The organism is Schaalia suimastitidis DSM 15538, from assembly GCF_000429105.1.
Taxonomy (GTDB): domain Bacteria; phylum Actinomycetota; class Actinomycetes; order Actinomycetales; family Actinomycetaceae; genus Pauljensenia; species Pauljensenia suimastitidis.
On record NZ_AUBF01000006.1, the window covers coordinates 461370 to 519040 of the forward strand.

At 57.7% G+C, this 57671-nt stretch carries 47 protein-coding genes, 1 tRNA gene and 1 riboswitch (2 of these 49 cut by a window edge); of the genes, 33 read left to right on the forward strand and 15 right to left on the reverse strand.

Annotation, left to right across the window (positions count from 1 at the left end):
- A protein-coding gene (gene serC / locus G438_RS0102045) for a phosphoserine transaminase (RefSeq protein WP_026459944.1) crosses the window boundary here: on the reverse strand, positions 1-147 show its 5' portion. The gene continues 981 nt to the left of window position 1, outside the view; 147 of the gene's 1128 nt are visible here — the first part of the coding sequence; it begins with the start codon at positions 145-147; the stop codon falls past the left edge of the window.
- Positions 148-386: 239 nt separating this feature from the next.
- Here serC and G438_RS0102050 point away from each other — a divergent pair, with 239 nt between their 5' ends.
- The 7 genes from G438_RS0102050 to G438_RS0102080 all read left to right on the forward strand — a co-directional run bounded on the left by G438_RS0102050 (position 387) and on the right by G438_RS0102080 (position 9528).
- Complete coding sequence (locus G438_RS0102050; protein WP_026459945.1) at positions 387-1103, forward strand: metal-dependent transcriptional regulator; 717 nt, start codon at positions 387-389, stop codon at positions 1101-1103.
- A gap of 119 nt (positions 1104-1222) precedes the next feature.
- A riboswitch (cyclic di-AMP (ydaO/yuaA leader) is annotated at positions 1223-1351 on the forward strand.
- 2 nt (positions 1352-1353) lie between these two features.
- Positions 1354-2097 (forward strand): C40 family peptidase, encoded by a 744-nt coding sequence (locus G438_RS0102055; RefSeq protein ID WP_026459946.1) that lies wholly within the window; start codon positions 1354-1356, stop codon positions 2095-2097.
- Between the two features lie 683 nt (positions 2098-2780).
- A complete protein-coding gene (locus G438_RS0102060; RefSeq protein WP_026459947.1) occupies positions 2781-7103 on the forward strand; it encodes an SdrD B-like domain-containing protein in 4323 nt (1440 codons plus the stop codon).
- 290 nt (positions 7104-7393) lie between these two features.
- Positions 7394-8323, forward strand: coding sequence for a universal stress protein (locus G438_RS10335; RefSeq protein WP_034284628.1), 930 nt, complete (start codon positions 7394-7396; stop codon positions 8321-8323).
- A 91-nt stretch (positions 8324-8414) separates the two neighbouring features.
- A tRNA-Arg gene (locus tag G438_RS0102070) sits at positions 8415-8487 on the forward strand.
- A 26-nt stretch (positions 8488-8513) separates the two neighbouring features.
- Positions 8514-9182: a histidine phosphatase family protein gene (locus tag G438_RS0102075; protein ID WP_026459948.1), complete on the forward strand. Its 669-nt coding sequence runs from the start codon at positions 8514-8516 to the stop codon at positions 9180-9182.
- Between the two features lie 4 nt (positions 9183-9186).
- Positions 9187-9528: a DUF2200 domain-containing protein gene (locus G438_RS0102080; protein ID WP_026459949.1), complete on the forward strand. Its 342-nt coding sequence runs from the start codon at positions 9187-9189 to the stop codon at positions 9526-9528.
- Between the two features lie 134 nt (positions 9529-9662).
- Here G438_RS0102080 and G438_RS0102085 read toward each other — a convergent pair whose 3' ends face one another.
- The 4 genes from G438_RS0102085 to G438_RS0102100 form a co-directional block, all read right to left on the reverse strand.
- Positions 9663-10118 carry a hypothetical protein gene (locus tag G438_RS0102085; RefSeq protein ID WP_026459950.1) on the reverse strand — a complete coding sequence of 152 codons (456 nt, stop codon included), beginning with the start codon at positions 10116-10118 and terminating at the stop codon, positions 9663-9665.
- Between the two features lie 236 nt (positions 10119-10354).
- Positions 10355-11266, reverse strand: a complete 912-nt coding sequence (locus tag G438_RS10340) for a 1,4-dihydroxy-2-naphthoate polyprenyltransferase (RefSeq protein WP_051259201.1) — start codon at positions 11264-11266, stop codon at positions 10355-10357.
- Positions 11263-12798, reverse strand: coding sequence for an AMP-binding protein (locus G438_RS0102095; protein ID WP_338054371.1), 1536 nt, complete (start codon positions 12796-12798; stop codon positions 11263-11265). The genes G438_RS10340 and G438_RS0102095 overlap by 4 nt, the downstream gene beginning before the upstream one ends.
- The gene (locus tag G438_RS0102100; RefSeq protein ID WP_026459953.1) at positions 12740-13720 is read right to left on the reverse strand and encodes a 1,4-dihydroxy-2-naphthoyl-CoA synthase; all 981 of its coding nucleotides are present in this window, start codon (positions 13718-13720) and stop codon (positions 12740-12742) included. Before G438_RS0102100 ends, G438_RS0102095 begins: the two co-directional genes overlap by 59 nt.
- Positions 13721-13935: 215 nt before the next feature.
- Between G438_RS0102100 and G438_RS0102105 the strand changes: the two genes are divergently transcribed.
- Positions 13936-15342 carry a family 20 glycosylhydrolase gene (locus tag G438_RS0102105; RefSeq protein WP_026459954.1) on the forward strand — a complete coding sequence of 469 codons (1407 nt, stop codon included), beginning with the start codon at positions 13936-13938 and terminating at the stop codon, positions 15340-15342.
- Positions 15343-15554: 212 nt separating this feature from the next.
- On the opposite strand, the gene G438_RS0102110 is transcribed toward G438_RS0102105, so the two are convergent.
- Genes G438_RS0102110 through G438_RS0102125 form a run of 4 tightly spaced genes read right to left on the reverse strand, consistent with a single transcriptional unit; the run spans position 15555 to position 19283 of the window.
- Positions 15555-16388: a class II fructose-bisphosphate aldolase gene (locus G438_RS0102110; protein WP_026459955.1), complete on the reverse strand. Its 834-nt coding sequence runs from the start codon at positions 16386-16388 to the stop codon at positions 15555-15557.
- Between the two features lie 5 nt (positions 16389-16393).
- A complete protein-coding gene (locus G438_RS10345) occupies positions 16394-17479 on the reverse strand; it encodes a 1-phosphofructokinase family hexose kinase (RefSeq protein ID WP_051259202.1) in 1086 nt (361 codons plus the stop codon).
- Positions 17476-18411, reverse strand: a complete 936-nt coding sequence (locus G438_RS10350) for an ROK family protein (protein WP_051259203.1) — start codon at positions 18409-18411, stop codon at positions 17476-17478. The genes G438_RS10345 and G438_RS10350 overlap by 4 nt, the downstream gene beginning before the upstream one ends.
- Positions 18408-19283 (reverse strand): SIS domain-containing protein, encoded by an 876-nt coding sequence (locus tag G438_RS0102125; protein WP_026459956.1) that lies wholly within the window; start codon positions 19281-19283, stop codon positions 18408-18410. The genes G438_RS10350 and G438_RS0102125 overlap by 4 nt, the downstream gene beginning before the upstream one ends.
- Positions 19284-19449: 166 nt before the next feature.
- Here G438_RS0102125 and gnpA point away from each other — a divergent pair, with 166 nt between their 5' ends.
- Positions 19450-21732: a 1,3-beta-galactosyl-N-acetylhexosamine phosphorylase gene (gene gnpA / locus G438_RS0102130; RefSeq protein WP_026459957.1), complete on the forward strand. Its 2283-nt coding sequence runs from the start codon at positions 19450-19452 to the stop codon at positions 21730-21732.
- Between the two features lie 306 nt (positions 21733-22038).
- On the opposite strand, the gene G438_RS0102135 is transcribed toward gnpA, so the two are convergent.
- A complete protein-coding gene (locus G438_RS0102135; protein ID WP_026459958.1) occupies positions 22039-22821 on the reverse strand; it encodes a DeoR/GlpR family DNA-binding transcription regulator in 783 nt (260 codons plus the stop codon).
- Positions 22822-23000: 179 nt separating this feature from the next.
- Here G438_RS0102135 and G438_RS0102140 point away from each other — a divergent pair, with 179 nt between their 5' ends.
- The 7 genes from G438_RS0102140 (at position 23001) to G438_RS12590 (ending at position 33415) form a co-directional block, all read left to right on the forward strand.
- Complete coding sequence (locus G438_RS0102140; protein WP_026459959.1) at positions 23001-24308, forward strand: extracellular solute-binding protein; 1308 nt, start codon at positions 23001-23003, stop codon at positions 24306-24308.
- Positions 24309-24620: 312 nt separating this feature from the next.
- A complete protein-coding gene (locus tag G438_RS0102145; protein WP_026459960.1) occupies positions 24621-25514 on the forward strand; it encodes a carbohydrate ABC transporter permease in 894 nt (297 codons plus the stop codon).
- On the forward strand, positions 25511-26419 hold the full coding sequence (locus tag G438_RS0102150; RefSeq protein WP_026459961.1) for a carbohydrate ABC transporter permease: 909 nt from the start codon (positions 25511-25513) through the stop codon (positions 26417-26419). Before G438_RS0102145 ends, G438_RS0102150 begins: the two co-directional genes overlap by 4 nt.
- A 39-nt stretch (positions 26420-26458) precedes the next feature.
- A complete protein-coding gene (locus G438_RS0102155) occupies positions 26459-28597 on the forward strand; it encodes a beta-galactosidase (RefSeq protein WP_051259204.1) in 2139 nt (712 codons plus the stop codon).
- A gap of 152 nt (positions 28598-28749) precedes the next feature.
- Positions 28750-29841, forward strand: coding sequence for an o-succinylbenzoate synthase (locus G438_RS0102160; protein WP_240470953.1), 1092 nt, complete (start codon positions 28750-28752; stop codon positions 29839-29841).
- A complete protein-coding gene (menD, locus tag G438_RS10355; RefSeq protein WP_084402956.1) occupies positions 29838-31586 on the forward strand; it encodes a 2-succinyl-5-enolpyruvyl-6-hydroxy-3-cyclohexene-1-carboxylic-acid synthase in 1749 nt (582 codons plus the stop codon). Before G438_RS0102160 ends, menD begins: the two co-directional genes overlap by 4 nt.
- An 11-nt stretch (positions 31587-31597) precedes the next feature.
- Positions 31598-33415, forward strand: coding sequence for a S1C family serine protease (locus G438_RS12590; protein ID WP_240470954.1), 1818 nt, complete (start codon positions 31598-31600; stop codon positions 33413-33415).
- Between the two features lie 231 nt (positions 33416-33646).
- On the opposite strand, the gene G438_RS0102175 is transcribed toward G438_RS12590, so the two are convergent.
- Entirely contained in the window at positions 33647-34909 is a 1263-nt protein-coding gene (locus G438_RS0102175; protein ID WP_026459965.1) for an isochorismate synthase, read from the reverse strand.
- 79 nt (positions 34910-34988) lie between these two features.
- Between G438_RS0102175 and G438_RS0102180 the strand changes: the two genes are divergently transcribed.
- The 17 genes from G438_RS0102180 (at position 34989) to G438_RS0102260 (ending at position 54331) form a co-directional block, all read left to right on the forward strand.
- The gene (locus tag G438_RS0102180) at positions 34989-35714 is read left to right on the forward strand and encodes a class I SAM-dependent methyltransferase (protein ID WP_034284632.1); all 726 of its coding nucleotides are present in this window, start codon (positions 34989-34991) and stop codon (positions 35712-35714) included.
- A 226-nt stretch (positions 35715-35940) separates the two neighbouring features.
- A complete protein-coding gene (locus tag G438_RS0102185) occupies positions 35941-37221 on the forward strand; it encodes a geranylgeranyl reductase family protein (protein WP_026459967.1) in 1281 nt (426 codons plus the stop codon).
- Between the two features lie 58 nt (positions 37222-37279).
- Entirely contained in the window at positions 37280-37636 is a 357-nt protein-coding gene (locus G438_RS0102190; protein ID WP_026459968.1) for an NADH-quinone oxidoreductase subunit A, read from the forward strand.
- 19 nt (positions 37637-37655) lie between these two features.
- Entirely contained in the window at positions 37656-38210 is a 555-nt protein-coding gene (locus G438_RS0102195; protein WP_026459969.1) for an NADH-quinone oxidoreductase subunit B, read from the forward strand.
- Complete coding sequence (locus tag G438_RS0102200; protein WP_051259205.1) at positions 38207-38938, forward strand: NADH-quinone oxidoreductase subunit C; 732 nt, start codon at positions 38207-38209, stop codon at positions 38936-38938. The genes G438_RS0102195 and G438_RS0102200 overlap by 4 nt, the downstream gene beginning before the upstream one ends.
- Complete coding sequence (locus tag G438_RS0102205; RefSeq protein ID WP_026459971.1) at positions 38938-40293, forward strand: NADH-quinone oxidoreductase subunit D; 1356 nt, start codon at positions 38938-38940, stop codon at positions 40291-40293. Before G438_RS0102200 ends, G438_RS0102205 begins: the two co-directional genes overlap by 1 nt.
- Complete coding sequence (nuoE, locus tag G438_RS0102210; protein WP_026459972.1) at positions 40290-40985, forward strand: NADH-quinone oxidoreductase subunit NuoE; 696 nt, start codon at positions 40290-40292, stop codon at positions 40983-40985. The genes G438_RS0102205 and nuoE overlap by 4 nt, the downstream gene beginning before the upstream one ends.
- On the forward strand, positions 40982-42283 hold the full coding sequence (gene nuoF / locus G438_RS0102215; protein ID WP_026459973.1) for an NADH-quinone oxidoreductase subunit NuoF: 1302 nt from the start codon (positions 40982-40984) through the stop codon (positions 42281-42283). The genes nuoE and nuoF overlap by 4 nt, the downstream gene beginning before the upstream one ends.
- Positions 42280-44853, forward strand: coding sequence for an NADH-quinone oxidoreductase subunit G (locus G438_RS0102220; protein WP_026459974.1), 2574 nt, complete (start codon positions 42280-42282; stop codon positions 44851-44853). The genes nuoF and G438_RS0102220 overlap by 4 nt, the downstream gene beginning before the upstream one ends.
- Positions 44850-46151 carry an NADH-quinone oxidoreductase subunit NuoH gene (gene nuoH / locus G438_RS0102225; protein WP_026459975.1) on the forward strand — a complete coding sequence of 434 codons (1302 nt, stop codon included), beginning with the start codon at positions 44850-44852 and terminating at the stop codon, positions 46149-46151. Before G438_RS0102220 ends, nuoH begins: the two co-directional genes overlap by 4 nt.
- Positions 46148-46804: an NADH-quinone oxidoreductase subunit NuoI gene (gene nuoI, locus G438_RS0102230; protein ID WP_026459976.1), complete on the forward strand. Its 657-nt coding sequence runs from the start codon at positions 46148-46150 to the stop codon at positions 46802-46804. The genes nuoH and nuoI overlap by 4 nt, the downstream gene beginning before the upstream one ends.
- Positions 46805-46827: 23 nt before the next feature.
- Complete coding sequence (locus G438_RS10365) at positions 46828-47865, forward strand: NADH-quinone oxidoreductase subunit J (protein WP_084402988.1); 1038 nt, start codon at positions 46828-46830, stop codon at positions 47863-47865.
- Positions 47862-48161 carry an NADH-quinone oxidoreductase subunit NuoK gene (nuoK, locus tag G438_RS0102240; protein ID WP_026459977.1) on the forward strand — a complete coding sequence of 100 codons (300 nt, stop codon included), beginning with the start codon at positions 47862-47864 and terminating at the stop codon, positions 48159-48161. Before G438_RS10365 ends, nuoK begins: the two co-directional genes overlap by 4 nt.
- A gap of 13 nt (positions 48162-48174) precedes the next feature.
- On the forward strand, positions 48175-50172 hold the full coding sequence (gene nuoL / locus G438_RS0102245) for an NADH-quinone oxidoreductase subunit L (RefSeq protein ID WP_026459978.1): 1998 nt from the start codon (positions 48175-48177) through the stop codon (positions 50170-50172).
- Positions 50173-50187: 15 nt separating this feature from the next.
- Positions 50188-51738, forward strand: a complete 1551-nt coding sequence (locus G438_RS0102250; protein WP_026459979.1) for a complex I subunit 4 family protein — start codon at positions 50188-50190, stop codon at positions 51736-51738.
- Entirely contained in the window at positions 51735-53303 is a 1569-nt protein-coding gene (gene nuoN, locus G438_RS0102255; RefSeq protein WP_026459980.1) for an NADH-quinone oxidoreductase subunit NuoN, read from the forward strand. The genes G438_RS0102250 and nuoN overlap by 4 nt, the downstream gene beginning before the upstream one ends.
- On the forward strand, positions 53300-54331 hold the full coding sequence (locus G438_RS0102260; RefSeq protein ID WP_026459981.1) for a polyprenyl synthetase family protein: 1032 nt from the start codon (positions 53300-53302) through the stop codon (positions 54329-54331). The genes nuoN and G438_RS0102260 overlap by 4 nt, the downstream gene beginning before the upstream one ends.
- A 129-nt stretch (positions 54332-54460) precedes the next feature.
- Here G438_RS0102260 and G438_RS12695 read toward each other — a convergent pair whose 3' ends face one another.
- The 4 genes from G438_RS12695 to G438_RS0102275 all read right to left on the reverse strand — a co-directional run.
- Positions 54461-54592 carry a hypothetical protein gene (locus G438_RS12695; protein WP_276200695.1) on the reverse strand — a complete coding sequence of 44 codons (132 nt, stop codon included), beginning with the start codon at positions 54590-54592 and terminating at the stop codon, positions 54461-54463.
- Positions 54593-54625: 33 nt separating this feature from the next.
- Complete coding sequence (locus G438_RS10370) at positions 54626-55657, reverse strand: hypothetical protein (RefSeq protein ID WP_051259206.1); 1032 nt, start codon at positions 55655-55657, stop codon at positions 54626-54628.
- A gap of 68 nt (positions 55658-55725) precedes the next feature.
- Positions 55726-56649, reverse strand: coding sequence for a metal ABC transporter substrate-binding protein (locus G438_RS0102270; protein WP_026459982.1), 924 nt, complete (start codon positions 56647-56649; stop codon positions 55726-55728).
- Positions 56646-57671, reverse strand: partial view of a hypothetical protein gene (locus G438_RS0102275; protein ID WP_026459983.1) — the 3' portion only. Its footprint extends 144 nt past the window's final position; the window shows 1026 of its 1170 coding nt (coding positions 145-1170); the start codon falls outside the window, past its right edge — the gene reads right to left on this strand; its stop codon occupies positions 56646-56648. The genes G438_RS0102270 and G438_RS0102275 overlap by 4 nt, the downstream gene beginning before the upstream one ends.

Below are 57671 nucleotides of genomic sequence, written 5' to 3' on the forward strand. Positions count from 1 at the left end.
GACCTCTTTCACAGGTTTTTGACGGTGCGATGTTCCCATCACGCCAGAGGAGGCAATGGCATCAATTTGCGCTTGACGGATACGTGAGGGGCCGCAGCCGAAGCGTCCGTCTGTCGGAAGGAGCGTGGGTGGCAGAGTGATGTCCATAGGGTGACTGTAGCGTGGCTCGAGTATTGGCGGCGTGATGTGACGCTCGTTGAACGCTTTTCGTCATGCCAGCGTTGTTGATATCGACCAGGGTGCTCTCAGTGTTGTCAGCACGTCTTTGGCAAATATGCTGGATTGGCGCGATTTACGAGGCGTGGGTGGCGCTGAGTGCGCGTGGTGTGGCGATGTCGCGCATACTGTGTGCACGAGCACGAATTCCAGCAACTTAGGAGTGCGCCTTGGGTGACCTGATCGACACCACGGAGATGTACCTCAAAACCATCCTTGAAATGGAAGAAGATGGGGTTACGCCTTTGCGCGCCAGAATTGTTGACCGTTTAGGCCACTCTGGCCCGACAGTGTCACAAACCGTTGGGCGAATGGAACGCGATGGGCTTCTTCATGTCTTAGGCGACCGCCGCCTCGAATTAACTGACGAAGGTCGTGCACTTGCTATTGGAGTATTGCGCAAGCATCGCCTGGCTGAACGACTACTGATCGACGTGATCGGCCTTGAATGGCGCGCTGCACACGAAGAAGCGTGCCGCTGGGAACATGTGATGTCGAAACAGGTCGAAGACCGCCTCCTTGAGTTACTTGAAGATCCGCAAAAGGATCCATATGGCAACCCCATCCCCATTTCCGGGGCGCGTTTAGCTACGCGTGGACACGGCGTTTCGGCGGAAGTGGCAGTGCGGCACGCGCCGACGGTGCTATGTACGGTGCTTCGCATTGGTGAGCCAATACAAGCCGAAATTGACGTGATTGAAGCATTCGATGATGTCGATATTCGTCCTGGTGCCCAGGTGGAAATCTCTGCGGCCAATTCAGATGCGGTGAAAATCCTGTCTGTGGCGGCCGTTGAACGAGGTCAAGATCAGCCGGCGGTCGTCATTCCCATGTCTTTGGCCCCACATTTCTTTGTGGAGACCCAAAAAGAGCAGACCGGTAAATGAGACGTTTCCAACGTGTCGTTATCAACGCGTGACATTTCACGGTGATCCTACTATCGTTGTCAGTGGTCGAAATCGGCCGCCTCTGGTCTCGCAAACCGAAGTTGAGCCGCGAGATTAGCAGGACGTTGAGGCTCAACGCGGGGGAACCACATTGGCCATACGGCCTTGGGGTGAAGTCCGGGAAACCGGACCGGGCTCTCCTTGCCCGAATCCGACAGCTTACCTCGCAGGTCAAACGAGGAGAAGACACTTGAGTAACGCCAAGTACCAACCGCGTCACCGGAAGGTGCGTCGTCCTGTCGCACCGATTGCCGCGCTGACTGAAACCTTCACATCTATGAGCCCTGTGCGCTCGACCGCCGTTGCCTCGGTCACCGGTCTGGCACTGACCGCCGTTGTTGGTGGTGCTGCGCAGGCAGATCCAGTAAACGCTGAAGAACAAGCGCTTGCGCCCGTGACGGTATCGACCGTTAACCTTCCTGCCACTGTTTCAGTGCCCGATATCGTGTGGGAACCATCCATCGAGGTGACCGCCGAGGCTGAAGCCCCCGTTGCTGAAGAACCTGTTGTTGAGGTTCAGGCAGTTGAGGCAGCCTCTCGCGATGAGGTGCGTGCCGATGTGGCGACGACAACCACCAACTACGTGGCTCCTGCTGTTAATGGTGCTGGCTCCGATATCGTTTCCATCGCTATGCAGTACATTGGCACCCCGTATGTCTATGGCGGCACCACCCCTGCAGGTTTCGACTGCTCAGGATTCACCCAGTATGTCTATGCACTAGCGGGGATCAGTATTCCTCGTACCTCAGGTGCACAGGGTGCAGCGGGAACCAAGATTTCCTACGCTGAAGCGCAGCCAGGTGACCTCGTGTGGCATGCCTACGGCCACGTCGGTATCTATGCTGGCAACGGCATGGTGATTGAAGCACGTCGTCCAGGTGTGCCACTGTCCTATGGTCCGCTGTGGGGCTACGACGCGTTCATTCGCTACTAAAAACGTGCACTGTAGCCTATAAATGGCGACAGTGACTGTCCTGGAGGGTCGCACCAATTGGTGCGACCCTTTGTTGTGGCACAAGGGACCGCGTGTGATGGTACAGGGGTGGTGTATTCCTGCGATTCGCTGAGAACTTTGCTGGCGACTGCATATGCTCTTAAGGGTGCTTATAAATGATTGCTGGGTAATAACAGGACACTGTCCAATTACCGGTCATCGACGTTGATGATGAGGTGAGACGTATGCAATATATTTCAATCGGTCAGGCTTTGTGTAGGTGTTGGTTTATTAGATTTTTCCTTGTTTTTAATGAGGTGATCTCATGAGATTGCGACTTCTCTAACCGCATTATTCAATGAGGGAAATATTTCTATGCTGACAGATTGGATAGTATTGGCGGCGATCGTTTTCTCTCGGAGTGATCGTGATGTGAAAACGGCAAAGATCTACTCGTTCGGATTGTGATCGTGGGTCGTATCCCATTGTGCTGCTGTACCTAGCCCATTCCTATGGGTGACCAGGGCGGTGCAAAGGTGAAGGAACCTTGTCGACATTAATCCCCGAAATATGTGACTTCACTGGTATGCACCGCTGAAGTCACACGTCAATGGTAGAGATGTCAACTCTGCCTACTGTGCGCAAATTTTTCCTCATCCACATCTTGCGGAGGTTATCTCGCAATGTCTGGTTACGCCAGAGCCGGTCGTCTAACCGGTGCATCCTTGACGTCGCTGCGCGTCTTGATCGCGGTCCTGCTTGTAGGATTCGTCGCCACTTTCTTTTTCGTCCCCTCAGCACAAGCTGCCGATCGGACGAATGAGATTATTAGTTCGGTAACCATCACCCGTGACAAGGCTGCGAATCAGCCCCTCACATCCAATGAGCGCTTGAATTTCTCGTTCACGTGGGATGCGCGCTCAGCAAGTCCAGCTCTGGCTGAAGGCGACACCATTGAGGTTGAACTGCCCACCTGGGTGCAATTTCAGCCTACGACGCTTGAAATGAAATCGACCTCACCTGAAATAGTTTTCGCAACATGCACCACTAAAGCCTATGTGGCACCCACGCCGTCCACACTGGTGTGTACATTCAATGCTAATGTTGCTGACCCAAATTACCGTGAGAACCTTCGAGGTGGCGTCAACAACTACATGTATCTGCGGACCACACAGACGATTACTCCTACCACTTTCAACGTTGGTCCACACACCTTCAATTTAACGGATGTAGCAACCCAAGAGGTGATCGACAAGGGCATTGTCCCGCCAGTCACTGTGCGTAATCCTAACCCTTTCCCGGCAGCGGCAGACAAAACTAGTAGCTACACTGGCCTTCAGGCCTACACCGTCGGTGATTATGTCGTGAGCTGGGCTGTGACCGTCAAAGGAACCGGACGAGACATCGTCATTACTGACCCCATTCCGGTACCACTGGAACCGTCATTGTACCTAGCTAAGAGTGATTCTTTTAAGAATGTCACGCACCCTGATACGGGCATTGTTGTTCTTCATCGGAGTATTTCACAAGAACAGCAATATGCTGCCAACGATCCTAGTTATGTCGCTGGCTCCTGGGATTCGCCGTTAATGCCAGGAGAGACCTCCACTGATCTGCGTGCTGCCTACCGCTTGGAAAAGGACAAGTTCATATCGTCGTATACGAGCGCAGAGACTGACCTTGGTACGCAATACACCGCTCACGTCACGATTCCCAATTCGGATCCAGATCGTTGGTATCGTGTGTATATTTCGACGCGTGCAGTGCCGGGAACGGTGCGTGTAGGGCAGTCCTTCACCAATACCGCCTCAGTTGACGGTGTTTCTGTCAATAGGTCCCAGAGTGTCTTGAGCATGGCGGATGCCTGGGCTGCAGGGGATCCTTCAAAGGGGTACATCTGGGTGCACAAATTGTTGCGTCAAGCAGACGGCACAGGCGCAGATGCGCGGCTGAACAGTGAGCGTTTCACCTTTAGCTACACTGTGAACGGCGGCGCCGTCCAGACGGGAATATTCACACTTGCCGAGCCATTCCTGATTGACAATCTTGATGCCGGTTCGAAGGTGAAAATTTGGGAAAATGAGCCAACGGACACTGAATACGTCGTGTGGACCGATGCAGAACTGCGTGATGGTAAAGTACCCGGTATTAACCCGCAGCCAGGAGTAACGATCACTGACTCCGACTCTGCTGTTGCGCATGGCTCCTCACCTGTGGCAACTGTTGATGTGCGCGCTGGTGCCGTCATTGACTTGAATTTCCGTAACCGTTACATCGCCTACGGTGATTTCAAGATCGAAAAATATGTTGGTGACGACTCGGCGACTGACGCGGCAAATAAGGAATTCACAATCGTCTACACCTGCAATGCTGCCAGTAAAGATGGTAGCTATGCAGCGAATACTGAAGCATCAGTTCGCGTGAAGGCCGGGCAAACAGTCTCAGCTGGAAAATTCCCCGTGGGCACCATCTGTCAGGTGCTGCGTGAAGAAAACGCCGATATCCGAGGCTACGCCCTTAACTCGACGCTCCCAGACCCCATCACCATCAGAGCGTTAGATTACGATGACCAGCCAGCCGCTCGCGTCGTCAACGTTTACCAGGCTGACAAGGTCTCTGTTGGTGACTACGTGTGGTTCGATACCAATAAGAATGGCCAACAGGATGCCGGTGAAGAAGGTATTGATGGCGTCGCACTGACCATTGGCCGTACGGACGGTCAAGCCGTCACCGACATCAATGGCGCAGCGGTCACCACTACCCAAACGGTGACGAAAGATGGCGCGAAGGGCTACTACATCTTCGACAACCTTCCGATTCTTCCTGAAGGCGTGAAATACACGGTGACTGTCACCACCCCAGCAGGTTATGCTCCCACCACGTCCAATGCGGCAGGTGTTGCTGAGGATGTGAACTCCAACGCCCCTACAGCAACGGCTGATGAACTCACAACTGATGGCGCACATGACCCCAAGCTGGACTTTGGCTTCATTAAAGAAAAAGTCTCTGTTGGTAACTACGTGTGGTGGGACAAGAATGAAGACGGTTTGCAAGATGCGACCGACGAACCCATCGCAGGCGTTGAACTGACCATTAGCCGCTCTGACAATGGCGTGGTCAAGAATGCTGGTAACGTCGTACGTGCGGACCTCACAGAAACGACCGATAATGCTGGCACCTACAGCTTCACCGGCCTTGAGGTCCTCCCAGCAGGTGTCCATTATGTCGTGACCGTCACCGGTGGTACCGATGGGTATTTCCCCACCACAACGACCACGGACGCTGCACTGCGCGACAAGGATTCCTCTAATGGTTCAGCCGAGTCGACGGATCTGACCACTGACGGTGCCGAAGACCCCACCTTGGACTTTGGCTTCGTCAAGCCAAAGGTATCGGTCGGTGACTACGTGTGGTTCGACGCTGACAAGGATGGCATCCAGGATGACAACGAGAACGGCTTGGAAGACGTTGTTCTCACGCTTGTCGGCCCAGACGGCAATACCGTGAAAAACGTCTACGGTGATCCTGTAGTGACGACTAAGACCGATGCTGATGGCAAGTACATCTTTGAGAATCTGCCGGTTCTGCCTGCTGGACAGTCCTACACGGTGAAGGTGACCGATCCCTTCGGCTACATCTCCACCACCGCAGGTGCTGGCAGCGACCGTGGCAACGACTCGTCCACGGATGAAGCCTCTTCCGGTGACCTTACTACCGATGGGGCACAGGATCTCACCCTCGACTTCGGTTATGTCAAGGCGCGCGTTTCTGTTGGTGACTACGTGTGGTTCGATGAGGATAGGGATGGTGTTCAAGACGACGATGAAGAGGGTCTAAAAGAGGTTGAACTGACCATTTCCGGCCCCGACGGCAAAACTGTCACCGATGTTGACGGTAATCCTGTTGTGCCTGTAACGACTGATGCTGATGGTAAGTACGTTTTCGAGAATCTGCCGGTTCTTCCTGCTGGTCAGTCCTACGTGGTGAAGGTGACTAATCCCTTCGGTTATATCCCCACTGCTGTGGCATCTGGTACTGAACGCAGCGCTGACTCGTCAGCAAATGAAGCAGCCTCAAATGATCTCACCACTGATGGCGCCAAGGACACCACCCTTGACTTCGGTTATGTTAAGGCCCGAGTTTCCGTAGGCGACTACGTGTGGTTTGATGCCGATAAGGATGGCCTCCAAGATGATGATGAGGACGGTCTGGAAGGCGTTGAATTGACACTCATTGGCCCTGATGGCCAGAGCGTCACGGATGTTGATGGCAACACTGTTGCTCCGGTGAAGACTGATGTTGATGGCAAATACATTTTCGAGAACTTGCCGGTGCTGCCTGCTGGCCAGTCCTACACGGTGAAGGTGAGCGATCCTTTCGGCTACGTTCCGACTACTGCGAGTGCTGGTAGTGACCGAGGGGACGATTCGGCTACAGCTAAAGCAGTCTCGGGTGATCTCACCACCAACAAGGCCAAGGATCTGACCCTTGACTTTGGCTACGTCAAAGCACGTGTTTCCGTGGGTGACTACGTGTGGAGCGATCTCAACAAGAACGGTATCCAGGATGCTGGCGAACCTGGTATTAAGGACGTTGAACTGACCCTTACCGGCCCTGATGGCCAGAGCGTCACGGATGTTGATGGCAACCCTGTTGCTCCGGTGAAGACCGATGCCAACGGAAAGTACACCTTCGACAACCTTCCTGTCCTTCCAGAAGGCAAGTCCTATCGTGTCACAGTCAATGCCCCCAAGGGTTACACCGCCACTCAGGCAGGCGCCGGAGGTGACCGTGCGAAAGATTCTTCGACGGGCTATGCGGACTCCACAGATCTGGTCAATGATGGTGATCGTGACGACACCCTTGACTTCGGTTTCGTGGCTGACCCGCCTTCGAAACTGGCCAAGACTGGTGCCAATACCCTGGTGATTGGTGGTGTTGCGGTACTCGTCCTCGCAGGTGGTGCGACAGCTCTGTTTGTTGCACGTAAACGCAAGAAGGACTGAGTGGCCCAGCTAGCACCCACTTAGAATGGGTGCTAGTAAGTCGGGCCAGTATGCCAGGCCCCTAAAATGGCGGATTTTCAGGAAGTCATTCCTTGAAAATCCGCCATTTTGTGTGGGTGGCACGGTGTGGGAAAATGCTGACCATAGCCTCACCACACTGTTTGATACAGTCTTTATTAATGGCCGACATAGCGGCTGGACTGGGACAAACCTACTTTTCTTTCGTTATCTCTTCGCATTGTGAAAGAAAACGTGGCACAATAGAGTGACTCACATCACGAGGAGGGGTTATGGGTGCCACCAAAATTATCCTTGTCGGTGTCGATGGCTCGACGGAGAGCCTTGCGGCAACATCATGGGCTGCCGACCGCGCCAAACGCGCTGGCGCGCGACTCCATATCATCTGCACCTATGCCATCGCATCCTATTCGGCGGCTGCACTCGATGGCGGATACACGGCATTAGATGACCAAGCACTCAAACGCGGTGCCGAACAGGTCGTTGATGAAGCTGTTGAACACGCGAAGAAACGTGGTGCTCCCACGGTATCTGGTTCGGTTGAGCCCGGTGATCCAGCAGCAATCCTGGTTGAAATGTCAAAAGAAGTCGACATGGTCGTTGTCGGCTCACGTGGCCGTGGAGGATTTGCAGATCGTCTCTTGGGAACCGTTTCTTCTGCCTTGCCCGCCCACGCACGCTGCCCTGTCGTGGTCGTCCCTCGCCACACCTCGGGAAAGAAATTCACACCCGTTGAACGCATCGTTGTTGGCGTTGACGGTTCCGACGTGGCATCCCCAGCGCTGTGTGCCGCGGTTGACGAGGCTGAGCTGTGGGACGCGCGGCTCACCGCAGTTTCAGCGGTACCACTCGCGTCGGGCGGCTCCATGATGGCATGGCTTCCCACAGCCGTGGATCGCACAGCACTTTTAGACGATGTAAAAGAAGGGCTCACGAAGGCTGTTGAAGCAGCTGTGGGTGACCGTGATATCCAGGTGGCACGCCACGCGCTTGATGGATCACCAGCCTCGCTGCTCATCGAGTTTTCAACAGCGGTTGATTTAGTTGTCGTCGGCACACGAGGCTCAGGTGGATTCGCTGGTGTCCTACTGGGCTCCACCTCGCAAACGGTGCTGTATCACTCAACCTGTCCCATTATGATCGTCCCGTCCCGTAGGCGAAAAGACGACGCATTGCCTGGGTCGGCCTGGGAACGTCGATAGCACCCACGAAGTTTGAAGGTGCCTCGCTGTTGGTGACAGTGGTACTATCAGCGAGGCACTTCGTGGCGCATACAGCGGAGCGGAGATCCTTGCCCTCGTAGCTCAGGGGATAGAGCACCACTCTCCTAAAGTGGGTGTCGGACGTTCGAATCGTCTCGGGGGCACACCTTTTGTATGGGACAATGACACCATGACTTCGACCATCATTCACGTCATGCGCCACGGCGAAGTGGATAATCCTGAGGGACTCCTCTACGGGAGGCTACCCGGCTTTGGACTCACGCGACGCGGCCATATGATGGCCCGTACTGTCGCCCAAGATTTTGTCAACCGCGGTAGCGATATTGTCGCTGTGATTGCCTCTCCGCTGCTGCGGGCACAGCAGACGGCAGCCCCCACAGCGCGCGCCTACGACCTTCCTATCGACACTGATCCTCGCCTGATTGAAGCATCCTCAGTATTCGAAGGCGTGGCGGTCAATGCGAACCGGTGGCAGCTAGCCCACCCGCGGAACTGGAAATATTACCGTCACCCTATGACACCGTCGTGGGGTGAACCCTACGATGATGTTGCGCTACGGATGCGCGCCGCGCTCTCGGCGGCACTTCAGCGTGCCAAAGGACACGAAGCACTATTGGTGTCGCATCAAATGCCGGTCGTTACCCTTACGCGCTTTGCCAGTGGGCAGCGCCTCCAACATTCACCCCTTGCCCGCCAATGCTCGCTCGCATCAGTGACGTCATTTATCTTTCAAGACAATACGTTGGTGGGTATCACCTACGATGAGCCCGCGTGCGCCCTTTTGGACGGCGCCGAAGATATGACACCGGGTACCTCAAATGCGGAACTGAAACGGTAGCGCCATGAGTCGCGTCTACGGTATGTCTGTGGCCTCGGTCTATGTCCACTACATCGCGAAAGTAGAAAAGAAGGGCCGCAGTAAAGCAGAGGTTGACGAGGCAATACGGTGGCTTACCGGCTACAGCCAAGCAGAACTTGAGGCCCATCTGGCTAAGGAAACGACGTTCGCCGATTTTTTCGACGGGGCGCATCTTAATCCCCACGCTGACCGTGTCACAGGAAGTATCTGTGGGGTAAAAATACAAGAGATTGAGGACCCTCTGATGTGGCGTATCCGTGTGCTCGACAAACTGGTCGACGAAATCGCCAAAGGACGTTCTATGGACAAGGTGTTGCGCACATAGCAAAACCTCACGGCAGGACTGCCATGTCACGGACGTTAAGGTGCGCCTGCATCACCGACGACAAGACACGCTCCTTCAACGGACGTAAGGACCGTACCGGCGGCAAAGTCCTCATGCTCCCCAAATGCACGCCCCTAATGCGCGGTGGGCGAGTCTTCGTCGTTACCCTCCTCAGAGGAGTCTTCATTGTCATCTGAAGGCAACGGTGAATCTGACGGCCCTGCTTCGCTTCGGTGATCGCGTGCGGAGTCTTGGGACCGCTGCCGCTGAATGTCCCGCTGCAACTTAAAAAGGAACTCCGGGTCGTCATCAGGTGCGACGGGCGCAGGCGAAGCAGTTGTCGATCCACGCTGAGTAAAACCGCCAAGGACAGGTCCAGCGCCCTGCCGCTCCTCCGCAATACTCACCCAGCGGGTGACCACCCATGCCACTGCGCCAATGGCGAAGGTTGGTGCGGTGATGATGATAATGACCAGCCACAACATACGAGGAATCGGCCCGGGTACGCGTTCTTGGGGCGTACGCGCCCAGTCAGCAATGGCGTAAAGGATTACTGCAAGCCAGGCAACAAAAAGGACAACTCTGAGCACGCATCGATCCTAGGACAGTTGCATCCACTTGGCAGGCCGAGGCTGCCCCAAAATGAGGTGTGATCCAGGACGTCCCGAACTGGTACCACCTCTGGATACCTACGCCGCTGCTCTGGCAGGTAGTGAAGTTCAGAATGGGCCAGGGTGACGCCTCATTGAGCCTGATCTGCCTTTATCGAACAGCGGCGCGAGCAGCACCACGCTGTCAGCAGGCTCGAATCAAGCGTAACGGCCCACTACGCCCACCACCACAGGAGCAGTGATACCACCACAGCCCACAGCAACATGACAAGCCCCGTCGCCTTCAAAGCTTGGATCCATTCGTGTGCCTCACGCGCACGGAACGATAAAAACACGGGTCGGCTTGCCACTACAAGCCATAGCGTAGCGGCGATGAGCGGCATGACAGGCGAGGACACGACAACACTGAGAAGAGCAATGGCGCTACTGGGAGCAAGTAGACAGGCCGCATATATGCCACGACAAATGCGCCCACCCAGACGCACCACCAGCGTGCGTTTACCACTAAGACGGTCCCCCGCCTCGTCACGCAGGTTATTGACCATCAGCATAGCAACAGACATCAGCCCTAAAGCGCTGGCCAACAACCACAGCCACCACGGTGCCGCAAAAGCTTGGGTCCATGTCGTGCCCACACAGGCCATGAGGCCAAAGAACACAAAGACCATGACCTCACTTAAACCAACACCCATGTAGCCGTAAGGACGGCGACCGCCGGTGTAAAACCATGCAGCCACCACAGCGGCAAGGCCCGCGACAAGGAGCCACCACTGACCAGAAAGATACAGCAACGCGAGGCCAGCGATACCTGCAAAGAGGAAAAACAGGACAGCGACAGCCAATACCGTGCGAGGCGACGCCATGCCGCCACCAGTGAGACGTGGGGGGCCTTGCCGTTCGTCGTCAGTACCGCGGATCCCATCAGAGTAGTCATTGGCATAATTCACGCCAATTTGCAATGCTAAAGCTACGAGCAGCGCCAAGGTTGCGCGCGAAACAGAGGCAGCACCAAGAAAATACGCCGCCGACGTGCCAACCGCCACTGGTGCAGCGGCAGCAGGTAGGGTCCGCAACCTCGCCCCTTCAATCCACGCCGCCGTCACCTGACCCGTCGAATGTACACTCATCGGCGCCACTCCTTCACCTGCGCCGCAACAGATGTATCGTCCACGAGGCGACGCACCCACAGCCGATCCACCTTGCCAAGGGTAAGGACAGGCAGGTGTTCAACGAAAAGGAAACGTCGCGGCGCGACCTTCGCACCGAGTTGCTGCGCCACCGCATCGCGCAGACGTGGCCCCCACACAGCAGCATCAACCCCATCGAAAGGCTGATGAAGAACGACAACGGCTGTCACCACCTGCCCCCACTGGTCGTCAGCTGACCCAAGGACCGCGCACTGCGCAACGTGAGGAACAGCGGACAACGTGTCGTGAACGGGACGCGGCGAAATATTGAGTCCACCTGAGACGATCACATCATCAGTACGGCCCGTCACCGTAAGTCGCCCATCAGCGCCAAATACTCCCGTATCATGCGTGACAAAAGCCTGAGTGCGACGGTCAGCAGCACCACCCTCATCCAGATAACGTGTCAACACCATTGGCCCTGAAATACTCAGGCGCCCTGCGCGTGTCTGGGAGATTGTCGTGGTGTCCTTCCCTGCAGGCGCAGGCATATGGGGATGCGCAGTACGAGTCTGCTTTGTGCGATCAGCAATGGTGAGGGCACTTAACGAGGTTACTTCCCCTAGCGTCGTCCCTGGCAAGGGATAGCCGTCGTAAACACAGCCACCACAGGTTTCTGTCATCCCGTAGGTACGGACCACGCGAATACCACGTGCCGTTGCCTCATCTGCCAGCGCATCGGGGCAGGCCGCACCCCCTACCAGGACAGCAGCCATACGACCAAGGGCCGCCACCGCCTCGTCACTGGTCATACAGGCGCGCAACTGCGTTGGCACCAAGGATATGTACCCTGGCACTGCCGGATCGCCAGTGGCGCCGCGAATCGCCGGAAGTAGAGCTGAAGGGCTAAAGCCGCCAGTGGTATCCACAATAAGTGGAGCACAACCCGCTGCCACCGCACGTAAAAGTACCATCGCCCCTGCCACGTGATGCGTCGGCAACGCAAGCACCCACCGTCCCGGCCCAGCTAATGCCTGGTGAGTGGCGTGGGCAGAGTGAAGAAGTGCCTCGATACTCAACCCCACCCACCGTGGCGTACCCGTAGAGCCGGAGGTTGGCAACACCAGATCCACCCCGTCAAAGAGCGCTGGGTCATCTATGTGGGCATCCAGCTGTGGGAAGCGGTCAGCGGGAAAGGCTTCACGAGGTGACAGTGCGGCAGTGCGTAACGTCGACGCGGGCACATCGGCTGGGTCGCGTATGGTGAGTACCGTGTGCGGTTGGGCGGCGTCACGCTCGCGGTGAAGCTCCACAATTTTGTGGATGCCGGCGTGAGCAAGGGCCACAGCGCCAATGGATGTTCCGCCAGGGACGAGCAGTATGCGCGTAGTCACCGTAGGTTCTTCTCCTTGCGTGGGGTAGCGGGCGTGCAGATAAGCCAGTGTTGAACTGTGCAGCTGGGGTATTGACAGTTCAGAAGTAGTATGGGTAATCCGACCAGTCGGGTTGTCGACGCTGTAAGAACGCGTCACGACCTTCCTGAGCTTCAGCAGTCATATACGCCATGCGGGTTGCTTCACCTGCGAATACTTGCTGACCTGCCAGTCCGTCGTCAGCTAAATTGAAAGCAAATTTCAGCATGCGGATCGCCTGGGGAGACTTTGTGGCAATGATGCGTGCCCACTCCAAAGCGGTCGCCTCCAATTCACTGTGTGGCACCGCTCGATTGACCACACCCCACTGCTGTGCTGTGGCGGCATCGTATTTTTCGGCGAGGAAGAAAATCTCTCGTGCTCGACGATCTCCCACCTGGCGAGCCAATAGCGCAGAACCATAGCCCGCGTCGAAGGAACCGACATTGGCATCAGTCTGCATGAAAGCCGCATGTTCAAGGGAAGCTACCGACAGGTCGCAGACAACGTTGAGGGAATGGCCACCACCAGCGGCCCACCCAGGAATCGCAGCGATCACCACCTTCGGCATTGTCCGAATGAGACGCTGAACCTCAAGAATATGGAGCCGACCAGCCCGCGCAGGATCGACCTGCGTGCGACGCTGAGTGGAATCCGCATGAGAATCAGCACCCTCAACTTCGTACAGGTAGCCATCGTTGCCGCGTATGCGCTGGTCACCTCCAGAGCAAAAGGCGTATCCGCCGTCAGTGGGGGAGGGGCCGTTACCGGTGAGGATAACGGCAGCTACATCCCCACTCATGCGCGCATGATCAAGGCACCGGTACAGTTCATCAACGGTATGAGGACGGAAAGCATTACGAATCTGTGGCCGATCAAAAGCGATACGCACTACGGGCATGTCCTTGCCGCGCTCGCGTCCATCAATATCGATGCCGCGAGAAATACCTCGGTGGTAGGTCACATCTGACAAATCCCACCCGTCAACGGTGCGCCAACGGTCAGGATCAAAGGTGTCAGACACGAAATCTAAAGCACTCATAGGACAAGCCTACGGCTAGCGCTGCCTGCAACGCGAAAAGTGCCAGCGGAGCCTACTACGCAAATACTTCTGGGGCAGTAAAATAATTTCGGCCGTTCGCATCACGCGGGTGGGTCGTACAGCGCGGGCCGTTCCCATCACGAGGGCAGATTACGGTACCAGGGCAGGTCGTACAACGTCGGAGGATCGCACATCGATGTGCACAAGGAGCAACAATGACACAGCAAGTGGCAATTGACGATATCGCAGATCTTCCAGGACTAGTCCCTGCACCACGGTATATCTGCACCGCCACACCACACCCGATCAATGCGACATGGGAAAGCCTCGTCGTCACCCAACACCGTGTCACCGACATACCGTTGCCATCCCACTGGGAGTGGAATGAACCCCTCGCGCAATGGCAGCAGGACGAAAGCTACCGCCTACGCTGTGCGAACGGGCAGGTTGAAATCTACGCCACCACCGAGGTCGGAGCCTTTCGTGCACGCCGCCGCCTCGACGTCCTTCGCCAATGCGCCGACGAAGCGGAAGTGCCGCATTCCTTTGACCTCGTTGATGCGCCCTGCTACCGCCACCGCGGCCTCTCTGTTGATATCGTTCGACACTTCTTTGGTCTTGACACACTTATTCCGCTCCTTGACCTTATGGCAGACGTGGCCCTCAATGTTCTGCACCTGCACCTGAGTGACGACCAAGGATGGCGCTACGAGGTACCGCAACTGCCTGCGCTCACTGAAATCTCTGGCCACACTGCGGTAGGTGAGGCCACAGGTGGGTACCTGAGCCAGGCGGACCTTGACACCCTGGTTGAGCAGGCACACTGTCGGCACATACAGGTGATCCCCGAAGTAGATATCCCCGGACACACCAATGCTGCCCTTCACGCATTGCCGGGCCTGAACCCCAATGGACAATGCCCGCCCGCCTACAAGGGTATCGAGGTGGGCTTTTCTACCCTGAGTACGGCCGCCCCTGACACTGAGCTTTTCCTCCACGCAGCCATTGACGCCCTTATCCCACACAGTCAGGCAGGGATCCACATTGGTGGCGACGAATCCTTCTCCACCACGGAAGGAGACTATGAGGCCATCGTCCGCATGGCTGCTGCGCGCGTACGCGCCCACGGGCAACGTGTCATCGGCTGGCAGGAAAGCGCGCCATACCTTGAGGCTGGGGACCTCGTGCAGATCTGGGACCCTCGTCTGGACCCGACGCAGGTCATCGAGGCCACGCAGCGAGGGGTCGGCGTGATCGTGTCATATGCACACCATGCCTACCTTGATATGAAACAAGTCGACGATGAAAGTATTGGGCTTGACTGGGCTGGGATTGTCCCGCTGGCCAAGTCCCTCCAGTGGGACAGCCGTACGGTGGTTGCTGAACTCCCAGCGGAGGCTATTGAAGGGGTCGAAGCATGTTTGTGGACAGAAACCGTTGAAAACAGTGCTCATTTTGGTGAACTCGTCCTGCCACGACTCCACGGGATCGCTGAAGTGGCGTGGAGAGGAAGTGCCGTAGGACAGTGGGCGTCCTTTAGGCGACGCATTGCGGGCTTTTCGAGGCTGTGGCGCGCTCGCGGGTGGAATTACTTTCCGAGCGCCGGGGTGGACTGGGCCTAATACAGGCGTGCCGCCACACGATACCCCATAGGCATCAGTGTGGCGGCACGAACTATTGCAAGGCAGTAACGTCGATACCGTGATGCGGTGCGCCGAAATTGCCACCACGGAGCCTGTCAGCAGCTCACCTTTGTGCGTAGCGTCAAGTCATGCACATCACCATGAGAGCAGCCCCTGATGCGCACACCTGCAGGGCTCCCGATGGCCGCTCTTTAGAGGGTGTACAACCGCAAAAGACGCTCGACTTCGGCGCGCACCGCGCCATTACCGGGTCCCATGTATTTGCGTGGATCGACAAGATGTGGGCCCTCAGCCAACACTTCGCGAACCTTTGCTGTAAAAGTAACGTTGAGATGTGTTGACACATTGATCTTTGTCATACCTGCCGCAATCGCTGCACGCATCCCATCGTCGGGCACCCCAGAGGACCCGTGCAGCACCAGTGGTACAGGCACTTCAGCATGAATACGGGCAATGAGGTCTTCGTCAAGTACAGCCTCACGGGTGGCCATCGCATGTGACGATCCCACAGCGACAGCAAGCAGATCCACACCGGTGTCGGCAACGAATTGTGCGGCATCATGCGGATCTGTGCGTGCGGAGGGATCATGCACGCCATTCTTGCCACCTACTTCGCCAAGTTCAGCCTCAACGGAAACACCAGCCGCATGTGCTGCTTCCACGACACGGCGAGTTGCTTCACGGTTCTCGTCGTCAGGTAAGTGGGAGCCGTCGTACATCACCGAAGAAAAACCCATGTCGATGGCTGCCAGGCACAGTGCTTCATCCTCAGCATGGTCAAGGTGTACCCCCACAGGTGCTGACGAGGCGGCGGCAAGTTCCAGCAGCGCCGCACCTAAAGGACGCAGTCGGCCACCATGGTATTTCACCGCGTTTTGTGACAGTTGAAGCACCACAGGTAAACCGGTGGCTTCAGCAGCGTCGACAAAGGCCTCCGCGTGGTCAAGGAGGACAACGTTGAAGGCTCCAAGCCCCACACCTCGAACAGCGCATTCGCGGGCCAATTGAGCGGTATCGACCAACATGAGTACTATCCTTTCACCCGTTCAGCCACGTCCTGTGGCAATAATTCAGCTGTCACTGCCTGACGCAGTCGCTGGTAAATATCCGTGTCAATCTCACCTGCGGTAGGCCGTAGCACTGCAGCAGCGGACATTGCGACGGCTTCACGCAATGCCCTCTGTGCGAGCGATGCGTCAGCCAGTAATTGGTGACGGTCGTTACCGGCCACCTGAGGAGTCATCAGTTGGTTGTCGCGTGCCGCATAATGCTGATCGAAAGCGCATTGAGCAGAGTTGTCAGCGGTCGTCTGTCCGTCTGCGCCACATACCGTTTGCCATGTGTGGGCGATAACCGAAGCGAGTCCCGCCACCGCGGCATCGCCTGCGCCAGTGGGGTTGCCATCAAATACCTGACCTGGATGAGCACGCCAAGCGCCGCACGGGGCATAGAGTTCCATACCGTTGGTGCCGCGCGACAGGACAACCCAGCTAGCCCCGGCCTCGTGAAGGCTGCGCACGCCATCAGGAAGGGACGTCGCGCCCGTGGCCTGTATAAGCTCCGCCTCATTTGGTTTGAGGATATCCGCATAAGGACCTGCCTCCACCAATGCAGGACCGGAAGTATCGAGGATCGTGACCGCTCCAGCCTCGCGGGCAGCACTCAACAGAGCTACTACCTCGCCAGATGGAGTATCGCCTGGCAATGATCCGCAGATGGTGACGACATCCCCGTAGCGCACCTGAGTGCGGACAAGGTCACGTAGCTGTTCCCACGCGGTAGCAGGAACAGTCGCGCCCGCCTCGTTAAACAAGGTGGCGTCGGCATCAACGATGGCGACCGAACGGCGCGTAGCTTGGGTAACCGGCACCCACTGGCACGCAATGCGAGGATGGCGCTCACTGAGCAACGACGCAACGCGTTGCCCCGTGCCTCCTCCAAGGAAGGTAGCCACCGTGACTGGATACCCCAATTGATCGAGGACCCGGGCAACGTTGAGGCCTTTGCCGCCAGGATTTTCTGCAATATCGGTGATCCGATGGCTGCGATGCGGTTGCCAGTTGGGCACATGCCACGTAATGTCAAGGGCAGGATTTGGCGTAATGGTCCAGATCATGACATATCCGCCTGTGTGGCCACGAGCCGAATATCGGCCTGCATAAAGGCCAAGGCTGCTGCCCCCAACGCCTGCGAATCAGATCCGAGCCGTGCTGCCACAACAGCAGGGGCAGGAAATATGGTGCACGAGGCGGCAATCGCCTGGGCAAGTCGACCGGTAATGGCAATACCGCCCTTCGACAGGCCACCGCCCAGTACCACCGGCATCGCACCAACCTGATGCAGCGTAGTGGCGATGACACTTCCAAGCAAGTCAATGGCACTGTCTTGAATATCGCGGGCACGGGCTGAGCCAGGAGCATCTGACTGAGCGAGGTTTTGAACGTCGCGCGCACCACAGCCATCGGGCAATATCCCGTATGTGACCGCCCTGCGCGCGATGGCCGAGGCCGAGGCCACCTGTTCCAATTCGACGCGGCGCGACGGGTCATCAGGATCGGTAACTAACACCTGCCCAATTTCACCTGACCAGGGCCTTGCCGGGGCAAGCTCCCCATTGATCACAAGCGCTGAGGCAATACCAGTGCCCACCGCCACGTACAGACAGTGCGGTTGGACGACACCCCACAGCGCTTCAGCAAGGGCACCAGAACGCACATCGTGACCAAATGCGACTGGACGACCAAGGTGTTCGCTCAGCATGTCGCGTAGCGGCGCATTGTGCCACCCAAGGTTCGCCGAGAGGATACCGACGCCGGTGGCCTCGTCAATAATGCCAGGTGCGCATACCCCGACGGGTGCAACCGCGTCAGGGTATGCGTCGACCAAGTGCTGTGCGAGATGTACCGCGGCCAAGGCCACGTCGACTGCGCCACTACGTGGGGTCGGCAAAGGCTGCGCACGATGGACAGTACGTCCGTCGTTTGTTACGACGCGCCCCTTAATGGTGGTGCCACCGATGTCGATACCGATGGCCAGTGAAGATGTCATGCCTCGAGTATGACGGCTCGCGTCAGGTGGCGCGGCGTATCAGGATTCAAGCCACGTGCCTCAGCCCGCGCCACAGCAACGCGTTGAGCCAAGACCAGATGCGCCATGGGATCCCACTGTGAGGTCACGAGTTCGGCTCCCGTGGCTTCCACCTGCGTATCTAAGCCTGCGGGGAGCGGGCCAAACATCCAGGTCAGGCGCCCAGGCTGAGCGATTGAAATGGGACCGTGGCGGTATTCCATCGCCGAATAGGTTTCGGTCCACGATTGGGAGGCCTCGCGGCATTTGAGTCCGGCTTCATTTGCTAAGCCAATGGTCCAACCCATTCCAAGGAACGTAATTTGGTCGGCGTCGATCCAACGGTCAGGGATCGCATAGACCAAGGCTTCTTCACAGTGGGCAGCTGCGGCCTCAATGTCGTGGCCAAGGCTGTGGCGGAACCATGCCAACGCAGTGGTAGCGAAGCGGGTTTGAACCACGGAAACCTCGTCAGCGAAATCAAAGACGATTTCTTCGCGAGCATAAGGGGCTGCCGGTCCACCACCCACAGCGGTGACAAGAATGGCTGGTCGCCCCTGTTCATGGAGGTGACGCATGAGGTCAACGATTTCAGTGGTCGTACCTGAACGGGACAAGCAGACAACACTGTCGTAGATCCGTGAGAGGGGGAATTCCGTTGCGGTGAATGCGTCCGACAAGCCTTTGCCCAGGCTTTCGCGAGCAACCGTGTAGGCCTGTGCGATGAACCACGAGGTGCCGCATCCGATGACTGCCAGACTCTGCCCGTCACTGGGGAGGCAATCAGTGGCAATGTCGGTTACCTGGCGCCATAGCTGAGGTTGGGTCATGATTTCCGAGGTCGTAATAGACATCGAAGGCTCCTTGCAGGATTGATTGAAGATGTTTGATATCCTGTGTAAACGAATAATATCACTCAAATCTCGTACTGCTTGTCTTTTGAACAACGCAGTATGATCGCAGTTGAATAACGCCCAGGTCACGCACCTTTACGCCCACCCCAAAGAAGCGGAGAAAGACATGAGTGCTCCAATGCGCGCAGGCCGCCTCACCCTGCCCATCGAAACAGGTATCGACGAAGAGGTGCGCACCCTCGTTGAACGACTCGGTGCCGACGCAGTACGAAACTCAGATGGCACCGAATTACCCGACTGGGTCGACCGAGGATTCGCCAAGGTATACAGCACGTACTTCCCCGCACGCGGAGACGAAGCTTGGGCTGAGCAAGCTAAAGAAGAACGTGTCCGCCAATACCTCCTGTCGAAGCGACACACCGCACCACAGGAAGGGCCACTGGTATTCAACGTCATGGACGGCTGGTTCCACGCACAATTCCGCCCCGACACCGACTGTGACACAGCCCGCTGGTGGCAAGTAATCGACCGTACAACAGGTCGTGTGCTTGAACCTGAAGAATGGAGCGTCCAAGCTAGCCCTGCACTACCCGTCACCAACCCCGTCCCTAAAGTTGGCGACCTGCCCAAGGAAGCAGGAAGCGCAATCGTCACCATCGCCTCGCCAACCCCCTACCACGTGTACACCGCATCATTCCTCGCCGTGCAGGTATGGGATTCCACCCAAATGTATAACTACCTGACCAACGACTGGGCTGACGACCCTGCACGCGTCAAAGAACGCCCCTTCGATATCGCCTACCCGCGGACCTGGGAACACGTGCGTTACGCACTTGCCGCATGGTTAGAGGCAAATCCTCATGTCGACGTCGTACGATTCACCACCTTCTTCTACCATTTCACATTGGCATTCGACGAACGCGGACGGGAAGGCTACGTTGACTGGTTTGGGTACTCCGCCTCAGTCTCCGTTCCCGCCATGGAAGCTTTCGAAGCAGAATATGGATACGCGCTATGCGCAGAAGATTTCGTTGACGCAGGCTGGTATAACACCCCATTTCGACCTGTACGACAGGTCTTCCGTGACTGGATTGATTTCACTGCACGCCGCGTAGCCAAAGCTGCCAAAGAACTCGTTGACATCACCCATGCCAATGGGCGCGAAGCAATGATGTTCCTCGGAGACAACTGGATGGGCATGGAACCCTACGGCCCCTACTTCCCGTCGATCGGTATGGACGCTGTTGTGGGCTCGGTTGGCAATGCCGCCACCTGCCGCATGATCGCCGATATTCCAGGAGTGAAATACACCGAAGGTCGTTTCCTGCCTTATTTCTTCCCCGACGTCTTCAAACCCGGTGGCAACCCACTGGCTGAGGCCGAAGAATCGTGGCGTACTGCTCGACGCGCAATCGTGCGCAACCCCCTTGACCGCATGGGCTACGGAGGATACCTCTCACTCACCCTGCAATTCCCCGAGTTCTTGGACCGGATGGAAGAAATCGTCGCAGAGTTTCGATCTCTTCACGACACCTCAGGTGGAGTGCGCCCCGACGTACACCCCATTCGTGTTGCGGTGCTCAATGCGTGGGGCGCCCTACGCAGCTGGCAAACCCATATGGTGGCACATGCCCTGTGGTACAAACAGATTCACTCCTACCTTGGGGTCATTGAATCCTTGGCTGGTCTGCCTTTCGATGTGCAGTTCATATCTTTTGCGGATGTCATCCAAAGGGATGCGCTGGCCGACGTCGATGTTGTCATTAATGCCGGAGCTGCACACACTGCCTTTGCTGGTGGGCCAGAGTGGGCAAGTATCGAACTGCAAGATGCGCTGCGTGCCTTCGTTGCACGAGGCGGTGGCTTCATTGGGGTTGGGGAACCCACTGCATGGCTTGGGCAGCAGGAGAGTCTGGTACGCACAGGTGCAACGAACGCTGCCAGTGGCCGGTACTTCACCCTGGCTGATGTATTGGGTGTCGATCGCGAAATTGGATGGTCATTGTCAACTGACCGCTATCCGCGCATAGTGGACTCACACTTCATCACCGCTGACCTTGAGGGTGACTTTGTCTATGGCGAAGACCCAGGGGACGTTTTCGCAATTGATGAAGAAACGACTGTCCTTCGGATTGAACGCGGCGCCATCCGCTTGGCCACGCGCGAGTATGGGCAAGGACGCAGCGTGTATATGGCAGGTCTGACCTGGTCGACGCAGAACTCTCGGATGCTTCACCGTGCACTGTTGTGGGCTGCGGGAGCTCAGGACCAATGGGAGTCAGTGTTGGCCTCATCCAACCCAGATATTGAAGTCGCCTACTACTCCGGTGTTGGACGTGCCTTTGTTTACAACAATACGGCCAACGCTGCATCGACTCGGATCACAGGCCAAGGCCTTCACCTTGACGTGCACTTAGACGGGTCGAAAGGCCAGTGGATCGACCTGTGACGTCACCGCAGGGCTGTATCACGAGGTGTTTTCGGCGCTAAAGGCCAACATGAAATGGCGGATTTTCAGCGATCTACGTCCTGAAAAGCCGCCATTTCTGGGTTTTTGATGCACCGCTGTATGTGAAGGTCACCTATGATGCCGAGGTGTGCGCCGGGTAATGTGCACGAGGCGTAAGCGGTGTCATCGCCGACCCCGCGCCTAGACGAAGTGGGGCGTAGTGCTCAATCTGGAAGGTACCGGTATAGCCGCTCGTCGCGCAGTCTACGTGCGGATCCCAGGCAGTCTGCGGCGCAACGTGGATGCTCAGACCAGGATGACGTCCACACCCGCCTGTTTGATCTGACGGACAATCTCGGGATCGGCATTTTCTCCGGTTACCAAGGTGTCGATCTTGTCGAGTCCACAGATACGGGCAAATGCGCGGTCGCCAAGTTTCGCATGATCAGCCACGACGATGACGCGCTCCGCCTGATCTACCATGACGCCATTAATATCGGCCTCAGAATCGTCATGGGTATAGGTGCCGCGCTGGTTAATTGCGTTGACGCCAAGGAAGAGGGTGTCGATACTCAGGCCCTGGAGGACAGGTTTAGCCAAAGGGCCGGTTAATTCGAATGACAATGGGCGGACAACGCCACCGGTGAGAACCACGCGAATATGCGTTCGAACCGCAAGTTCATTGGCAATATTGACGGCATTAGTCAGGATTGTGATGGGTTCTGCCGGAGAGGGGCTGAGGTCTTCGCGCAGGGCAATTTCGCGGGCGACTTCAGTGGTGGTTGTACCGCCACTGAGACCTATGATCTCACCCGCCGAGACGAGATTTGCGGCAGCGAAGGCGATGAGGCGTTTCTCTTTGCCGTTGCCTGCCCCTGTTTTATAGCGAATAGGTAGATCTGATGACGTGGGTGAACACGTAGCACCACCGTGGGTGCGAACAATCAGCTGTTGTGATGCCAATTGGTCGAGGTCGCGGCGTATTGTTGCAGCAGATACGCCCATTTCAGCGACCAGTTCATCAACTGTCACAGATGTGTGATCCGTAATGTACTCAAAAAGTGCTGTGAGTCGTTCGTGCCGATGCATTGACCCCTCCAGGAACCGTGCTATTCGCCTGTCGTTAGGGAAATAGTAATCGAATCGTAATCTTGACAGTTGAAAAAGTGATGAGGTCGTCGTATATACTTTTTGTGATGCTCGAACATGATCGTTTGGGCGTTATTAACGCAGAAGTGAGCGCCTATTCTCGATGAAGAGAGGTTGACATGAGTACACGCGCAACAAAGGTTGCCGCGCTGGGAGCAGTTGCTGCCATGGCCATTGGCCTTGCCGCATGCAACAATACTGCAACCCAAACAGCGACTGAAACCACCACTGACGTGGTTGAAATCACCTACGTGCACCGTCTTCCCGACGGCGACGGTGCGGTGAAGGTTCAAGAGATCGCTGACCGCTGGAATGCCGAACACCCCAATATCCACGTGACCGCCACCAAGTGGGATGGTAAAGCAAGCGAATTGGCTAAGAAACTCGAAGCCGATGTCAAAGCTGGCACCGCTCCCTGTCTGGCCCAACTCGGATATGCCGAAGTGCCTGAAGCATTCGTCAAAGGTCTCGTCGAAGATGTCACCACCGAGGCTGAAAAATACAAGGACAACTACTCCGGCGCCTACGGACAAATGTCCGTCGGTGGTGTAGTCGTCGGCCTACCTCAGGACACCGGCCCCCTCGTCTACTACTACGACAAGGCAGAATTCGACGCGCTTGGCCTGAAGGTTCCCACCACCTTGGCAGAACTGAAGGAAGAAGCAACGAAGGCTGCTGCCCAAGGCAAGCACATCCTCGCCTTCGAAACCGACGAATCCTCCCACTTCCTTGCTGCACAGGCTGCAGCGGTGGGTGATCCCTGGTACTCCGCAGAAGGTGACCAGTGGAAGGTCAACGTCCAAAACGAGGGCGCTGAAGTTGTCTCCGCATTCTGGCAAGAAATGATTGACTCCGGCGCTGCCCTAGTCACAGAACGCTGGACCGAAAGCTACGACCAAGCACTCAAGGACAAGAAACTCATCGGTAATATCGGTGCCGCATGGGAAGCAGGATTCTTCCTCGATTCGATCATCCCTGAAGATCAAGAAGGCACCTGGCAGGTTGCCCTCCTTCCCGATTTCGGTGAAGGCGTCAAGACCGGTCCTGACGGTGGCTCCGGTGTGGCAGTCATGAAGGGCTGCGCACACGTGGCAGAAGCAATGGAATTCAACAACTGGTTCAACACTCAGACTGCTGATTTGGCCACACAGGGCCTCGTCGTTGCAGCCAAGGGTGACGTCGTCACCCCCGAAAAGACCAAGCGTCAATTCGGTGGGCAGGATGTCTTCGCAGTGCTGGCAGATGCCAACCAGACCCTCAACCCTGACTTCGGCTTCATCCCCGGCTTCTCTGCAGTTGCCGAAAAGATGGTCGCTGTCGGCGGCGAGGTCGGCCAAGGCAACGCCAAGGTTGCCGACATCTTCGCGGCCGCCCAAACTGAATCGGTTTCAGTGCTCAAGTCGCTGAACCTGCCGGTTGCAGAGTGACACGTCTACACATCACCACGGCATAGCATGGTGGGAGGCACTCTCGACACCGAGAGTGCCTCCCACCTGCCACAACCCCATCTATCGCCACAACCCATCACCGTCGAGACATATACGAGGTAGCTCGTGACCTCCAAAACACACGCCCCAGACCTTCCCCCAGAGCGTCCCGCTGATCTGCCGTCTGATCTTCCCGTAGATACGCCCTTAGACCTTCCTTTGGAAAGTCCCACAGATGTGCCCTCGGACCTTCCCGAAGATCTGCCTCCAGAAGAGCAACTTCCCCCACGCATTAACCGCCGCATCCGCGAAATGCACGACGCGATCACCGGCTGGATGTTCCTGCTGCCATTCGTGATTGGCTTCGTCATTGTTTTCATTGTGCCAATCATCGCCTCCATCTACGCCTCCTTCTTCCAGCAGGTGGCAAGCGGAGGCGGACTCTACGGTTCTGGTGAGCTGACCAACCAGTTCGTTGGCCTCGACAACTTCATTAACGTGGCGACCAGCTCCGCCTTTTGGATGGGCATCGGGCGCGTTATTGCCTACACCATCGTCCAAGTGCCGTTTATGATCCTGTCCGCACTGGCCTTGGCGTTGGTCCTGGATTCCTTCCTCATCCGGCGCGTCACCTTATTCCGCTTGGGATACTTCCTCCCATTTGCCATCCCAGGTATTGTCTCGGCAATGATCTGGCTGTATATCTACACGCCAGAAATCTCACCCATCGTGCGCGCATTGAATGCCATCGGTGTACCTGTTGACTTCTTTCACGAAAACATTGTCCTGTTCTCCATGTCGAATATGACGACATGGACCTACACCGGCTATAACATGCTGATCTTCCTAGCAGCACTCCAAGCGATCCCCACTGAACTGTATGATGCGGCCCGTATCGACGGGGCTACTGGCTTCCAAGTGGTCACCAAGGTGAAAATCCCTATGGTGCGCGGTGCAGTACTGCTGACTGTGTTGCTTTCCATTGTCGGAACCATCCAAATCTTCTCCGAACCAACGGTGATGGCAACGGTGAATCCGTGGATGCGCCTGGACTACACGCCAATGCAAATGGCCTACAACACGATGTTTGGCAATATTTCGCCCGGCGGTGACGGACCGGCAGCTGCCGTATCGATCATGATGGCGATCGTCGCAGGTTCGCTTGCTGTGATCTACGCCTGGGTGGAAAGGAAGATCTCCCAATGAGAATCAAGAAAAAAACCCTTCCCGATGGTCGCCAGTACATCCCTTCCATCGAGGGGATGCCCATGCGCTCGCTTGCCCCAACGCCTGCGGCGCGCCTCATCACCATCGGTTTGCTTGGCCTGGTCCTCATCTACTTCCTATTCCCGATCTACTGGCTTGTCATCGCCTCGACAAAGACGAATGAACAGCTGGTTTCCACACCGGGATTGCTGTTGGACACCATTAACCTTGGTGCCAACTATGACTCGCTGATGTCATGGACCAATAACAACTTCTGGCGGTGGGTCCTGAACTCCATCATGTATTCCACCGTTTCTGGTGTCGTTGGGACACTGCTGGCTGTGATGGCTGGCTACGCGATGGCGAAATTCAATTTCAGCGGCAAAGGCGTGACCCTAGGTCTAATAATGTCTGGCCTGCTTATGCCAGCCGCCCTACTCACCATTCCCCTGTACTTGATCTTCCACAATATTGGGATAACCGATACACCGTGGGCCATCATCATCCCGTCATGTATTAGCCCCTTCGGTGTTTTCCTCGGACGGGTCTACGCTCAAAGCTCAGTTCCCACCGAATTAATCGAGGCGGCGCGTATTGACGGCGCGGGGGAAGCACGCATCTTCTTCACGATGGTGTTGCGTATCCTTGCACCCGCAATGGTGACAATCTTCCTGTTCATATTTGTGGCAACATGGAATAACTTCCTGCTGCCACTCATGATGGTCTCCTCTGAGGAAATTAAGCCAGTGACACTAGGCCTTTATGGCATGATGAGCTACTTTGCACCCAAACGAGGTGCGGTGATGCTGGGTGCGCTCATGGGCGTTATTCCATTGATCATTTTGTTCCTCGGTTTGCAACGCTACTGGCAGTCAGGACTGGCGGCAGGTTCCGTCAAAGGCTAGATTTCCTCCTGTGTGACCGTGCAGCACAAAGGAGTACATATGCGTCCCATGCTCACCACTCCCGCTTATGGTGGCGACTGGAGTCCCGAACAATGGGATAGCGCCACCATCGACGCCGACATCACCCTCATGAAGGAAGCCGGCGTTAACCTGGTGTCGCTTGGCATTTTCTCGTGGGCATTCCTTGAACCCAGCGAAGGCAGCTACGACTTTGACTGGCTTGAGGACATTATTACGCGCCTCCATGCCGCAGGGATTGCAACGGATTTGGCGACAGGTACCGCATCGCCGCCAGCATGGATGGCAGCCACATATCCCCACAGCTTGCCAGTTGACGCGCGCGGAGTCCGCTTAGGATTCGGGTCGCGCCAACAGTACTGTCCGTCGTCAGCGGTTTTTCGAGGTGCTGCGCAGCGGTTGACACGGGCCATTGCCCAGCGCTTTGCTGACCACCCCGGCGTCGTCATGTGGCATGTGAGCAATGAATACGGATGTCACGTCAGTGAATGCTTCTGCCACGAGTGCGTGGAAGCTTTTCGTACCTGGCTTCGTGACACCTACGCCAGTATCGACGCCCTCAACGCTGCATGGGGTACAGCATTTTGGTCACAGCGCTACACGGCCTTTGACCAGGTCGGAGCGCCGGGCGCCATGCCGACCTTCCACAACCCTGCCCACGCATTAGATTGGCGTCGCTTTTCTAACGACAATCTCCTGTCCCTGATGATTGCTGAGCGCGACATTATCCGCCAGTATTCGTCAGCACCCGTCACCACGAATTTCATGGGTGATTTTCCGCGCCTTGACTACCAAAAATGGGCGGGCGAAGTCGACATCATTTCGGACGACTCCTACCCGGATCCAGCAGATCCTGCTGCTGCGCACTCGGTGGCATGGGCGGGAGATATTATGCGTGGCTTGGCCAATGGGTCGTCGTGGCTGCTGATGGAACAATCCCCGTCCGCCGTGCAGTGGCGGCAACGAAACTCGCCGAAACGACCTGGCCAATACCTTCTGTGGACGCTGGGGCGTATGGCTCACGGTGCCGACGGCATACTGCAATTCCAGTGGCGCCAGTCGTTGCGTGGATCTGAAACCTTCCATGCGGCCATGGTTCCCCACAGCGGTAAGGACAGTCGTACTTGGGGCGAGGTTGTGCGCACCGGTGAGGTGCTCTCCCGCCTTGCCCCAGTGATGGATGCGCCATACCGTGCCGATGTGGCGGTCGTAATGGATTGGCAGTCAATGTGGGCTTTCAACGCCGCGATCGGCCCAGTGGAAGGAACACATTTCGAGCGTCCCCGCGCATGGCACCGCAGCCTGTGGGAAGCCGGTATTGCTGTTGATGTTGTGGGAGATCACGCTGATCTGTCCGCCTATCGAGTCATCATTGTTGCTGAGCACTTTATTGATTCACCGGACCTCACGCGCCGCTTGCAGGCCGCCGTTGAGGCGGGAGCGCAAGTGCTCATCGAAGGGCCAACTGCTGTTGTGGACCGGAACCTTGGAGCCGTACCCGACGGATATCTCGGATCAGCCAGGCAACTGCTGGGTGTGCGTGTGATCGAGCATGCGGCACTCACCGGAGCGGTGGAGTCATTCAGCGCAGCATCTAACGGGCGTGGAGATGCCGTCAACCGACTGAGCCGCGCCGTTGGCACTCCTGCAGCTTGCGAGTGGATTGGTGTGGAGGCGCATGCGGATGCGCTGCGCAGAGCGACCGACCGCCTCGGCACGCCTGCCCCGGACCTGCGCGCAGGGCAATGGGCTGAGGAAATTGCTCCCGCTGCCCACAGCTGGCATGACAGCGGCGTTGAGGTGGTTGCCACCTTTGATGGACGAGGCGGAGGCGCCGACCTGGCCAATATGGCGGCCATTACGCGTCGTAGCTATGCGGGTGGAGGCAACGCCTGGTATGTGGCGTGTGATCTTGATGCGCTGTCACGGCGGGCACTCCTTGACGTGGTGGGTGCCTATGGGCGTGTGCGGCCAGTGGTCGATGGATTACCCGATGGTGTGGAGGCGCAGCGTCGTGGAAACTTCCTTTTCTTGCTCAACCACAGTGATCGGGCAGTGGAACTGACAGGTATTGTTGGTCGTGACCTGGTCGATGGCGCGCAGTGCCACGGGCATGTGATGCTGGCGCCACGCTGTGGCATGGTTGTTGATCAGCGTTAAACACTTACGCCTTCCATTACGGATGTGGCCCACGATATGCGAATAGGTCCAGGTGTGAATGGTCACACGTTGCTTCGTCAGTCACATCCAGCGCATGAGCCGAATCGTTGGCGCGTGGCCGAGCATGGGTAGCAGAGTGAGACAATAGGGGAGTGCGTGAAGAAGGACAGGAAGCAGTCGTCCCGGCAATAGCCGACATCCCCCTTGGTTCTTTGCCTTTGCATGTGCGTCGTTTCCTGTCGGAAGTGGACCGAGTCCTGATATACCACCTCCCGCTGATGACAATATTTCGCGGTGTCACCAGCCGTGAAGGAATCCTCCTGCACGGCGAAGCAGGGTGGGCCGAGGCCGCACCTTTTTGGAATTACACGCCCTCCCAGTGCCTGCCGTGGCTGAACAGCGCCATCACTGGGGCCACCCAAAAGGCGCCACCACCACTGCGTGAACGCATCCCCGTTAATGTCACCATCCCCGTGTGTCCACCTGACGAGGCCTACCGCCGCGTCGTGGATTCCGGCGGCTGCGCCACTGCGAAAGTGAAAGTCGCTGATCCTCGTGTGACACATGCAGCCGACTGTGAACGTATTGAAGCCGTGGCCGCTGCCCTTGCCGCCACGGTCGGCACACAACAAGCCCGCATACGTGTCGATGTCAATGCTGCGTGGACCCTTGACGAAGCGATACGCTCCCTGGCGCATTTCAATGATGCTGCGCACCAGATTGGCGGACTTGAATACGCTGAGCAGCCATGTGCCACTGTGGACGAATTAGCGCAGTTGAGGCGCCGTCAAAACGTGCCCATCGCTGCTGACGAAAGTATCCGCCTCGCGTCAGATCCACTGGAGGTTCTCCGCAAAGAAGCAGCAGACGTTGTCGTGCTGAAAGTTGCACCCCTGGGAGGTATCGAAGCCACCGTGGCTTTGGCAGCCGACTTTGGACTACCTGCGGTGATTTCCTCAGCCTTGGAAACGTCGATCGGTCTGGCTGCAGGTGTGCGCGCGGCAAGCTGCCTAAGATACCCGGCAGATGGTACGCCCCTGGCATGTGGCCTGGCCACCATGCAGCTCCTTGCCGCAGATGTCACGGTCAATGGTTTGCGCGTTGAAGACGGGCATATTGCTGTGCGGCCCATCGAAGTAGATGAGAACTATATCGACGCCCAGCCTTTGCCTGACGGCATTCTATGCCGCTGGCTTGAACGCCTGGACGCCATATGTGAATACAGCAAGGGAGAAGGTCAATGACACACCCTGAAAGCACGGGGCATAGTGGCGTGCGTGGATGGCCACATAGCTGCCTGAGTGCGGCCGCACTTCTGTCAGCCCTTATCGCCTGCGGTGTCACCGACGTCGTGTACTGTCCAGGTTCGCGCAGCGCCCCCTTCGCCTATGCCCTTGACGTCCTCAGTCGTGCAGGTGCGCTGCGCACCCATGTGCGCCTCGACGAACGTTCGGCAGCCTTCCTTGCGGTGGGCTTGAGTCGAGGCGGTGCCGCCTCGTTGCGTACCCCGGGTAACGTTGTTGCAGGTGTCCCCATCGCCATTGTGACCACCTCCGGGACTGCCGTCGCTGAGCTCCATGCGGGTATTGCCGAGGCCTCCCACGCCTATCTTCCTATCATTGTGCTCAGCGCTGACCGTCCCTTTGAAATGCGTGGCGTGGGCGCCTCGCAAACGACCGATCAGGCGGGTATTTTTGCCTCTCATGTCCGCCACTACTGGGATATTCCAGCTGGCTCTGATATTGGACAGTTCCCATCTCTTATGGCGCGGGCATGCGCCACTGCCCTTGGGAAAGTGAGTAGCACCCCGGGGCCGGTCCACCTCAATGTGGGGATGCGTGAGCCGTTACAGCCAGATCCTGAATCTTCAGCTGAGGCGTTACTATCCTTTATTGCAGATATTCCTGGCGCCGTACCTGAGTTGTATAGCCGTTCGCCACACCTGTGGGCATGGGAATCTGTGGTGGACACGAAGGCGCGCACTGTTGTCCTCGCAGGTGATGGCGCGGATGCTGCGGCTGTGAACTGGGCGAATAAGGCGGGGATTCCATTACTTTCTGAAGTAGGTGCATTGCCACAGGGCGCGCTTGCTCACCCGCAGTCGTTGCTTTCCCGGCCCGAGCTTGTCTCTGATATTGAGCAGGTTGTACTTACTGGCCGCCCCACACTGTCCCGCATCGTTCAACGTCTTCTCGCGTCACAGGTGCGCCTGGTTGTCCATAGCCCGCATCTGCCGTGGCCCGATGTGGCAGGTAAGGCTGATGCGGTGGTCACTGCCCTTGCTGCGCCCACGGCTGCCCACGCTGACGACACGTGGCTTCCTCGGTGGCGCCAGGCGGCACAGGAAGAACATGCGCGCATCGAGGCACTATTGGATACGCCACGTGGGTGCGGCAGCGCGCTCGCGGTTGCTCGTTCCGTGTGGCGCGCTGCTGATCGCTATCTTGTTGTGGGGGCCTCTAATGCAGTGCGTGCCCTTGATCTGGTGGGTCAGGGAGCGGGGCCTTCACGGGTCATCATGAATCGTGGATTGGCGGGGATTGACGGCACAGTTGCCACTGCCATCGGTGCAGCATTGGCTACAGGCACGCCAACTCGGGCCGTGATGGGGGACTTAACTTTCTTCCACGACGCGGGCGCTCTGGCAATCCCATCTGATGAAGTGCGCCCCAACCTGCAGATTATCGTGGTAGATGATCATGGTGGGTCGATCTTTGGCACACTTGAGCATGGTCGTGCCCCTCGCCCTGTTTTTGACCGCTGGTTTAGAACAGCCCAATCAACATCCGTGGAAGCACTGTGTGCCGCCTATCAGGTGGCGTATCGGAAGGTGACACCAGGGTCGCTGGTGTCCGTATTTGACGAGGCGATTACTGGGCTGAGCGTGGTACACGTACCAGTTGTGGATGATCCTGAGTTTTACGCCACGATCAGAGGTTTAGATTCACAGCTAACGTTCAGGAGTGCTCCAGCCAATGGGCAATATTAGGGGGCACACTAATGACATCGCGTAATGAACGAGAGTTGAAAGAAGGCACTATGAGCGACAATACTCCACGTTGGGCGGGACAATGGCCAGCGCCTGACGCGAATCACCGGTGGTCGAATGACGCGCAACCAGCCCAGGACAACGAGGATATGTCGCGCCACAACGTCGATCCTGCGGCGTCGGCGACTGCTCCGCAGGCCACCGCCGCATATTCGCCGTCCACAACCGAGCCGTCGAACCATGACACCTCCACGCAGGCTGCACCTGAACAGGTTGAAGCATCTCCTCAAGGCCCTAGCCATGCAACTCCACCCCCAGTGGCGACAGAAGGTGCCCCTTCGCCCATTTCACCATTGCCCGGCGCGGCCCCCACAGGTGCGGTAGCTACCGACGCTGCTTCCGCTGTTGCTGACTCAGCTGGTGCTGCCGCCCCTCGTGCTGCATTTCCGAGCGGGGCATCAACTGGCGCGGCATCACCATATATGGCCCCAAGGACAATCGGTACGGATGCGGCATCAACAGCGCCCACAGGCACACAACGAACATCCGCAGCACAGTCTGCCCAATTGCCATTAACGCCAGGCTCCGCTTTCCTAGGACCCGGCGTCGCCTCGGGCAACGGAGCCGCACCGGCCGCACCCACGAAGACGAAACGCAAAGGCGGCCCCGGATGGGGTTCTCTGGTCGCAGCAATGGCTGTGACTGCAGGCCTTTCCGTTTCAGGTACCGTACTGGCTGTGAATAACGGTTTTGGACCTGCAACGTCGGATCAGAACACTACTAATACAGTGGCTGCAACCCAGATGGCGGCAAGCCTTGATACCAGCGGCGTATCTGCGAATTGGCAGGCCGTGGCCTCGGCGGTTTCCCCAGCAGTTGTCACCATCAATGCCTCCGGCACGTCAAGCTCCATGGGTTCTGGCGTCATCTATGATGCGCGGGGCACCATCGTGACCAATTACCACGTCATCTCCACCGCTTTAGAAGCCAATGGGCAGATCACAGTGACGCTATCGGATGGACGTATCTTTGATGCCACAGTGGTTGGCTACGATCAAAGCACTGACCTTGCTGTCGTTCGCCTTGTCAACGCCCCCAACGACTTGACGGTAGCGACCTTTGGGTCCAGTTCAAGTCTCAGCGTAGGACAAGAAGTGATGGCGATTGGCTCGCCACTGGGATTGTCGAATACGGTAACTACCGGCATTATTTCTGCGCTGGATCGCCCAGTCGAGGTCTCGACAACCGATCAGAGCCAGTCAGATCCACTCGATCCTTTCGGTCAACTACCCGAAGGTAACACCCAGCAAGTCACCACTGCCGACACCGTGATCACCAACGCTATCCAGGTCGATGCCTCCATTAACCCTGGGAACTCGGGTGGGCCACTGTTTGATGCCGCCGGAGCCGTGATCGGCATTAACTCCTCGATTGCCTCAATGGCAGGCACCACGTCGTCAACGGCGGGCTCTATTGGCCTAGGCTTTGCCATCCCCTCTGACCTGGTGGTTTCTGTGGTGGAACAACTCGTTGCCACTGGCAGTGTGGACCATGCGGTCCTCGGCGTCACAATAAAGACCGCGGCCGTAAATGTCGGCTCAGAAACCAAGGCAGGCGCCCAAATCGAGACTTTGACCCCCGGTGGCGCTGCTGACCGTGCGGGCCTGCAAGTGGGTGACACGATTATTGCAGTCGACGGTAAAGCGGTGTCCTCAGGTAAAGCGCTATCGGGATACGTGCGTCGCTACACCGGCGGCAGCGAGGTGACCTTGACCGTTGTCCGCAATGGGCAGGTGAGCGAGGTCAAAGCGACGCTGCAATCGAAGTAGCCGCACACCCCGTTGGCAGGGCCGCCGCGTTTCCACAGTGGCGGCACACCTGCCCGGCGCAGCCTACCGGCCATACGCGGCACACCTTCCGAAAGTGGCCACGTGTTAAACGCAGACACCCACCGCATATCTTTTCCAGGGCAACAGCGCGTTGTCATGCCGCAATAGCATCTCGGGTCCACCCCTTGCCAGTGACGACACTCACCGGTTGGGGTTGGACCCGAGGCGTATTTAGATTCCCAAGGCGTCAAGGACTGGCCGCATCTTGGCTCGCGTCTCAGCAAGTTCCGCTTCAGGTACGGAATCGGGCATAATGCCGCTACCCGCGAAGACGCGGATGGATGTGCCGTCGTCGCTGAGTTGACCACAACGCAACGCAATACCAAATTCTCCGTCCCCAGCAGCATCAATCCACCCCACAGGACCTGAGTAGCGTCCACGCCGGGTGTCTTCAAAGGTGAGGAGGAGATCGAAAGCCAATGGCGTGGGCGTGCCACAAACGGCGGCAGTGGGGTGTAGAGCTGCAACCGCATCCAAAACATTGCCTTCACGCAGCTGGGCCTTCACATCGGTGGCAAGGTGAAGAACATTAGGCAGTGCCAAAAGTGTTGGCTCGTCAGGAACTTCCAGGGTCTCGGCGAGCGGTGACAGGGCGCGAGCCACCGATTCGACAGCTAAAAGATGCTCGGTGCGTTCCTTCATATTGGCCATCAACGCGTCCCCATCACCGTCGGTGCTCGTGCCCGCTAGTACCCGCGATGTCAGCACGCCGTCGGTGATGGACGCGAGCATCTCTGGGGTTGCACCAATAAGGCCTTCAACGGCGTAGGTCCACGTTGTGGGGTACAGCTCGTTCAGGCGTGCCAGAAGGTAACGCTCATCAAAAGGTAAGGCGCTTGAAACGACCATATCGCGGGCCATCACGACCTTTGATGCACCACCGCTACGCAAACGAGAAATCAGTCGACGCACCGATTCTGTCCACTTCGACTGGCTCATGCGGCCTGCTTCGGTCCACAGCCCCTGTGGTGTGCTCACGGGGGAGGCGCTCACCTGCTCGTAGGCGGCGTCCAAGGCCACAATGGGGTCAGGTGCCTGCGCCGTGGCCATATCTGAGGCAGTGATGACGTAGCGCCCATGGGGAGTCTCAACGAGTGTGAGCTTAGGTACGATGAGCATGCCGGGTGTTGCCCACGCAAAACCAAAGGATCCAAAGGCGATTGGTGCGCGGGGTGCACCTTCGGGCGCACGCAGGTGAGCGTTGCGACGTACTTGATCCCACCGACGCCCTGCCTCGCGAATGGCATGACGCCCCTCAACCTCGATGCGTAGTGCGCAACCCCACCCGATGAGCGTACGCTCGGGTGACCACCACGCTAGAACACCACGCGATGTGGGCACCATGTCACGTAGCGCAACGTCATCAAAGCGCTCAGGTAGCGGTGCGACGCGTATATCGAGGCAGGGGAGGGCGGGAGTTGAAACGTCAGACATGGCACCATGCTAATGGCCTGAGGCGCCCCTGGCACGGACTGGCGCGAAGAGTACACGATTGGCATGGGAAAATGTCACTATGACGAGCCATGACGATTGTGACGCTGCCGCTGTGCGTCGCGCTGATCTTGATAAAGACCCCGCCGATATTGCCTCCATGTTTGACCATGTCTCCGCGCGGTATGACCTGACAAATACGCTGCTCACTGGCGGTATGGACCATGTGTGGCTACGTGCGTTGCGAAATGCGGTTGCACCTGACATAGGAGAAAAAATCCTCGATCTCGCTGCGGGAACAGGCTCATCATCTGCTGCTTTAGCGGCATCTGGGGCGCACGTGGTGGCCTGTGATCTTTCTGCCGGAATGATTGAGGTAGGGAGGCGCCGTCACCCGGAATTGGAATTTGTCCAAGGCAACGCCATGGACCTCGATTTCGAGGACGACACTTTCGATGCGGTCACTATCTCGTATGGTTTGCGCAATATTCCTGACCCGGCGCTGGCCTTACACGAAATGTTGCGCGTGGTGCGACCGGGAGGCCGCCTGGTAGTGTCCGAGTTTTCGACGCCGGTCAACCCACTGTTCAAGCGCTTATACGACCTGCATCTTGACCATGTCATGCCGCGCCTAGCGTCGTTGGCATCATCCGATGACGTTGCCTACGACTATCTGGTGGAATCGATCCGTGCATGGCCCAATCAACGCGGTGTCGCGCGGATGATTGCCGAGGCTGGCTGGCGTCGCGTGGAATACAAGAACCTGACCGGTGGGATCGTTGCGCTTCACCGTGCCTATAAGGCTTAGCGAGGTCACGAAGTATCTCCTCGTGACCTGGGGAACACTGCGGGAATTGCGAAAGAATAGTGTTTCGCAATTGGTGTCTAATTCTCAGCTTAGTGCGCCCTAAGAAGACCGAAAAAGGCCGGAAAGACGCCATATTGCACGAGTGCCTCATAAATGCCGCTAGGGTAAACGTTTGGACTGCGGTGCACTGTGCGCCGCAAACACAAAAGACGTGGAAGGACACTCAGTGCGCGAGGAATTGGGCGAAGGCGCTGCGGCAGAGGTAGTCGTCGTCGGCGCTGGCCCTGCAGGAGCCTCAACGGCCTATCACCTCGCCACGCTCGGTATCGACGTTCTTCTTCTCGACAAAGCCACCTTCCCGCGCGATAAGGTCTGCGGCGACGGCCTCACACCCGCAGCAGTACATGAACTGCTCCTGATGGGGGTTGATACCACCGGGTGGATACGCAACCGAGGTCTCACCGTCATCGGTGGTGGACACCGTGTCCAAATGGAATGGCCCGACCAAAAAAGCCTCCCAGGCTACGGAATGGCACGCGCACGTACTGACCTTGACCACGCACTTGTCCAACGTGCCGAAGAAGCGGGAGCACGCCTTGGCCTCGGATACACCGTAACAGGCGCCATACAAGATGCCACCGGTCGCGTCACCGGCGTTACCGCGCGCCACGGGCGCGGAAAAACGGCAATTGAAGGCGCCGTGCGCGCCAAACTCGTTGTGGACGCGGGCGGCGTATCCGCACGCCTAGCGACCAGCCTCGGTGTTGAAAAAGACCCCGAACGGCCCATCGGAGTGGCAGCCCGCACCTACTTCCGATCACCACGAGGTGACGAAGAATGGATGGAATCCCACCTGGAATTATGGGCTGGCACACCCGGTCAATCAGACCTGCTGCCAGGATACGGCTGGATTTTCCCCCTCGGTAACGGCCTGGTTAATGTCGGTTTAGGGTCGGTTGCCTCCAATGCGCGTGCCACACACCTGCCCTACCGCAAAGTCTTTGCTGACTGGACTGCGAACCTGCCCCAGGAGTGGGGCTTCACCCCCGATAACCAAGTGGGATCTCTGGCAAGTGCGGCCCTGCCCATGTCCTTTAACCGCACACCGCACTACGCCTCGGGCCTGCTCCTCGTTGGTGACGCGGGCGGCATGGTTAGCCCCTTCAACGGTGAAGGGATTGCGCCAGGTATGAAGGCAGGCCGCCTCGCAGCCGACGCCATCGCCCAAGCCATGGGACGCACCAGTCGTGTTGGCATTGACCGGGCACTGTCTGCCTACCCCGAGGCAATGCGCGCCGAATACGGCGGCTACTACCAGCTTGGTCGCATTTTCGTGCGTCTGATCGAAAACCCAAAGATTATGCACCTATGCACCACCTACGGGTTGCCGATACCACGCCTGATGCGCCTCGTCCACAAGTTGCTCTCCGACGGATACGAACGAAACGGCGGAGATATCGACGACCGAATTATCACCGCGGCCTCAAAGATGGTGAGACCCGTATGACCACCATCGACACCGCGACCCACCTGTCACCACAACACCACCTACGGGAGGAACGACGATGAACCCTTACGTGCCGCTGCTCATCATGGCAGCAGCAGCCCTGGTGCTGGCCTTTGGTGGCCTCGGCGCTTCGGCTATCCTCGGCCCTTCCAAAAAATCGCGCACTAAAGCCGATAACTACGAGTGTGGTATCGACCCCACGTCAGACAAACTTGATGCGGGACGCTTCCCCGTTCGCTACTACCTGGTGGCCATGACCTTCATCATCTTCGACATTGAAGTGGTCTTCATGTACCCGTGGGCAGTGAGCTTTAACCAGCTTGGTCTCTTTGGCCTGGTCGCAATGCTGACCTTCATTGCGCTCATCACAGTCCCCTACATTTACGAGTGGCGCCGCGGCGGCCTCGACTACTGAGAAAGCCTGAGGAGAAACTATGGGACTCGAAGAGAGTATTCCCGCGGGCATCGCCCTGACCAGCGTCGAAAAAGTCCTCGGCCTGGCACGTAAACACAGCCAATGGCCTGTCACCATGGGCCTAGCATGCTGCGCCATTGAAATGATGGCCGCAGGCACCCCTCGTTTTGACATGGCGCGCTTCGGTCTTGAAGTCTTCCGCGCATCGCCGCGCCACTCTGACCTCATGATCGTCTCTGGCCGCGTCAGCCACAAAATGGCACCCATCGTGCGCCGCGTCTACGACTCAATGCCTGAACCGAAATGGGTGATCTCCATGGGGGCATGCGCGTCCTCGGGCGGCATGTTCAATAACTACGCCGTCGTCCAAGGTGTCGACCACATCGTCCCTGTTGACGTCTACCTGCCAGGTTGCCCACCCCGCCCCGAAGCTCTGATTCACGCAATTCTGACGCTGCGTGAACAAATTGGCAAGGAACCACTGGGCGCCCACCGTCGCGAAATTGCGCGCAAAGCTGAACAAGCGGCATTGGCCGCAACACCCACCCACCGAATGAAGGGACTGCTGGCATGAGCGACGAGCTGACCACAAGCCCCGTCGACGGCGCTGATATTGCCGAGGCCACGCGCGGTTTTGCCGCAGCCGAACCCATCGCTCACCGGCACGGCATGTTCGGTGTCTCTGACGCAGGGGACACCACAGGATTTGGTGGCCTTATCACCCACGCCTACCTGCCTGGTGAAAGCCCGCGCCCCTACGGCTCCTGGTTCGACACGGTTGTTGATATCCTCGAAGAACTTATCACCGAGGCAGGGCTGAGCATTGGTGACGTCATTGAGAAAGTCGTCGTCGAACACGGCGAACTCACCATTTTCATTGCACGCCCCCATATTCGCCGCGTCTGCCAGTGGCTGCGTGACGACCAAGATCTGCGCTTTGAACTATGCCTGGGCACCAACGGCGTGCATTACCCACACGATACAGGCCGTGAATTACACGCCATCTACCCGCTGCAGTCCATCACCCACAACCGGATGCTGCGCCTTGAAGTCACCTGTCCTGACACCGACCCCCATATCCCCTCCGTCGTTGCCATCTACCCAGCTAATGACTGGCAGGAACGCGAAACATGGGACCTGCTGGGCATCGTCTTTGATGGACACCCCTCCCTGACACGCACAGCAATGCCCGACGACTGGGTAGGGCACCCTCAACGCAAGGACTACCCGCTGGGCGGTATCCCCGTCCAATTCAGGGGAGCAACCGTACCGCCTGCCGACACGCGGAGGTCATACAACTAATGAATGCTCACGACGCCAAATTCCACGCAGCTACCTCCGCTGCGGGCCTCAACATTGAAGAACTCCCCGAAGTCCTTGCCCAAGGAGGCGACTGGGAGGACGTGCTCGCTGAGATTGAAAAGATCACGCACGAGCGTATCGTCCTCAATATGGGACCCGTCCACCCGTCCACCCACGGCGTGCTCCGACTGATCCTTGAACTCGATGGTGAAACCGTGCGGGAAACACGAGTCGATACCGGTTACCTGCACACGGGCATCGAAAAAAATATGGAGTACCGCACCTGGACACAGGGCGTCACCTTTTGCACCCGCATGGACTACGTTGCTCCCTTCTTCCAGGAAGTGGCCTACTGCCTCGCGGTAGAAAAACTCCTGGGCATCACTGATGACGTTCCCGAGCGGGCCTCGTTAATCCGCGTGCTCCTGATGGAACTTAACCGCATTGCCAGCCACCTTGTCGCCATCGGTACTGGCGGCAATGAACTTGGCGCCACCACAATGATGACTGTGGGCTTTAGAGGACGTGAAGAAATCCTACGGATTTTCGAACGTATCACGGGCCTACGTATGAACCACGCGTATATTCGCCCCGGCGGTGTCGCCCAAGACCTCCCGGCTGGCACCATCGAATATATTCGCGAAAAGCTTCCAAAGGTCCGCCGCGACATGGGCGAAATGCAAGACCTCGTCATGCAAAACCCCATTTTCAAGAAGCGTTTCGTTGACGTGGGATATATGCCGCTGTCAGGCCTCATGGCGCTCGGTATGACCGGCCCAAGCTTGCGTGCAGCCGGACTGCCGCAAGACCTGCGTAAGGACCAACCCTACTGCGGCTACGAAGACTTCGACTTCGATGTGGTGACCACTGACGCATCCGACTGCTATAACCGCGTCGTTGTACGTTTTGGCGAATGCTACGAATCCCTGAAGATTATCCATCAGGTCCTTCGCCGCCTCGAAGCCTGCGAAGGCGCTCCCACAATGGTTGCTGACGCGCATATCTCCTGGCCAGCACGCCTTTCCGTGGCTGCTGACGGTCAAGGCAACTCCTTAGAACATATCGCACAGATTATGGGCCAATCAATGGAGAGCCTTATTCACCACTTCAAGCTGGTCACTGAAGGTTTCCGCGTCCCTGCTGGACAGGTGTATCAGACCGTGGAACACGCTAAAGGTATCCTCGGTGTCCACCTGGTATCTGACGGCGGTACCCGCCCATACCGCGCCCATTTCCGTGACCCCTCGTTCGCAAACCTGCAGTCCACAGCCATGATGACCGAAGGCGGCCAACTCGCCGACGTCGTCGTGTCCCTGGCAAGTATCGACCCTGTGCTGGGAGGCGTTGACCGATGAGCTACACCCCCGACGTTGAAGCGCGCCTACGCGACCAGGCGCAGCAAATCATTGAGCGTTATCCCACCGGACACGCCCGAAGCGCACTGCTGCCCATGCTTCACCTTGTCCAATCCGAAGATGGCTACGTGTCACCCGACGGCATCGCCCTATGCGCTGACGTCCTTGACCTGAGCCGTGCAGAAGTGAGCGCTGTCGCCACTTTCTACACCCAGTACAAACGTCACCCCAATGGCGACTACCTTGTGGGTGTGTGCACCAACGCCCTGTGTGCGGTGATGGGCGGTGACGAGATCTGGGAAGCCGTCAGCGAGCATGTCGGTGTCGGCTCAGACGAAACCAGCGCGTCTGGCAAGATCACGCTTGAACGCCTCGAATGTAACGCCGCCTGCGACTATGCCCCGGTGGTCATGGTGAACTGGGAGTTCTTTGACAACCAGACCGTTGAATCGGCGATTGCGCTGGTCACCGACATTGAAGCTGGACGTCCCATTCACCCCACCCGCGGCGCAGACACTGTCGCCACCTTCAAAGAAGTAGAACATGTGCTTGCAGGTTTTGCTGATGGGCGCGTCCATGAAGGTCCCAGTGCTGGCCACGCTTCGGTACTTGGCCTCACACTTGCCGCAGACAAAGGCTGGAGCGCCCCGCAGCCCGTGGTATCTGCAACAACGGAAGGGGAACAGGCATGAGCGCCTACACCCAACCCAGCACCCTCACCCCTATCCTCACACGAGGCTGGGGCGAGGACCGCTCGTGGACCCTAGAGTCCTATCTGGCTCGCGGCGGCTACGAAGGCCTAAAAAAAGCTAATACCATGGCGCCAGCCGACATTATCGAGGCCGTGAAAGCCTCCGGTTTACGTGGCCGAGGCGGCGCAGGCTTCCCCACAGGTCTCAAATGGTCGTTCCTGCCTCCAGATGACGGTAAACCCCGTTACCTGGTGGTCAACGCTGACGAATCAGAACCAGGAACCTGCAAAGATATCCCCACGCTGATGGCAAATCCGCATGTCCTCGTTGAAGGTATGGCTATCACCAGTCGTGCCATTAACTGCACACACGCCTTCGTGTATCTGCGTGGTGAAGTTGTCCACGTGTACCGGCGCCTGATGAATGCCATCGAGGAAGCTACCGCTGCCGGTATCCTCGGCGACTTGAAGATCACCGCCCACGCAGGTGCAGGTGCCTATATCTGCGGTGAAGAAACGGCACTGCTTGACTCCCTCGAAGGATACCGAGGACATCCGCGCCTCAAGCCCCCCTTCCCCGCAGTCGCTGGCCTATATGCGCGCCCCACCGTCATTAACAACGTGGAGTCAGTGGCCCAGGTCGCAGGTATCTTCCAACATTCGGTGGAGTGGTACACGATGATGGGCACAGAAAAATCGAAGGGACACGGCATCTTCTCCCTGTCAGGACACGTGAAAAACCCCGGACAATTCGAAGCCCCCTTCGGTATCACCATGCGTGAACTCATCGACATGGCTGGCGGTATTCGGGACGGACACCGTTTGAAGTTCTGGACACCAGGTGGCTCCTCCACGCCACTACTGACCGAAGAGGACCTTGACGTGCCCCTGGACTACGAATCCGTAGGTGCGGCGGGTTCCATGTTGGCCACCCGCGCCTTGCAGGTCTTTGATGAAACGACCTCTGTTGTACGTGTCATCACCCGGTGGATCGAGTTCTACCAACACGAATCCTGCGGTAAATGTACGCCGTGTCGTGAAGGCACCTACTGGCTCAAGCAAATCATGTTGCGTCTTGAAGCTGGGAAAGGCCAAGCAGGGGACGTGGAGCTCCTTGATGAGATTGCTGGCAATATTTTCGGACGGAGCTTCTGCGCACTTGGTGATGCGGCTGCAACCCCGATTATGTCTGGCATTAAGAAATTCCGCGAAGAATTTGAAGCTGGCTTGACTACGCCCGCGCGGGAACTATTCCCCTACGAAGCGTCAGCAGTCTTTGCACGAGGAGGCGCGCGATGAGCGAAACCCCCATGGTTGATGTCACCATTGACGACATCGCCCTGTCTGTCCCCGCTGGGACCTTGGTGATCCGTGCCGCCGAAGAAGCGGGGATTCGTATCCCGCGTTTCTGTGACCACCCGCTGCTTGAGCCTGTGGCTGCCTGTCGCCAGTGTCTTGTCGAAGTTGGTATGCCTGACCGCAATACTGGCGAAATACGTTTCATGCCCAAGCCTCAACCCTCGTGTGCACAAACCGTCACCCCGGGTATGGTCGTGAAAACACAGGAAACATCCGATGTGGCCGCCAAAGCACAGCATGGCGTCATGGAGTTCCTCCTCATTAACCACCCACTTGACTGCCCCATCTGTGACAAAGGTGGCGAATGCCCCCTGCAGAACCAGGCGATGACAGATGGGCGTGCCACCTCCCGTTTCGTGGACGCCAAACGCACCTACCGTAAGCCACTGCGTCTGACCAGCCATATCCTGCTTGACCGTGACCGCTGCATCCTGTGCCAACGTTGCGTGCGTTTCGGTAAAGAAATTGCTGGTGACGCCTTCCTGGATCTACAAGGACGAGGCGGTGGCACCGCCCCCAACGAGCACCACCAATTCATGGGTGAACAAATCGGTTCATTCGACAGTGCAGTCCTTGACTTCCACAACGACGCACAAACCCCCATTGACGCAGCAGGTATCAGCGGACCTTACGGGCAAGAAGGCATCATCGGGTCAATGAACTCCGGTGCCCTCGCTGATGGAGACCGTGACCGCTCAGGCCGCGCCTTCGCCTCGTACTTCTCAGGTAACGTCGTACAGATCTGCCCGGTGGGTGCACTCACTGCAGCTTCCTACCGTTTCCGTTCCCGCCCCTTCGACTTGCATTCCACCGCTTCGGTGAGTGAACACGATGCTTCGGGAAGCGCGATCCGCGTTGACGTGCGCCGTGGCGAAGTGGTGCGTCGTATGGCAGGCAACGAGCCGAGCGTCAACGAAGAATGGATCACCGACAAGGACCGTTTCGCTTTCGATTGGTTCAAACAGGATCGTCTCACCACCCCATTGGTGCGCGAAGACGGCGAACTGGTCCCCACCTCGTGGTCGGATGCCCTTGACCGCGTGCGACGTGGCCTGGAAGAAGCCAAAGCGAAGGGCATAGTGGGCTTCCTTCCCGGTGGTCGACTTACCTTTGAAGATGCGTGGGCATGGTCAAAATTTGCGCGCACAGTCGTTGGATCTGACTCCATCGATTTCAGAGGCCGCGAAACCACAGACGAAGAACGCTCCTTCCTTGCTTCCCACGTGGCGGGCAGTGGACTGGGTGTCACTTACAGCGATATTGAAGCAGCATCCCAGGTTCTACTGGTGGCTCTGGAAGCTGAGGACGAATGCGGGTCCCTGTTCTTGAGGATGTTCAAGAAGACCCGCAAGGGTGCCCTTAAAGTGGCGGCAGTGGCCCCGTACACTACGCATGGTCTGCGAAAACTCGGCGCGTCAGTGCTTCACGCTGCGCCGGGAACCGAAGCGGAAGTGGTGGCGTCAATTGCTGCAGACGGCCCCAATGGTGATCTTGCCGAGGCGCTGGCAGGTGGCGTGATCCTCGTCGGTGAACGCGCAGGTCGTACCCCAGGCTTACTGAGCGCTACCGTGGCACTGGCTCAACGCGTCGGCGCGCGCCTGCAGTGGGTGCCTCGCCGTAGCGGTGAACGTGCTGCTGTTGAGGCAGGCCTGCTACCCGGCCTACTGCCCTTTGGACGTCCGCTTACCGAGGATCGCCTGAATGACCTTGGGTGGTCCGCCCCCACAACCCGTGGCCTCGATATTGCCGACCAGCTGGCAGGTGCCATTGACGGCACCGTTTCAGCCCTCGTCGTTGGTGGCCTCGACATACGCGACCTGCCCGACCCTGCTCTTGCGGCTCGTGCCTTTAAAGCTGTGAATTTCCTTGTCAGCCTTGAAGTGCGCGCCTCTGCTGTCACCGAGCAGGCTGACGTGGTACTGCCTGTTGCGCCGCCACTAGAAAAACACGGCACCTTCATTAACTGGGAAGGTCGCCTACGCCCATTCGGGCAGGCCGTTGCTGCTCGTTCCCTGACCGACCGTGACGTCCTTGTACGCCTTGCCGCCGAATACGGCCGCACCCTAGGGGGTGCGACCTTGAACGACCTGTATGAGGAAGTCAACGCGGTCATGTCCTATGGTGGGCCACGCGAGACCTTCACACCCGTGCAGGCACCAGCCGTTGAAGCAGTGGCACCGGGTTGCGCACTCCTTGCCACCCACAAGCCGCTGTTGGACGCTGGTCGACTCCAAGATGGCGCCCCCGCACTGGCAGGAACGGCACGCACACCGGTTGCCTACCTGTCACAGGCAACCTTTGCCAGCCTTGGCTTACGCCCAGCATTGCAAGGGCCTGCACTCACACTATCCACCGACCGTGGTTCCATCACCCTGCCAGCGCATGTCGCGGATCTGCCCGACGCGGTGGTGTGGGTGCCTGAATGTTCGGAAGGCTCATACGTCCACGAGTCCCTCGGTGCTGCAGGCACCGTCGTGACTCTTACCGCCACGGGGGAGGTGGCTCGATGACCCTCATGCCAACAGCCGCAAGTGCTGTCGCCGATTTCTCAGAAGAAACATGGTGGCTGACCCTCATCAAAGCGGTGTTCATTATTGTCTTCCTGATCTTCAACGTCATCATGGCGCTGTGGGTGGAGCGTCGCGGCCTCGGTCGTATGCAGACCCGCCCAGGCCCCAATGTTGCCGGTCCTCTGGGGCTTCTCCAAGCCTTCGCTGACGCAGGAAAACTTCTCTTCAAAGAGGATATGTGGACCAGGCGTTCCGACAAATTCCTTTACCTACTTGCGCCCGCAATCTCCGCATTTTGTGCTTTCAGCGTATTCGCGGTGATCCCTATGGGGCCCAATGTCACCATCTTTGGCCGCTCCACACCCCTGCAGCTCGCTGATATGCCGGTCGCGGTCCTTTACATCCTGGCCATCACCTCCCTTGGCTTGTACGGCATTATCCTTGGCGGCTGGTCCACCCGGTCAACTCTGCCCCTATACGGCGCCGTGCGTTCCTCTGCTCAGGTGATCTCGTACGAACTGTCAATGGGCCTGTCCCTTGTCTCGGTCTTCCTCATGGCCGGTACGATGTCCACCTCGCAGATCGTCGCTTCGCAGGACCAATTCTGGTGGTTCCTGCCGCTGGCGCCTGCCTTCGTCATCTACCTCATTTCAATGGTTGGTGAAGTGAACCGTCTGCCTTTCGACCTTCCCGAAGCAGAAGGCGAACTCGTCGCAGGCCACATGACGGAATATTCGTCAATGAAATTTGGCTGGTACTACCTGTCCGAATACGTCAATATGCTGAACGTTTCGGCGGTGGCCACAACAATGTTCTTCGGTGGATGGCATGCGCCGTGGCCACTGAGCTACTTCGAGTTCCTCGACGGCGGCTGGTGGGGCATGCTGTGGTTCTTCCTGAAAATGTGGTTCTTCATGTTCCTCATGGTGTGGACTCGTGCCACGCTGCTGCGCTTCCGTTACGACCAATTCATGGCGCTGGGGTGGAAGCGACTCATCCCATTTTCTTTGGCGTGGCTCGTCGTTGTGGCCATTGTTCGCGGTGTCACACAGTGGATCCAACCTGACCTAACGGTTGTGGTGGGTACCATCGCTGGGCTATTCCTGGTGGCGCTGATCGTCATTTGGTTCCTTGACCGCGCACCAGCCAAGGACAGCGAAACGGCACCGGAAGAACCCTTCGATGCTTTCGCTGATGGCTTCCCTGTGCCACCGCTTCCTGGACAAACGCTGCCGGCCTCGCCTCGTGCGGGCCGCGCACCTATCGCCGCCACCGTCACCGAGGAGGAAACGCGATGACCGAGAACACCACTGGTGACGAAATGCTCTATGAGCCAGACCCCAAGGGGCCGATCGGCGAATTCTTCGCTCCCTTTGCTGGCTACGGCGTGACTATCTCGTCATTCTTTAGACCAATGGTCACCGAACAATACCCGTTCGAGGGGCCGTTCCTTGAGCCGCGTTTCCACGGCCGTCATCAGCTCAACCGCTATGCTGACGGACTTGAAAAATGTATCGGCTGCGAATTGTGTGCGTGGGCATGCCCCGCTGATGCCATCTTGGTGGAAGCAGCCTCGAATACTCCCGAGGCGCAGTACAGCCCTGGGGAACGCTACGGCGCCGTGTACCAGATCAACTACTTGCGATGCATCTTCTGCGGGTACTGCATTGAAGCGTGCCCAACGCGTGCCTTGACCATGGGACACGATTTCGAATTGGCCGAGTACACGCGCCTCGACGATATTTACGAAAAGCAAGACCTGCTGGTGCCCCTGTCTGAAGGAATGCTCGCAACGCCACACCCGCAGGTTGATGGCCTGTCTGATGGCGACTATTACCGTGGTGCTGTTACAGGCCCGACGCAGGACCAGATTGACTGGGTTCGCCAGCATCGTCCAGACGACCCTAGCCTGACAAGTGTGCAGCCCGTCTCAAAGGAGGCTCAGCAGTGACTTCGCTTGGAACATGGCCAACGATGAGCTCCACCGGGGAGGCTGTCCTCTTTTGGTGTGTTGCCATCGTCATGGTCCTAGGGGCCTTAGGTGTCCTCTTCTTCCGTAAAGCCGCTTATGCTGCCCTCTGTATGGTGGCTGTCATGCTCGGCTTGGCGGTTCTCTACCTTGCCCACGGTGCTGCCTTCCTTGGCACCGTACAGATCGTTGTCTATACCGGCGCCATTATGATGCTCTTCCTCTTCGTCATCATGATGATTGGTCTGGGGGCATCCGATGAGTACCGGATGCAGCGTCCGGGCGCCATTGTGGCGGCGGTCCTCATCGCCCTTGGTTTAGGCGCCATCATTGGCGGCGCGATCTTGCGTTCCTCAGCCACGGCAACGGTTGGCGAGCAAGTCGATCCGTATTCCGATGCGCCGGTGACCAACCTTGCTGTTGAACTCTTCGGCCAGCACTGGTTCTCGATGGAACTGGCAGGCATCCTTTTGATCACCGCCGCAATTGGTGCGATGTTGCTGACCCACAGTGACCACCTTGGCCCACGTACCGACCAGCATGGCACTGCTGAAGCGAAGATGCGTGCCTTCAAAGAACGCGGACGCCACATGGGCCAGCTGCCAGCGCCCGGTGTTTACGCCCTGTCCAACGCGGTGGATGTGCCCGCACTGTCAGGTGAAACCCTCGGTCCAGTTGAAGAATCGGTGCCGCGCGTATTGCGCGTTAAAGGTTTGGACCGTTCCATCAGCCAAGTTGATGGTGACGTCGCTGAAGCCCTCACCCTGGTTCGCCTCGGCAAAGCTGAAGAATCCGCCTTCAGTATCACCGCCTCGGCAAAGATCCCACGCTCAGGCGCCTGGGGTATGCCCGGTGCGGCGATGCCCACCGGCCTTCGTCAGCCTCCTTCAATTGACGAGGCGCGGGCGAGTTCGGCTCCCACAGCTGGCGAAGCTACTTCCACAGTTGACGATGCCGACACTGCGGTGCCACCGGCTGACGGGGCTGCCACCGCTGAGCCTTCAGCAAGCAAAGCCCCCACCACCGAGGAGGAATCCAAGTGAGTCTGTCCTACTACCTGGTACTGGCTGCCATCCTCTTTGCTATTGGTGCAGCGATTGTTCTGGTACGTAAAAGCGCGGTGATCTCCCTGATGGGTGTTGAACTGATGCTCAACGCTGCCAACCTTGCCTTCGTCACCTCCGCCCGTATACACGGACAAGTCGCTGGTGAAGTCATGGCCTTCTTCGTCATGGTGGTCGCTGCCGCTGAAGTCGTGGTGGGGCTTGCCATTATCGTTTCTATCTTCAAGTCGCGGGCCACCACGAACCTCGACGAGTCTAACCTGTTGAAGAACTGAAGGAGGTCAACACATGTCAACTCTGTTCCTGCCTTCACTTCTTGCAGCTGAAGGTGAACTTGCTAGCGCGGCAGCACTAACCCCCGCGACTGGTGCCGCCTCCTACGCATGGCTCATGGTCGCCATCCCTGCTGTTTCCGCAGCAGTGCTACTCCTGTTGGGACGCCGCAGCGACGCGTGGGGCCACTGGCTGGCAACCCTTGCCTCGTGGGCGTCTTTCGCTGTTGGTGTGGCCATTCTCGTTCAGCTCCTCGCTGTGCCCGCCGAATCTCGACGCATGGTGGCACACCTTTTTGACTGGATCCCCGCGGGTGATTTCAGCGTCAACGTGGCTTTCCTGTTGGATCCACTCTCGTTGACCTTCGTCATGCTGGTCACCTTCGTCGGGTCGCTGATCCACGTGTACGCCATCGCCTACATGGAACACGACACTGATCGGCGCCGCTTCTTCGCCTACCTCAACCTGTTCATCGCCGCAATGCTCACCCTGGTCCTGGGTGATTCCTACGCCGTCCTTTTCGTCGGTTGGGAAGGCGTGGGTCTGGCCTCCTACCTGCTCATTGGTTTTTGGAACCAGGTGCCTGACAATGCGAAAGCAGCGAAGAAAGCCTTCGTCATGAACCGTGTGGGCGACATGGGCCTGCTTATTGCGATGATGGCGATGGTCGCTACCTTCGGTACGGTCAATATCGCCGAGGTTGCGCAAGCAGCCAGTGGCGCACCGGTTGCGGCCTTGACACTGATCGGCATATTCCTGCTTGTCGGTGCCTGCGGTAAATCCGCACAATTCCCGCTCCAAGCCTGGCTTGGTGACGCAATGGCGGGCCCGACACCTGTGTCGGCACTGATCCACGCTGCGACCATGGTCACTGCTGGTGTCTACCTTGTTGTCCGCTCAGGCCCACTTTACGTGGCTGCCCCCGTTGCAAGTGCAGCGGTTGCTGTGATCGGTGCGATCACACTGATCTTTGGTGCCATTGTTGGTGCTGCCAAAGACGATTTGAAGAAGGTCCTGGCCGCATCCACCATGAGCCAAATTGGCTACATGATGCTCGGTGCTGGCCTAGGTCCCATTGGCTGGGCCTTCGCTATCTTCCACCTGTTCACCCACGGCTTCTTTAAAGCTCTCATGTTCCTTGGTGCAGGTTCGGTCATGCACGGGATGGGCGACCAGGTCAATATGCGGCGTTTTGGTGCGCTGCGCAGCGCAATGAAGGTCACGTGGCTTACCTTCATGGCCGGGTGGCTGGCAATCCTTGGCGTCCCACCATTTTCTGGCTTCTGGTCAAAAGACAAGATTATCGAAGCAGCTTTCGCTCTCGACACCTTCGCGGGTAGTCCTGCACCGTGGGCACCGTGGGTCTTTGGCCTCGTAGCGATGGTAGGTGCGGGGATGACTGCCTTCTACATGTCACGTCTGTACTTCATGACCTTCCATGGCACGAAGCGCTGGACAACTGAAGCAGAAGGTGCTCCTGTTCACCCCCACGAGTCGGGCGCCTTGATGACAGGTCCCATGGTGGTCTTGGCTGTCTGTGCAGTTGCAATCGGTGGTGCCTTGTCGTGGGGCGATACCTTCATCCACTGGCTTGAACCGGCCATTGGTGGGACCGCGCATCCTCATCCGGTACTGCCCGTCTGGGCTATCCAAGTGGCAACGCTTCTCCTTGTCGCAGTAGGCGCTCTGGCAGCATGGAAGATGTACGCCAAAGATGAGGTACCTACAGCCATCCCTGCAGGTAATAGCCTGGTGCGTGCTGCCCGCAACGATATGTACCAAGACCAGGTCAATGATGCGATTTTCACCGTTCCTGGTTCTGCACTAGTGAAAGGTGCCGCTTCTGGTGACCGCCTCGTTGTCGATGGCGCGGTTGGTGCCGTTGCGGCCGCGTCACGTGGCCTCGGTCGCTTCGTCACGCAGGCACAAAATGGGTACACACGTGCCTACGCGTCTTATATTCTCGGCGGGGTTGTCCTCGCCTTGGCCATCGTCCTCGGCTTCAGGCTGTGAGGGGAGTCAATACACATGCAGTCCATTGAAACCCTGCCCGCCGCAGTACCACTGCTTACTGTTCTTGTGGCACTGCCGGCACTTGGTGCACTACTCCTCGCAATCCCCGTACTGCGTCAACGTGGTCGAGTTATCGCCCTTGGCGTATCAGTCATCGAATTAGCCGTGGCACTGGTGGCCTTTAGTGTCTACTTTGATTGGACGACACCGGGGACATACCAGCTTGTAGAGTCCTACACGTGGATCCCCCAAATGGGTGTGAGCTGGGCTTTGGGCCTCAATGCTCTCGGTGCCGTCATGGTGCTGCTGGCTGTCGCCTTGGTGCCGCTCGTGCTCCTTGCAGGATGGGATGACGACACTGACGATGCACACGCCGGCGCCTACGCGGGCCTCGTGCTCTGCCTCGAGGCCTTCATGGTCCTGATCTTCGCGGCCTTCGACGTTGTGGTTTTCTACATCGCCTTCGAAGCAATGCTCATCCCCCTGTACCTGATGATTGGTCGTTTCGGCACGGGCGAGGCACTGGCTCGTCGCGCCGCAGCAATGAAGTTCCTTCTGTTCTCCCTCGCAGGTGGCCTCGTTATGCTCGGCGGCATCGTTGCCCTGTGGGCGTTGACACCGTGGGATACCCACACGGGAACCTTCTTCCGCCTCGACAATCTGGCTGATATCAGCACGGCACTGACCCCGGCACTTCAAATGGGGATCTTCGTGACCTTCATGGCGGCCTTCGCCATCAAAGCACCGATGGTCCCCGTGCATACCTGGTTGCCTGACACTGCAGCTGTTGCACGCCCCGGCACATCCGTACTGCTTGTTGGTGTCCTAGATAAGATCGGTACCTTCGGCATGATCCTCCTGTGCTTGCGTCTTTTCCCTGACGCGGCTGACCAAGCACGCTGGGTTATCGCGGCCCTTGCGGTCCTTTCGATCCTGTGGGGTGGTTTGGCTGCGATTGGGCAAAACGACATTATGCGTTTGGTGTCCTACACCTCCGTGTCTCACTTTGGCTTCATGGTGCTGGGCACATTTATTGGCACTTCCGTTGCCCTCGTTGGCGCCATGTTCTACATGGTGGCACACGGCGTGTCCATCGCTGCCATGTTCCTTCTGTCGGGGTGGCTTGCAGGCCGCGGCGGTACCAACGACATGGGGCACTACAGCGGTATGCAGCGCGTGACGCCAGTACTTGCTGGCTTGTGGCTTGTCTCAGGCCTGGCCTCGGTGGCACTACCTGGCTTGTCGGGCTTCGTTCCCGAGTACCTTGTCCTGATGGGGACCTGGCAGGCCAATGTGCCCCTCGCTGTCTTCGCAGTGATGGGCGTGGTCATTGCAGCCCTGTACCTGCTGTTGCCGTACCAGCGAGTCTTTACCGGCAAGGCACACAAACGTACGAGTGACCTGCCTGACCTGGGTGGTCGTGAACGCGCGGTCATGGTTCCGCTTGTTGCCGCCATGATCATCCTTGGCATCTGGTCAGCTCCGCTTGTGTCGGCCCTGACCCCGGTTGCTGATTCGGTTGTGGTTCCTGTTTCCTCCTCCGCCCTCGAAGGGAGCGCGCAGTGAATATCCTTCCCGCGGAAACATTCGTCAGTCCCGAGATTCCCTGGGCACTGCTGATACCCGTACTCATCATTGCTGGCGCTGGTGTCCTGGGCGTTCTTGTCGAGGCCTTCGCACCTGTTGCGCTGCGCCGTCCCTTGGTGATCGGCGTGTCATTGTTGGCGACCCTGTCAGCCGCCGTAGTTCTGGTGGCGCGTTGGCTCGTCGTTGTGACGGCACCAAGTACTGCAGGCGAGTATGTGGAAGATTCCTTGGCTGTGGCGGCGCAATTCCTGCTTGCAGTCGTTGCCTTTGTCGCGTTGCTTGTGATGGCTGAGCGAACAACGGTGGGCGATGGGGCTTTCGCTGCCCAACCGTCGGATCGTCCAGGCTCAGTTGACGAAGAACTGTCTGACCGCAAGAACTACCAGCGCAGCGAGATGTTTCCTCTGTTGCTGTTCTCACTGGCGGGCATGATGGTCTTTCCTGCGGCGAACTCCTTCCCGGCACTCTTTATCGCACTGGAAGTAATGTCGCTGCCGCTGTATATTCTGGCTGCCACAGCACGCCGTCGCCGTCAGTTGTCGCAGGAAGCAGCATTGAAGTACTTCATCTTGGGCGCATTCGCCTCGGCTTTTATGCTGATGGGTTCTGCCTTCCTGTACGGCTTCTCTGGTTCCCTTGTGATCTCCGATATCGTGCCGCTGCTGGCGACCAAGTCGGGTATGGACTGGCTGCTTGTTGCAGGCACCTTCATGGTGCTTGTTGGTCTGCTCTTTAAAATTGGTGCAGCACCCTTCCATGCGTGGACACCAGATGTTTACACAGGTGCGCCAACACCGGTGACGGGCTTTATGGCGGCTGCCGTGAAGGTCGCTGCCTTCGGTGCGCTTGTGCGTTTCTATCAGGTCGTCGCTGGATACCTTCAGTGGGATTTGCTGCCGATACTGACAGGCATTGCTGTCCTGACAATGCTGGTGGGTACCTTTGCGGGTCTGCTGCAAAAAGATGTCAAGCGTATGCTGGCCTATTCGTCGATCGCACATGCGGGCTTCGTATTGCTTGGGGTATTCTCACTCGTTCACGGCTCCAGTGGACGCGTGATCTTCTATCTTGCAGGCTATGCTTTTGCCACTGTCGGCGCTTTTGCGTTGATCAGCCTGGTCCGTAGCGTGGACAGTGATGGCAATATTGGGACAGAAGTGACCAATATCAACCGTTGGGCGGGTCTAGGTAAGAGCAACCCCTGGTTCGCCTCGGCCATGTTGATCTTCCTGTTGTCCTTTGCAGGTATCCCACTGACCAGCGGTTTTATTGGTAAATTCCTTGTCTTCTCGGATGCTTTTTCCGCTGGTCTGGGCTGGTTTGTGGCCATCGCACTCGCCTGTTCCGCTGTGACAGCTTTCTTCTACTTCCGCCTGGTCCGCTTGATGTTCTTTACCGAATCTACTGGCGACACCGTGGTGGCGACCTCGGAGGGTTTTGTCACTGTTGCGGCCACACTGAGCGTCATTGTGACCATTGCGCTGGGTCTGTTCCCCGGCCCAGTTCTTGATCTGTTGAGCAAGGTGGTTATTCTTCTTCCGTGAGTGTGAATACGGTAAACCTCAATGTCCCTCACCTTGAGGCTCGGATTACTCCGGGCCTCGAGGCCGTGGAAGCGCGTTTGGCTGACGCAGTGTCGGGTTCGCGTGACCTTATTGACGAATTGACGCGGCACCTCGCTGTGGCTGGTGGCAAACGTATTCGCCCGTTGCTGACCTTGGTCTGCGCCCAATTTGGTGCGGACGAGAAAAGGGCTGCATGCGACGAGCAGGTACGACAAGAGCGCGTAGAGATCGCAGCGACAGCTATTGAGCTGACACATCTTGCGTCCCTGTACCACGACGACGTCATCGACTCAGCGCCAACGCGGCGTGGTGTGCCCTCAGCACAGCGCCAATGGGGCAATAATCGTGCGATCTTAGCTGGGGATGTTCTCTTTGCACGCGCTTCGGTACTCATTGCGGCATTGGGTCCTGAAACGGTGGCTCGCCACGCGCATACCTTTGAACGCCTATGTTTGGGTGAACTGAACGAAACCTTCGGTCCGCGTCCAGATGATGACCCGGTTGCTTTCTACTTGCAGGTCCTTGCCGACAAGACAGGCTCTCTTTTGGCTGCTGCCGCACATTTTGGTGCCTGGCACGGGGGTGCGGGTGATGACATTGCGGAAACAGTGGCGGTCTTTGGAGAAAAGGTGGGCGTTGCCTTCCAAATTGCTGATGACGTGATTGATATTGCGGCGGACGGCACGTCAGGGAAGACCCCGGGTACGGACCTGCGTGAAGGTGTCGATACATTGCCGGTGCTGCTCCTGCGTCGTCGCGCTGCCCTTGGTGAAATTGACGAGGCGGGGGCCAGTATCCTCACCATGCTTGAAGGCGACCTGTCATCTGATGTGGCGCTAGCTGAGGTTGTCGGCGCCCTGCGAAACCACGATGTCCTTGACGAGACCCGTGAATTGGCACGTGAGTGGGCGAGCAATGCCGTGGCGGCCCTTGAAGGATTACCTCAGGGTGAGCCTCGTGAGGCATTGGAGCATTTTGCGGCCATCATGGTGGATCGTCTGGCCTGAGGGCTGTAGCCTCCGCTGCTAAGACGTTGAAAAATGGCGGATTTTCAGGATGTAGATCCTTGAAAATCCGCCATTTTATGTGGGGTATTCAGGTACAGAAAACACCGGGTGATGCAGCCTCGGTGTATTTCAGTTGTTCAGATTCGGAACGAGTACCGTTTCGTTGAGGGCAACGCCGACATTCTTTGTGGTCACCTCTTTGGTGTCCAGGTCAACCTTGTGCACCGATTGTGTAGCAGGATCGGCAACCCAAGCGGTCATGCCGTCAATTTGCAATGATGGGTGAGGATCTTGCTACTGGGCAGGTCCGCTCCAGGCTCCCATAACGTCAATAGAGTCCGTTACGCGCATATTTGCGACATCGACTTTATGAAGTTTGCCGTCGGTGCCAAGGATCCACGCATTGTCCTGTTCGTCGCGACGGATCCCGCGCCACGTGTATTCCACACCTTCAGGCAGGTCCACGACGGTAAAGCTGCTGGTGACCGTGTCGGCGAAACCGATGCGGTGCAAGGTGTAGCCTTCAGCATCGGGGTCGTCTTTATAGTCGGTGACGGCAACGCTGCTGGTGTCGGTGACATAGGCATTGCCGACACGACCATAAGCAGCATCTGGACTGTCGAGTTTAGTGAAGCTGCCGTTGATGTAGAGCAGAACACCATTTTCGCAGCCGAAGATCAGTGTGTCGTTTTTCATTGTCCCTTCACCATGTACGGATGGGCAATTTTCTGCACGAGCAACGTCGGTGCCATTCGCGTCCTCAACGATGACCCCCACGCGCTTGTCACTATTGCCCAGGGTGCGAGCCAACGAGCCATCAGCTAACTGCAGGGCCACACCGTGATGTGCCTCCTCAGAGGCACGTGTGTCGACCTGAGGAAGTGTGGTGACCGTGTCGGTGGCACTTGCGCCAAGGCTGGTGGTGGGCATTAACTGCATTGTGCCCGTGGCGTCGTCAAATAGCACGGTGGTGCCAGCGTGGGCGACGACGTGTCCGGGTTTTTCGGCGGCAAATTTCAGGTCGGTGAGTGTTGCGTCGCCTCCACCGGCACCGGTAGCCAGTACTTGGAATCCGCCTGCGGTGGAGACCAATGCGTGTTCTCCATCTCCGAAATGGTTGAGGCGGTTAAAGCCTGCCAGAGGAAAATTTGCGACCTGCTCTAAGGTCGTGGCGTCAAGTACGGTAATGCCGCCATCGTAGGCGAAAACATAACGGTCACCACCAGGTGTAGGAGTGCTTGTCGTGTCACTATCTGCGGCGGGAGCGCAAGCGCTCAGGCCAAGCACACCTACGGCGGCAACTGCCATGAGACGACGGGTAAACATAGGATTTCCTTTCACTAGGGACAACAGGGAATAGACCTAATAGGTGATGGGCTTGGGTGCGAACGCATTTATGTCCCAAGGGCATCGGTGATGCGTTGCGTATTGACGTTGAGCATGTCGAGGTACGTGGGGGCTTGGCCATCGGGATCACTGAGTGACTCGGTGAACAGGGGAACAACCTCAATGGAAAGGCCTGTATATTGGGCGACCGCGGTGACAAGGCGGTCGCTTTGGGCGGCATCAGCAAAAACAGCACGTACCCCCGATGCTTTCACGGCCTCGGCAAGGTCAGCTAAATCGGAGGCGCTTGGGGACGCCAAGGTGGCACCACCGGGGATGACGGCGCCAATGATTTCGAAGTCGTAACGACGGGCGAGGTAGCCAAATACATGGTGGTTTGTGACGAGTTTGCGCTTGTCGGAGCCTAGGGCAGCAAAACGTTGTGACATCTGTTCGTCAAGGGCCGTGAGTTGATCACGGTACTGTGTGGCTGAGGCGGCAAGGCGTGTTGGATCGATACCGTCGATGCCGGCGGAGAGGCGTGCTTCTAGGGCGTTGATCACTGTGATCATCATCGTGGGGTCTGTCCAAAAATGCGGATCAGGACCTGATGCGTCGTCACTGGTGTATTCCATTGGGGTGATGACATCTCCAGCGATAAAGGTGGGGGTGCCGCTTGCCTGTGCGGCCTCGATATGTTGAAGGAGGCCTTCTTCAAGGCCGAGGCCATTGGCAACCAATAGGTCAGCTTCGCGCATAGCCAATGCTTGCTGGGCAGAAATGGAGAAGCTATGCGGGTCGCTATTGGCGGGCATCAGTGTGGTGACCGTGGCTTGATCGCCTACAGTCTGTGTCACCACATCGCCGAGGATATTTGTTGTCACCACAATTGACGGCTTGTCACTGGTCGTAACAGCACCACCGTCACATGCGGCAAGCGGAAACACTAGGGTGGCTGCCAGAGCGAGAAATGCGGCGTGTATGTATCTCATAGTCCTACCTCGTGAAATGCGACGACGTCGGGTGTGGGCAATGTGCGGGCAATACGCGCTGAGTCAGCGGCGTCGATTTCGAGGACGGTCATCGCGTCGGTGCGGATGTAGACCCGATTAGCGCTGGAATATATTGGGCTGGTGGGTGACGCGAGCGCCTGTGTTGTTGTCGTCAGTACGCCGTCGGCCCATACATATAGTTGGCCTTGAGCGTCGCGGGCAACGACACGATCGTGAGTGTCATCCATGGCGGTGGCATATTTCATCGCTGTTGGTGCAGGCAGTGCATTCCACGTCCCTTGGCGTACATTCAGTACCCACACTGCGCCGCTTGTGGTGGTGACGGCCACGGTGGGGCGGCGCAGACGATTGCCGAGGCTATGGATCGTTTCGGTGGTGGCTTCAGCGGGTAGGGGCAACCATTGGCTTGTCACGGTACCGTCGCTGTCTTCAACAAGGTGTACGACGCCGCCTTGGCAGGCGAAGATGATGCCTGCGCGTGTCACGAGGCCGCCGACTGGTTGTGGGCAGGCCCTTGGCGGTGTGGACGTGGGAGCGCCCGCCTCGTCAATGACGGTGACAAAGCCGTCACGGATTATGGCCACGGTGCTGCCAATGGGGGCAGCCCAGGTGTGAGCATCGATAGGGTAGGTGCCGATGGGGGTGACGTTGCCTCGGCCAAGTTCTTCGCGATCAAAGAGGGCCACCTCGGTGTCGGCTGCCACGGCGAGGCGACTGGAGCTGCCACCTAATTGTGCGGTACCAGCTAAGGGAAGAGTGCCGAGGTGGCGTGCGGGTGCGCGGTAGTAGTGCTGGTGGTCACCGTGGTCCCAGGTCCACACGCCGCTATCGACAAGGGTGATGCTGTGGTCGGGGTGGTTGAGGGCCACGAAACGTCCGTCGCTACTGCTGGAAACGATAGGTGTGCCGGTCGCGATGTCGCTGGTGGATTCAGTGGCGACGTCGATGAGGCGTACTGTGCCGTCGCTCGTTACTGTGACGAGGCCGTGGGCGGCTTGGCT

Bases quoted from the DNA above. Each gene is read 5' to 3' on its own strand.
- G438_RS0102100 (WP_026459953.1), bottom strand. From the start codon at position 13,720: ATGAGTGCTTTAGATTTCGTGTCTGACACCTTTGATCCTGACCGTTGG.
- menD (WP_084402956.1), top strand. From the start codon at position 29,838: ATGACACACCCTGAAAGCACGGGGCATAGTGGCGTGCGTGGATGGCCA.
- G438_RS0102125 (WP_026459956.1), bottom strand. From the start codon at position 19,283: ATGTCTATTACGACCTCGGAAATCATGACCCAACCTCAGCTATGGCGC.
- G438_RS10350 (WP_051259203.1), bottom strand. From the start codon at position 18,411: ATGACATCTTCACTGGCCATCGGTATCGACATCGGTGGCACCACCATT.
- G438_RS0102150 (WP_026459961.1), top strand. From the start codon at position 25,511: ATGAGAATCAAGAAAAAAACCCTTCCCGATGGTCGCCAGTACATCCCT.
- nuoE (WP_026459972.1), top strand. From the start codon at position 40,290: ATGAGCTACACCCCCGACGTTGAAGCGCGCCTACGCGACCAGGCGCAG.
- G438_RS10335 (WP_034284628.1), top strand. From the start codon at position 7,394: ATGGGTGCCACCAAAATTATCCTTGTCGGTGTCGATGGCTCGACGGAG.
- G438_RS10340 (WP_051259201.1), bottom strand. From the start codon at position 11,266: ATGAGTGTACATTCGACGGGTCAGGTGACGGCGGCGTGGATTGAAGGG.
- nuoL (WP_026459978.1), top strand. From the start codon at position 48,175: ATGTCAACTCTGTTCCTGCCTTCACTTCTTGCAGCTGAAGGTGAACTT.
- G438_RS10365 (WP_084402988.1), top strand. From the start codon at position 46,828: ATGAGCTCCACCGGGGAGGCTGTCCTCTTTTGGTGTGTTGCCATCGTC.
- G438_RS0102205 (WP_026459971.1), top strand. From the start codon at position 38,938: ATGAATGCTCACGACGCCAAATTCCACGCAGCTACCTCCGCTGCGGGC.
- G438_RS12695 (WP_276200695.1), bottom strand. From the start codon at position 54,592: ATGACCGCTTGGGTTGCCGATCCTGCTACACAATCGGTGCACAAGGTT.
- G438_RS0102135 (WP_026459958.1), bottom strand. From the start codon at position 22,821: ATGCATCGGCACGAACGACTCACAGCACTTTTTGAGTACATTACGGAT.
- G438_RS0102175 (WP_026459965.1), bottom strand. From the start codon at position 34,909: ATGTCTGACGTTTCAACTCCCGCCCTCCCCTGCCTCGATATACGCGTC.
- G438_RS0102195 (WP_026459969.1), top strand. From the start codon at position 37,656: ATGGGACTCGAAGAGAGTATTCCCGCGGGCATCGCCCTGACCAGCGTC.
- nuoI (WP_026459976.1), top strand. From the start codon at position 46,148: ATGACCGAGAACACCACTGGTGACGAAATGCTCTATGAGCCAGACCCC.
- G438_RS10370 (WP_051259206.1), bottom strand. From the start codon at position 55,657: ATGTTTACCCGTCGTCTCATGGCAGTTGCCGCCGTAGGTGTGCTTGGC.
- G438_RS0102270 (WP_026459982.1), bottom strand. From the start codon at position 56,649: ATGAGATACATACACGCCGCATTTCTCGCTCTGGCAGCCACCCTAGTG.
- G438_RS0102075 (WP_026459948.1), top strand. From the start codon at position 8,514: ATGACTTCGACCATCATTCACGTCATGCGCCACGGCGAAGTGGATAAT.
- G438_RS10345 (WP_051259202.1), bottom strand. From the start codon at position 17,479: ATGATCTGGACCATTACGCCAAATCCTGCCCTTGACATTACGTGGCAT.
- nuoF (WP_026459973.1), top strand. From the start codon at position 40,982: ATGAGCGCCTACACCCAACCCAGCACCCTCACCCCTATCCTCACACGA.
- G438_RS0102140 (WP_026459959.1), top strand. From the start codon at position 23,001: ATGAGTACACGCGCAACAAAGGTTGCCGCGCTGGGAGCAGTTGCTGCC.
- G438_RS0102250 (WP_026459979.1), top strand. From the start codon at position 50,188: ATGCAGTCCATTGAAACCCTGCCCGCCGCAGTACCACTGCTTACTGTT.
- G438_RS0102060 (WP_026459947.1), top strand. From the start codon at position 2,781: ATGTCTGGTTACGCCAGAGCCGGTCGTCTAACCGGTGCATCCTTGACG.
- G438_RS0102220 (WP_026459974.1), top strand. From the start codon at position 42,280: ATGAGCGAAACCCCCATGGTTGATGTCACCATTGACGACATCGCCCTG.
- G438_RS12590 (WP_240470954.1), top strand. From the start codon at position 31,598: ATGACATCGCGTAATGAACGAGAGTTGAAAGAAGGCACTATGAGCGAC.
- G438_RS0102180 (WP_034284632.1), top strand. From the start codon at position 34,989: ATGACGAGCCATGACGATTGTGACGCTGCCGCTGTGCGTCGCGCTGAT.
- nuoH (WP_026459975.1), top strand. From the start codon at position 44,850: ATGACCCTCATGCCAACAGCCGCAAGTGCTGTCGCCGATTTCTCAGAA.
- G438_RS0102200 (WP_051259205.1), top strand. From the start codon at position 38,207: ATGAGCGACGAGCTGACCACAAGCCCCGTCGACGGCGCTGATATTGCC.
- G438_RS0102105 (WP_026459954.1), top strand. From the start codon at position 13,936: ATGACACAGCAAGTGGCAATTGACGATATCGCAGATCTTCCAGGACTA.
- G438_RS0102190 (WP_026459968.1), top strand. From the start codon at position 37,280: ATGAACCCTTACGTGCCGCTGCTCATCATGGCAGCAGCAGCCCTGGTG.
- gnpA (WP_026459957.1), top strand. From the start codon at position 19,450: ATGAGTGCTCCAATGCGCGCAGGCCGCCTCACCCTGCCCATCGAAACA.
- G438_RS0102080 (WP_026459949.1), top strand. From the start codon at position 9,187: ATGAGTCGCGTCTACGGTATGTCTGTGGCCTCGGTCTATGTCCACTAC.
- G438_RS0102145 (WP_026459960.1), top strand. From the start codon at position 24,621: ATGCACGACGCGATCACCGGCTGGATGTTCCTGCTGCCATTCGTGATT.
- G438_RS0102110 (WP_026459955.1), bottom strand. From the start codon at position 16,388: ATGTTGGTCGATACCGCTCAATTGGCCCGCGAATGCGCTGTTCGAGGT.
- G438_RS0102155 (WP_051259204.1), top strand. From the start codon at position 26,459: ATGCGTCCCATGCTCACCACTCCCGCTTATGGTGGCGACTGGAGTCCC.